General features: G+C 60.7%; 34 protein-coding genes (1 of these 34 only partly in view). 4 read left to right on the forward strand and 30 right to left on the reverse strand.

The annotated features are described in order from the left end of the window. Positions 1-1,488, forward strand: the 3' portion of a protein-coding gene (locus KVT38_RS34595; RefSeq protein ID WP_254638904.1) for an SDR family oxidoreductase. It extends 93 nt beyond the left edge of the window; 1,488 of the gene's 1,581 nt are visible here — the last part of the coding sequence; the start codon falls outside the window, past its left edge; the stop codon is at positions 1,486-1,488. A gap of 73 nt (positions 1,489-1,561) precedes the next feature. Here the strand turns inward: KVT38_RS34595 and KVT38_RS01290 are convergent, their stop codons facing one another. From KVT38_RS01290 to KVT38_RS01350, 13 genes are all read right to left on the reverse strand, one after another. After that, positions 1,562-2,572 carry a CapA family protein gene (locus KVT38_RS01290; protein ID WP_217591872.1) on the reverse strand — a complete coding sequence of 337 codons (1,011 nt, stop codon included), beginning with the start codon at positions 2,570-2,572 and terminating at the stop codon, positions 1,562-1,564. 146 nt (positions 2,573-2,718) lie between these two features. Next, positions 2,719-3,462 carry a C40 family peptidase gene (locus tag KVT38_RS01295; protein WP_217591873.1) on the reverse strand — a complete coding sequence of 248 codons (744 nt, stop codon included), beginning with the start codon at positions 3,460-3,462 and terminating at the stop codon, positions 2,719-2,721. 926 nt (positions 3,463-4,388) lie between these two features. Next, complete coding sequence (locus KVT38_RS01300) at positions 4,389-9,332, reverse strand: endo-1,4-beta-xylanase (RefSeq protein WP_217591874.1); 4,944 nt, start codon at positions 9,330-9,332, stop codon at positions 4,389-4,391. Positions 9,333-9,927: 595 nt separating this feature from the next. Then, the gene (locus tag KVT38_RS01305) at positions 9,928-12,051 is read right to left on the reverse strand and encodes an alpha-glucuronidase family glycosyl hydrolase (RefSeq protein WP_217591875.1); all 2,124 of its coding nucleotides are present in this window, start codon (positions 12,049-12,051) and stop codon (positions 9,928-9,930) included. Positions 12,052-12,184: 133 nt separating this feature from the next. Continuing rightward, positions 12,185-13,327: a family 8 glycosyl hydrolase gene (locus KVT38_RS01310; RefSeq protein ID WP_217591967.1), complete on the reverse strand. Its 1,143-nt coding sequence runs from the start codon at positions 13,325-13,327 to the stop codon at positions 12,185-12,187. Between the two features lie 79 nt (positions 13,328-13,406). Then, positions 13,407-14,339 carry a carbohydrate ABC transporter permease gene (locus tag KVT38_RS01315; protein WP_217591876.1) on the reverse strand — a complete coding sequence of 311 codons (933 nt, stop codon included), beginning with the start codon at positions 14,337-14,339 and terminating at the stop codon, positions 13,407-13,409. 16 nt (positions 14,340-14,355) lie between these two features. Then, the gene (locus KVT38_RS01320) at positions 14,356-15,336 is read right to left on the reverse strand and encodes an ABC transporter permease subunit (RefSeq protein ID WP_217591877.1); all 981 of its coding nucleotides are present in this window, start codon (positions 15,334-15,336) and stop codon (positions 14,356-14,358) included. A gap of 109 nt (positions 15,337-15,445) precedes the next feature. Further along, positions 15,446-17,185, reverse strand: coding sequence for a type 2 periplasmic-binding domain-containing protein (locus tag KVT38_RS01325; RefSeq protein WP_217591878.1), 1,740 nt, complete (start codon positions 17,183-17,185; stop codon positions 15,446-15,448). A 430-nt stretch (positions 17,186-17,615) separates the two neighbouring features. Then, entirely contained in the window at positions 17,616-18,509 is an 894-nt protein-coding gene (locus tag KVT38_RS01330; RefSeq protein ID WP_217591879.1) for a cation diffusion facilitator family transporter, read from the reverse strand. A 213-nt stretch (positions 18,510-18,722) separates the two neighbouring features. Continuing rightward, positions 18,723-19,376, reverse strand: a complete 654-nt coding sequence (locus tag KVT38_RS01335; RefSeq protein ID WP_217591880.1) for a glycosyltransferase — start codon at positions 19,374-19,376, stop codon at positions 18,723-18,725. Between the two features lie 67 nt (positions 19,377-19,443). Further along, on the reverse strand, positions 19,444-21,234 hold the full coding sequence (locus tag KVT38_RS01340) for a sensor histidine kinase (RefSeq protein ID WP_217591881.1): 1,791 nt from the start codon (positions 21,232-21,234) through the stop codon (positions 19,444-19,446). A 24-nt stretch (positions 21,235-21,258) separates the two neighbouring features. Further along, positions 21,259-22,845, reverse strand: a complete 1,587-nt coding sequence (locus KVT38_RS01345; RefSeq protein WP_217591882.1) for a response regulator transcription factor — start codon at positions 22,843-22,845, stop codon at positions 21,259-21,261. Positions 22,846-23,368: 523 nt separating this feature from the next. Then, positions 23,369-23,893 (reverse strand): VanZ family protein, encoded by a 525-nt coding sequence (locus tag KVT38_RS01350; RefSeq protein WP_217591883.1) that lies wholly within the window; start codon positions 23,891-23,893, stop codon positions 23,369-23,371. 229 nt (positions 23,894-24,122) lie between these two features. On the opposite strand from KVT38_RS01350, the gene KVT38_RS01355 reads away from it, so the two are divergent. Then, positions 24,123-24,563 carry a hypothetical protein gene (locus tag KVT38_RS01355; RefSeq protein WP_217591884.1) on the forward strand — a complete coding sequence of 147 codons (441 nt, stop codon included), beginning with the start codon at positions 24,123-24,125 and terminating at the stop codon, positions 24,561-24,563. 88 nt (positions 24,564-24,651) lie between these two features. Here KVT38_RS01355 and KVT38_RS01360 read toward each other — a convergent pair whose 3' ends face one another. The 17 genes from KVT38_RS01360 to KVT38_RS01440 form a co-directional block, all read right to left on the reverse strand. Then, positions 24,652-28,758, reverse strand: coding sequence for an S-layer homology domain-containing protein (locus KVT38_RS01360; RefSeq protein WP_217591885.1), 4,107 nt, complete (start codon positions 28,756-28,758; stop codon positions 24,652-24,654). Between the two features lie 410 nt (positions 28,759-29,168). Further along, positions 29,169-32,303 carry a beta-galactosidase gene (locus KVT38_RS01365; RefSeq protein WP_217591886.1) on the reverse strand — a complete coding sequence of 1,045 codons (3,135 nt, stop codon included), beginning with the start codon at positions 32,301-32,303 and terminating at the stop codon, positions 29,169-29,171. Positions 32,304-32,413: 110 nt separating this feature from the next. Next, positions 32,414-33,484 carry a Gfo/Idh/MocA family protein gene (locus KVT38_RS01370; protein ID WP_217591887.1) on the reverse strand — a complete coding sequence of 357 codons (1,071 nt, stop codon included), beginning with the start codon at positions 33,482-33,484 and terminating at the stop codon, positions 32,414-32,416. After that, complete coding sequence (locus KVT38_RS01375; protein WP_217591888.1) at positions 33,481-34,683, reverse strand: M20 family metallopeptidase; 1,203 nt, start codon at positions 34,681-34,683, stop codon at positions 33,481-33,483. The genes KVT38_RS01370 and KVT38_RS01375 overlap by 4 nt, the downstream gene beginning before the upstream one ends. 17 nt (positions 34,684-34,700) lie before the next feature. Further along, on the reverse strand, positions 34,701-35,798 hold the full coding sequence (locus KVT38_RS01380; protein WP_368859039.1) for an alanine racemase: 1,098 nt from the start codon (positions 35,796-35,798) through the stop codon (positions 34,701-34,703). Then, on the reverse strand, positions 35,795-36,262 hold the full coding sequence (locus KVT38_RS01385) for a RidA family protein (RefSeq protein ID WP_217591889.1): 468 nt from the start codon (positions 36,260-36,262) through the stop codon (positions 35,795-35,797). The genes KVT38_RS01380 and KVT38_RS01385 overlap by 4 nt, the downstream gene beginning before the upstream one ends. A 454-nt stretch (positions 36,263-36,716) precedes the next feature. Then, positions 36,717-38,096, reverse strand: coding sequence for an alpha-L-fucosidase (locus tag KVT38_RS01390; protein ID WP_217591890.1), 1,380 nt, complete (start codon positions 38,094-38,096; stop codon positions 36,717-36,719). Between the two features lie 118 nt (positions 38,097-38,214). Continuing rightward, positions 38,215-39,903, reverse strand: coding sequence for an ABC transporter substrate-binding protein (locus tag KVT38_RS01395; protein WP_217591891.1), 1,689 nt, complete (start codon positions 39,901-39,903; stop codon positions 38,215-38,217). A gap of 17 nt (positions 39,904-39,920) precedes the next feature. After that, complete coding sequence (locus KVT38_RS01400) at positions 39,921-40,820, reverse strand: carbohydrate ABC transporter permease (protein WP_217591892.1); 900 nt, start codon at positions 40,818-40,820, stop codon at positions 39,921-39,923. A gap of 12 nt (positions 40,821-40,832) precedes the next feature. Then, a complete protein-coding gene (locus tag KVT38_RS01405; protein WP_368859040.1) occupies positions 40,833-41,798 on the reverse strand; it encodes an ABC transporter permease in 966 nt (321 codons plus the stop codon). A gap of 349 nt (positions 41,799-42,147) precedes the next feature. Continuing rightward, a complete protein-coding gene (locus tag KVT38_RS01410; RefSeq protein WP_217591893.1) occupies positions 42,148-44,508 on the reverse strand; it encodes a helix-turn-helix domain-containing protein in 2,361 nt (786 codons plus the stop codon). A 261-nt stretch (positions 44,509-44,769) separates the two neighbouring features. After that, on the reverse strand, positions 44,770-45,972 hold the full coding sequence (locus KVT38_RS01415) for an MFS transporter (protein WP_254638886.1): 1,203 nt from the start codon (positions 45,970-45,972) through the stop codon (positions 44,770-44,772). A 433-nt stretch (positions 45,973-46,405) separates the two neighbouring features. After that, a complete protein-coding gene (locus KVT38_RS01420; protein ID WP_217591895.1) occupies positions 46,406-46,888 on the reverse strand; it encodes a MarR family winged helix-turn-helix transcriptional regulator in 483 nt (160 codons plus the stop codon). 100 nt (positions 46,889-46,988) lie between these two features. Beyond that, positions 46,989-49,505, reverse strand: a complete 2,517-nt coding sequence (locus KVT38_RS01425) for a glycoside hydrolase family 2 protein (RefSeq protein ID WP_217591896.1) — start codon at positions 49,503-49,505, stop codon at positions 46,989-46,991. A gap of 54 nt (positions 49,506-49,559) precedes the next feature. Beyond that, complete coding sequence (locus KVT38_RS01430; protein ID WP_217591897.1) at positions 49,560-51,212, reverse strand: response regulator; 1,653 nt, start codon at positions 51,210-51,212, stop codon at positions 49,560-49,562. Positions 51,213-51,219: 7 nt separating this feature from the next. Next, positions 51,220-52,938: a sensor histidine kinase gene (locus KVT38_RS01435; protein WP_217591898.1), complete on the reverse strand. Its 1,719-nt coding sequence runs from the start codon at positions 52,936-52,938 to the stop codon at positions 51,220-51,222. Between the two features lie 102 nt (positions 52,939-53,040). After that, entirely contained in the window at positions 53,041-54,765 is a 1,725-nt protein-coding gene (locus KVT38_RS01440; protein ID WP_217591899.1) for an extracellular solute-binding protein, read from the reverse strand. Between the two features lie 342 nt (positions 54,766-55,107). Between KVT38_RS01440 and KVT38_RS01445 the strand changes: the two genes are divergently transcribed. Both KVT38_RS01445 and KVT38_RS01450 read left to right on the forward strand, forming a co-directional pair. Further along, complete coding sequence (locus KVT38_RS01445) at positions 55,108-55,965, forward strand: ABC transporter permease (protein ID WP_217591970.1); 858 nt, start codon at positions 55,108-55,110, stop codon at positions 55,963-55,965. Positions 55,966-55,986: 21 nt separating this feature from the next. After that, entirely contained in the window at positions 55,987-56,865 is an 879-nt protein-coding gene (locus KVT38_RS01450) for a carbohydrate ABC transporter permease (RefSeq protein WP_217591900.1), read from the forward strand. Positions 56,866-57,671 lie beyond the last annotated feature (806 nt).

Raw genomic sequence — 57,671 nt, forward strand, 5'->3', positions numbered from 1 at the left:
GCACCGCCGGCCAATGAGACCCAGGCGGCTATCGCGGCCGCCTGGCAGGAATCGCTGGAGCTCGGCAGAATCGGCATCCGCGACGATTTCTTCGAGATCGGCGGCGACAGTCTGGCGATCATGCATGTGCTCGTCCTGCTCAAGCCGCGGTTCCCGGACATCGGCATCAACGACTTTTTCGAATGCAGGACGATCGAAAAGCTGGCGGCGCGCGCGGATCGGGCGGGCTCCGGGGCCGCAAGCTCCCGCAAGGCTTATGCCGGAGGCGAAGTGATCCCGCTGGACGAGCATCCCGCCCGTCTGGGACCGTCGTCCGCGGAGCGGGGTGACCGGCGGCACGACCGGCCGTCCGCCGTGTTGCTGACCGGCGCGACCGGCTATCTCGGCGCCTACCTGCTCTACGAGCTGCTCGTCCAGAGCGAGGCCAGGGTCATCTGCCTGGCGCGCGCGAGCGGCGCGGACTCGGCCCAGTTCAGAATCCAGAAGACGATGGCGCACTACTTCGGTCCTGCGTCGCTCGATCTGCTGGACGGACGCGTGTATGTCGTCGAGGGAGACTTGTCTCAGCCCCGACTGGGGCTGTCGGAGGCGGATGCGCAGTTCATTCGGTCGAATACGGACGCCATCCTGCACAGCGCGGCCGACGTGCGGCATTTCGGGGACGCGGATCAATTCGACAAGTCGAACGTCCTCGCGACCCGTCATCTGATCGAGCTCGCCGAGGGATCGGACCGCGACGTCAGATTCCACCACATTTCCACGCTCGGCATCCCAGAAGATCTGGCGCTGAGCGGGCAATGGGAGGCGCAGCTCGCGCGCGCAGCGTTCGATCCTGAACTGCGGGTGGGCAACCTGTATACGCAGAGCAAGCTCGAAGCGGAAAAGCTGCTGTTCGCCGCCGCGAACCGCGGCCTGGCCGTCAACGTTTACCGGGCGGGCAATCTGTCCTGCCATTCGGAGAGCGGGAGGTTCCAGCAGAACATCGACAACAACGCGTTCTACCGGATGATCAAAGCGATGCTGCTGCTCGGCAAGGCGCCGAAGGCGAATTGGGACGTGGACTTCACCCCGATCGACTATGCCGGCCGCTCGATCGTCCACCTGGCGCTGCGGCCCGACACCGCCGGACAGTTGTTCCACATCTGCAATCCGGCGCCCGTTCACTACGAGCGGATGATCGAGATGCTGCGCGCGCTCGGCTATCCGGTGGAGACGCTCGATATCTCGGAATACACGAATTGGCTGTTCGACTCGACGGCGCCCAAGGACGCGGAAGCGATGCAGCTGGCGATCGCCCAGCTCGAGGGCGACGGGGCCAAGGATTCCGACTATCGCTACGGCTGCACGGCCACCTCTTCGTTCCTCGAAGGGACGGACATCCGCTGCGCGCCGGCCGACGAGCGTTTTCTTCGCTCGATGATCGATTATGCGGTTTCGATCGGTTATTTCCCGGCGCCGAACAGGCTGCTGCGGGCGGAGCGCCGCTAAGTAATACAGTTCAAAATAGGGGCTTCCCTCAGGTCGCTTGGACCCGGGGAAGCCCCTGTTGTCGTTGCTTGCGCTAGGCCAACGAGCGCCCGATGATCTTACTCGCCCTGTTCCGCATGCTCCGATACGCTTTGCGCACCGCTTCGTCCGAGGCGCCCTCCCGCAGGGCATCGCGCAGGGGAAGGACTTCCGTTCGGAAGCGTTGTCCGGCCGGGACGCGGCGGACGACCGTCGGAACGGCCGCTGTCTTCGCAATGGCGACGGTTCCGTTATCATTTTTGACCACGTCGATATTCAGAACGACGCCGCACTGGGTATGGATGTTTTCTTTTAATTTCGTCGATATAAAATTGCCCAGAGAATAGGCCGCGAACTGCCGTCTCCCTCTCGCGCGCAGCGGCTGAAGGACATGGGAATGCGAACCGAGCACGATATGCGCGCCGTGCCGGAACAGCAGGTCCACGAGTTGCCGCTGCTTCTTGTTGGGGACATGGGTGTATTCCTGGCCGAAATGCATGCACACGACGACCAGGTCCGCCCTCTTTTTCAAGCGGCGCATGTCCTCGATCATCTTGGGCGGGCGGATCAGGTTCACCATCCACGAGCGGCCGGGCGGCAGCGGAATACCGTTGAGACCCGACGTATAAGATAGGATCCCGACTCGAACCCCTTTGACATCGCGAACCAAAGCCTCCCGCGATGCTGCCGCCGAGGAAAAGGTGCCTGTATGCCCGATCTCGCAGCGGTCCAGCACCCGAAGCGTTCGCAGCAAGCCTGCCGACCCGTGGTCCATGCAATGATTGTTGGCCGTGATCAGTACGTCGAAGCCGGCTTTCTTTAAGGCCGGGGCCAGTTCGTCCGGACAATTGAACAACGGTCCATGCGATCTGCGCCTGACCCCGTCCGTCTTCCCCGCGAAGGTCGTCTCGAGATTTCCGATCGTCAGGTCTGCCTCCTGCAGCAGAGGAGCGACTTTTTCCAGCAACGGGTCGAAGTTATATGCGCCGTCGGCGCTTTTGGCGTCGGAGATGATATAGCGCTTCACCATCAGGTCGCCGACCGCGGCGATTCGAATCGTAGGCAAGCTCGCAGTCCCTCCTGTCGCCGGGGCCTGCCAAGCCGGCAGGTCGCACGGGCATCCAGCATCGTTTCTTTATACATATGATCATCATAAACGTTTGCCACGCTTGCAGGATCGATTGGACGTCGGCCCGGGAAGCAAAGTCTCGTTTAGAGGACGCGGCGCGCGGTTACGTAGTGCGTGGACCAGAAGCCGGACGTGATCGAGCTGATCTGTAGTCCGTCGACGGAAGGCGTATCGTGGATGACTTTGCCGCCTCCCATATAGATGCCCACGTGATTGATGACGCCGTTGTTGCTGCCGATCGTATCGAAGAAGACGAGATCGCCCTTGGCCAAATTGCCTCTGCTCACGAAGGAGCCGGCGGACTTCTGCGACTTCGTGCCCCACTTGAGGCTGACGCCCACCTTGTCAAAGATGAATTGGGTGAACGCGGAGCAGTCGAAGATGAGCTTGGACGGATTTCGCGTGCCGTAGTCATAGCTGACGCGGCCCATATAGCTCTGGGCGATCGAGACGACCCGATCGGCTTTCGAGCCGCCGCCGGAGGAAGGAGCCGAACCGCCGCTGCCGCCGCCTGCATAATTCGTATATTTGCTGCTGGACGATATATAACCGGAATTGCCCTTTTGATCGAAGACATGCAGCCAGTAAGCGTTCGCCTGACCGACGACGTGGACCGACTCGCCGGAGCCGATCATCCGGATGACACCCGAACTGGATGAAGCGCTGACGCGCAAGTTGACGCCGTATTTGATTTTCGTATCGTAATAAGAGGCGGCGGACGCCTTCGGCGCGGAAACGGCTTGTCCGGCCGTGACGACCCCCAGCCCGATAGCGGCGCATAAGCCGACAGACAGAATCCGACGCAGGAATGGCTTGGTAGTAGACATGTAAGTTCCTCCCGAGATGTATGTAAGTGCGTGCCTCAGAACCCACGATATCACAATTGAAACAACCCAGACTTTCCCACGAAGAGAAAAAATCGCCGTGCAATCAGATCATTTCCTCATTATTAGAATAAGTTGAGAATTTTCTCACCAACTTACCTGCATATCCAAATCATTCTCATGCAAGAAAGTCATTCCGCGTTGTAGAAGTGGTGCGAGCATCTTGCGGACATCTCTGCGTGCGCTATATCAATCTCATATAGGCGCTGATTTCCGCTTTCATTTCCGGTGGGATGATGCGCCGACCGGCCTGCGTGAGGGAATAGCGCGATTTTGCGCTATTCTTGGGAAGCGGGTTAGCGGCGGCGGAGTGGGTGATTTGGTGCGTGAGGGAATAGCGCGATTTTGCGCTATTCTTGGGAGTCGGATTATCGGCGGCAGTGTTGGTCGTTTGGTGTATGCGGGAATAGCGCGATTTTGCGCTATTCTTGGGAATCGGATTAGCGGCGGCAGTGTGGGTGGTTTGGTGTATGCGAGGATAGCGCGATTTTGCGCTATTCTTGGGGAATCGGATTAGCGGAGGCAGTGTTGGCGGTTTGGTGTATGCGGGAATAGCGCGATTTTGCGCTATTCTTGGGAGTCGGATTAGCGGCGGCAGTGTTGGTGGTTTGGTGCATGCGGGAATAGCGCGATTTTGCGCTATTCTTGGGAATCGGATTAGCGGCGGCAGTGTTGGTGGTTTGGTGTATGCAGGGATAGCGCGAGTTTGCGCTATTCTTGGGAATCGGGTTAGTGGCGGCGGAACGGGCGGTGCGATACTGGCGAATAGCGGAAAGACCTCACGCCGATGGCGTGAGGTCTTATGTGCCTCGATGTCGCAAAATGAAGCGATTGCGCTTTAGCCGGACGGGGCGGCATCGCCGCCTCCGTCACCGCAATTGCTGTTGAAGCAGCCGGTCCAGCAGAACCGCGGCCTGTGCTCTGTTGGCGGTCCCGTTCGGCGCAAAGCTTCCGTCCGGCATGCCGCCAACAATGCCAGCTTCCCGCAGCGCCGCGACAGCTCCCCGCGCGTAGTCGGCGATCGTGCCGGCGTCCGCGAAGCCGGCTGCAGCCTCGACCGTCGCGCCAAGGTCGATCCCGGCTGCCGTCAGCGCCCGATACGTCATGACCGCCATATCCTGTCGGCTGATCCGTTCCCGGCCGCCGAAGGTGCCGTCGCCTTTCCCCTGTACGATGCCCGCTCGATAAGCGGCCGCAGCGGCGCCGGCGTACCAGGCATCGGCTTCGATGTCGGCGAACGGCAGGCTCGCGGACGCATCGCCAGGCGTAAGATCGAGCGCGCGCACGAGCATTTGCGCAAATTCGGCCCGCGTGACCGCGCGATTCGGCTCGAAGTAGACGTCGGAAGGGCTATTGCCGCCGACGGAGCCGTTCACCCCGTAGACGACGCCGCGCGCCGAAAGCGCGAGAATGCTGTCCGTCGCCCATGCCACCTGGCTTTCGTCGGCGAAGCGCGCCTGAGACGGCGCCGCCGCATACAGGCTGAAGTGAGCGGCATCGAACGTCGCCGTGCCGGAGGCCGGATCGTAGCGGCCGTTCTTGACCCATTCAAGCCGATTGTCGTCGGAGATCGCGTAGATCACGACCTGCGCCGGATGAACACCGGGCTCCAGGGAATACGGCACGGATACCCGAACGGTCTTGCCCGCGCCGAACGTACCGATGCGCGCTCCGCCCGCGCTGAGCGCGAAGTCGTATACCGGCCGGTCGCCGATCCGCGTACGCGTCTCCCCGGTCAACGCCGAGGCGTCCGCGCGGCTCACGCTCAACTCGACGTCGCCGGTCGATCCGCTCCCTTCGAACAGCCCGATGGGAAGGAGCAGAACTGCGATCCCCGTATCGACGCGAATCTGTTTAATGCCTGCGCCATCGGCGGCTTTCACCTGCGCAAGAGGCAGCTTGACGGTCATGCCTTTGACATCCGCCTGCGTTCGAATCGCGAAGCCGATGACGCCGTCCTTCGTCTCCTTCAACGCCGCCGCGAACGCCGCGGCGCTTACGTTCGCCGTCGCCTTGCCGTCCGCGCCCACCGTCACCGCGATCGAATCTGCGGCGGCCGGCGTTCCCGAGTTCGTCCCGGGTCCCGGTCCGTTCGTGCCGTCATCCGGCTTCGGTCCCGTGTTTTCCGAGAGCTCCAGCACGCCGAAGCGCGACGCGTTCGCATAGGATTGTCCGGTCGGGTCGTTCCAGGTGAATACGCTGTCCCGCGCCCCGCCGTCCTGATCGTTGTTGACCTGAAGATCGAAGCCGATCAAACGGCCTGCCGCGGGCGATATCGTATCGAGCGCGATCGCCGCTTCCACGGCATAGCCGCCGTCCACAAGCTTTGTCGCCGACGAATAGTTGTCGTCCCGCGCATGCCCGCCGACCGTTTTTGCATTTTTGTAGCTGATGCGATATTGTCCGTCATCGTCTTCGTAGGCGGCCGTCTTGCCGTTGTTTTGATCGACGAAAATTTCCACCGAATCCTGCTCCCAGGCGTTCGCTATCGCGTCGCTCAGCGCGCTGTCCGTCACGACGGCGTACACGTAAAGGTACTGCGCGTCCCATAGCGTACGGAACTCGGCTTTGGCGCCCGCGCCTCCCTGCTGCTCGACGACGACGTCCGTCCGGTAGACGGGCGCCGCGGACCAGATGCCGTCGGGTTCGCCGTCGATGACGGGCGTGCCGCGCACGGCCGTGCCGATGCGGGTCGCTTCGATGTACGTCAGCACGCCGTAGCCCTGGCTGTCGCCGTCCTGCGCGCCGCGCGGGTCGCTCCAGGAGACGATGACCCCATTGCCGCCCTGCTCCGAGCCGTCATTGATGCCCTTGTCGGTAACGCGCACGTCGAACTTCACCTGTTTGCCCAGCGTGCCGACGACAGGAATCGCCGCTTGCAGGACGTAACCCTCCGTCGTCTTGACGACGTCCGCATGATGGCGCGGGAAGGTCAGCTTGCGGATGCCGCCGTCGTCGACGAACAGCTCCACCTGATCGGTCTCGGTATCGGTAAGATCGCGAACCGCCACGCGTACATACAGATGCTGCGCATCCCACAGCGTTTTCATCTGCGCCCCAAGCGTGCCGAGGCTCTCGGTCTGCAGCGCAGGCACGGTTTGCCACGCCTTATCCGCGGCGCTTGCAGGAGTACCCTGCGCCGTGTCCGCCGTCTTCGCCGTGAGCGGCAGCTTAGAAGGATTGAGCGCCTTCACCGCTTCGATCATGCCCCAATACGCATACTTGGCCTGATGACGCTTGTCGAACGGAAACGGCGCGTCCTGGCGGGTCGTGCCGCGGTTGTGCAGCCACGTATAGTCGTCCGCGACGCCCCACAGCGTTACGTTGCTGATCCAGCCTTCCGGCTTGCCGGCAGCCTTGCCCATTTCGTCGAGCCGCACCAGCTCCTTGAACAGCTCCTTGAAGCGATACCCCTGCTTGACGAGAATGTCCTCGGGGATCGGCTCGTAGCTCGTGCTGTTGTTCGTATACACCGACACGTCCAGCTCCGTTAATTGGTTGTCGAAGCCGGCTTCGCCGAACTTGCGGATCGAATCGGAGATCTGCTGCACCGACGGCCCGCTGATGTTGATGTGCGTCTGATGGCCGACGCCGTCGATCGGCACGCCCTCGTCTCTGAGCGAGGTGGCGAGATTGTAGAGAAAATCGCGTTTTTTCGGATCGTGCGTATTGTAATCGTTGATGTACAGCTTGGCGTCCGGAAGCTCGCGGCGCGCGACGATAAACGCGGTTCGGATGAAGTCCGTGCCGGTCAGGCGGGACCACTCGCTCTTGCGTATGCCGTCCGGCTGGCCTTCGTCGATCACTTCGTTCACGACGTCGACGGATTGAATCGGTACGCCCAGCGCCTTGAAATGCCGAGCCACCGTCTCGATATAAGTCGTCAGCCGGTCCAGCACGAGCTGCTTGTTCTCCGGCGTCGCGGCCAGCGGCTGGCCCGCTTCGTCGTTGAACATCCACTCGGCAGCCTGCGAGTGCCAGGCGAGCGTATGCAGGCGGAAGTCCAGGCCGTGATCCTTGGCGTACAGCGCGATCTTATCCGCCGATGCCCAATTCCATTCGCCCTCGGAAGGGTTCAGCGACCCCGGCTTCGTAGAATTCTCTGCCACGATGGAGCTGTAGTGAAAATCGACCAGCGCCTTGGCGTCGCCCTCGATCTGCGCCGGCTCCACGGCCGCACCGATCTTGAACGAATCCGCGTAGACGTCCTTCAGCGCATCGATGTCCGTCTGGATCGGCAGCGGTCCGGCGACCGGCCCGACGTAGGTCAGTGCGAAGTCGTCGAGGTAAAACGATCTGGCTTCGCCGATGTTGTCGGCCGCTTCGACGTACGCCCGCAGCACGGACGGCGTCGTCGCGACCGTGATCGTGCCGCTTAATTGCACCCAGTCGTCCGCGGTGACGTTTGCGTTTGCGGAGACATTCGTGAACGCGCTGTCGCCGGACTGCACGGAGATCCGCAGCGCCGTCGGCGATTGGCCCGCCGCCATCCGCACCCAGGCCGACAGGCTGTACTTGTAGCCCTTGTGAATCTTGCCCATCACGTCCAGCAGCGGTCCGTCGTATTGCTGGGATACTGTCGTGAGCAAGCTGTGCGAGCCGCTCGCCGTATGATTGGCGGCATCGGTCACGGCGATTTGGCCGTCGCCGAACCTGCGCACCCAATTGCCCTGCCCGTCTTCGAAGTCCGCCAGCACGCCGCTTTGATCCAGCTCGCCTTCTCCCGGCGTGCCTTCGTCAGGCGTGACGTCCTTGAGGAGGACTTCGTCGATATACATATCCGCCACGGAAGTCGAGCCGGTCGCGGATTCGATCCAAATGCGCATCTCCGACGTGTTCGCCGGCACCTCGTAATTTTTGACTTCGAAGGAGGTCCAGCCGTCGGCGCGCACTTCCCGGTCGCCCGCCAGCCACGGATATTGATTGTCGAGCAGCGGCGAAACGACTTTGGACGCCAGGTGCAGCGTATCGACGCCTTCGCCGAGCTTCACCTTGAGCGACAGATCGTACGTGCGTCCTGACTGCATGACGCCCGTCAGATTCAGCGTCGGGCTGCTGGCCCGCGAGCCGCGTGCGCCGAGCTTGAGCGAATGCGTGCCGTCCGATGCAGTGTCCGCTGACACGCCGATCGTCCCCGTGCCGCCCCAGCTCAAGTTTTCCCAGCCGCCGGTCTGTCCGTCCTCAAAGCTCTGCGCCAGCACGACCGCGCCGGACACCGGTCCCGGATCGGACGGCGTCGGATCCTCGTCAGGAAGCGACACGAGCTTCGCCGCAAACGTGTCCACATAGTAGTCGACCGTCGCATTGTCGGTGGACTGGACGTACACCTGATAGCCGGAGGCGCGCGCGTCCACGGTCATCCGGCCCTCGAGCAGCACCCAGTCCGCGGAGGTAACCGGCTTCGCGTCGATCCTGGCATAAGCGCCCGCGTCGCCTTCGGGGAGGCCTTGCTGATTGATCGTCAGCTCGACCGTCGCCGTGACGGCCGGCACATCTTCCTTTAATTTAGCGTAGATGGAAAAGTCATACGTGCCGCCGGGCACCAGTGCGCTCGCATCCACGCCCGGTCCGTTCCACGTCGCAGTTCGTCCGGTTGCGAGCAAGCTGCCCGTCCCGCTTTGCGCGGTCGCCGTCGACTGCGAGACGGTCTCGGTGCCTCGCTTGAACCAGCCGTCCGTGCCCGTGTCGAAGCTGGCGCTCATCACCGTATCCCCCGCCGCGGCGATCGCCTGGCCCGCGCCCCAGCCGGTCGGCACCGCAATGGCGATGCCCAGCATCGCGGCCAGGACGGCTTTAAGTCTTATTTTCCGCATCCACGTTTTCCCCCTTAAATGTCGTTCCCCGATTCGCAAGCCAAGACGGTGCGACCAGCGGTCCACAGCTCCGTGCGCCCGCACACATTGTAAGCGCTTAAATCGGCTTGCGTTTCTCCATTATGCAATTTCCGCCAAATCGGTCGTACCCGGAAAAGTATGGTATTTACTATAAAAAATAAAGATTCGATCGGTATGGCAAACTCGCATCGTGCCCCAGCTTCCACGCGCAGGTAGTCTCGCATAGGAACAAACCAACCACTTGCCGCAGTCTCCCTACACAGGTAGTCTCACATAGGAACTCATCAGCCCCTCGCTCTAGCTCCCTCCCGCAGTTAGTCTCACATAGGAACAAACCAACCACTCGCCGCAGTCTCCCTACGCAGGAAGTCTCACATAGGAACTCATCAGCCCCTCGCTCCAGCTTCCACCTGCATGTAGTCCCACATAGGAACAAACCACCTGTTCACCCTAACTCCCTCCCGCCGGTAGTCCCACATAGGAACAAATCCGTCCCTCGCTACAGCTTCCACGCGCTTACATTCCCGGTTAGGAACAAACTGCCGCCCAGCGCATTCGACGCGTATGACGACGGTCAATAAATCAACCGACCGCAGGCGTCCGGGATGCCGGATTTGCGATAAAAGTAGGTGTTGAGCTGGTCCCGCCACTCTCTCGCATGTTCGGCCTGATGCGCGAGCCGCTCTCGCACCGACGCGTGTACGCGCACGGGAAGACGATCCGCGATACCGTCCCAGGCAGCGAGCAGTCCGGCAGCCCGGTCGACGCCTTCGAAGCGCGTATCGTAAATGTGTTGAATGACGCTTTTGCCGCTCTTGAGGCGCATACCGTAGGGGACATGGTGAAAAAAGAGCAGCAGCTCGTCCGGACAGGTATCCGGAGATTCGTATAAGGCCGCTGCCGCGGCTGGGTACTGTCCTGCGTAGCCGGTGCCGGTCGCAACGGTGCGGTCGACGCCGATGCCGTCGCGATCCGCGTAGTGATAGGTGCCCCAGGGACTGTACTCGTACCCGTCGACGTTCGGGCCGTAATGATGATGCGGGTTGACCATCCATCCGACGCCAAGCGGCGCCGTGTACGATTCGTAAATGGCGTACGAGTCCATCAGCATCCGGATAACGGTCTCCTCGACGACCGGGTCCGGCCCAAGCGCCATTCGGATCCACTCGCGTCCGATCGCTTCAGCCGATAACGACGGATTCCAGGCGAGCCGGCCGTAGCCGTACCAGTTTGCCTGTGCGAGCAGATGGCCCGTCCAGTTGGCGTCGGTGCCGACATTGGACACTGCGGCAACGCCGCCTCGGCGGTTTCTCCTCGCAACCTCCGCATCGCCGCGTTCCTCATCGCCTTCCCCGACTGCGCGCCTCCCGACGGCGTCCGCCACCGTCCAGCCGTCGCCGCCGTCGAAGGCCAGCACCTCCTTCCACATTGGAAGGAGATAGCAGAGATGCCGCTGCTGTCCCGTGTATTCCTGCGTGATCTGCAGCTCCAGCGCGATCTGCGTGCGCCGTAGGCCGAGCAGCAGCGGCGACACCGGCTCGCGCACCTGAAAATCCATCGGTCCGTGCTTGATCTGAAGCACGACATTGTCGCGGAACGCGCCGTCGAGCGGCATGAAGTGATCGTAGGCGGCGCGCGCGCGATCCGTCCGCCGGTCCCGCCAGTCCTGCTTGCAGTCGTAGACAAAGCACCGCCAGACGACCGTGCCGCCGAACGGTGCGAGCGCATCGGCCAGCATGTTGGCGCCGTCCGCGTGATCCCGCCCGTAAGTGAAAGGACCCGGCCGATGCTCCGAATCGGCCTTGACGACAAAGCCGCCGAAACCCGGGATGCGCCGGCATACCTCTGCCGTCGTCTCGCGCCACCATGCCGCGACGGCCGGGTCCAGCGGGTCCGCCGTCGCGAGCCCGCCGAGCGCCATCGGCGAGGCGAAGTTGACGCTCAGGTATAGCGCGATCCCATACTCGCGAAAAACGTCGGCCACCCGCGCCACGTCTTCCAGCCGCTCCGGCGACAGCAGCCGCGTCTCCTCGGCATGCACGTTGACGTTGTTGATGGCGACCGCGTTGATGCCGATCGAAGCGCTCAAACGCGCATAATCGCGAATTCGCGCCGCCCGCTCGCCCAGTCGTCCGGCCTCAAAAAACAAGCTTCCGCCGGCATAGCCGCGCTCGACGGACCCGTCCGCGTTGTCCCAATGATCGATCATCCGCAGCGGGTACGCCGGCCGCTCGACGATTCGGAGATCGCTTAGGTCGCGGCCCGTACACAGCAATCGAATGAAGCCAAAGGCAGCATACAGCGCGCCCTTCGCGTCGCCTCCGAGCAGGTAGACGCTGCCGTCGGCACCGGACAGGATCGCGTAACCTTCCTCGCCGAGCATGCCGGTGTCCAACACCTCGATCTCCGCCGCGTCCGCCAAGCCGACAACAATTGCCGGTCCTCCCATTCCCCCCTCGCCCGCGCGTGCACCGGCCTCAACCGATTCCGCCGAGCCGTCGACAGGCGCCATACCAAGCAAACCCCCGATCGCGCGGCGCAGCTCAAGACGCGCCGTAGCCAGCTCGGCGCCATCGCCAATCACGACGAGCCTGCCGCATACCGCCGCATACCTCGCGCGCAGCGTCTCGTCCTCAATCCGTCTGTAATCGAGCCACGCTTGCTCGTATGCTTCTTGTCCAGCTTGACCCCTATCCATCACGCGTCCTCCTCTCCGTGCAAATAAAAAGAGCCTCCCGCAACAGAGACTCCCTTCTCGTCGATAATCCCATTCCAACCATGCCGCCAGCCGCTGATTCAAGCCTCAATCCTCAAGCTTCAAGCCTCATGCCTCATGGTTCAGGCAGCCAGATCCGGTACCGCCCGGCGAGCGCCAGCAGCGCGAACATATAGAGGCAATTGTCGTAATAGCGCCGCTCGCCCTCGCGCACCGGCGTAAGCCAGAAGCGCGCGACCGCCTCCCGCGCATGCGGGCTGTCCGGCGCGGCGAGCGCCGCGCACGCGTTGGTCGCGACGAGGCCGACCGGGTGCAGCGCCGGCTCCTCGAACGGCGTGCCGTCGATTCGGTAGCGACGGTAGTCGGCCGGGTCCTTGTCCGCGAAAAAGCGCAGGATCGCCTCCGCCTCGCGCCTCATCCACGGCGAGACGCCGAACCAGGCGGCTTCGAGGCCCACATTTGCCGCGACCCGGTACGAATCGCTGTAGAAATGCCCGTAGCCTCGCTCGTCGTTGGGCGTACCGTCGTAGTGGGCGTACTCCGGCGAGAGACCGGTCTCCGGGTGGCAGGCGAGCGGCAAATAAGCGCGGCTCGCAGCCGCCGCTTCCCGCCAGAAAGGCCGATCCGCCTCGTCCGCCCACAGCGCGAACAGTTCATAGAAATGCGGCAGATGATACGACGGGTCGCTGTATTCGCACTCGGGCACGAACTTGATGAGCCGGTTGTCCCGGTTCCACATCGGGTAGCCAGGGCCCTGCTCGCCGTTGTGCAGACAGGCCCGCAAAATGTCCCGCGCCTTGGCCGCGTAGTCCAGCGGCGGCTCGCCTTCGCCCCAGCGGTGCGCCGCAAAAAACAGCGCCAACGCGAAGTACTCCTCGCCGTCCGGCGCGGGGCCGTTCGAATTGCGCGTCCCGTCCGGCATGCACGACCAGGCGAAGTACCCGGCATGCACGCCGTCCTTCATATGCATATACGTCCAGGTCCAGCGCCACAGCCGGTCGAACAGCGCCTTGTCGTCCATTTGCACGGCCATCATCATGCCGTAGGACATGCCTTCGGTCCGCACGTCGAGATTGCCGGTGTCGAGCATGTAGCCCATGTCGTCGCACGGATAATAAATGCGTGTCCGTTCGTCATCGCCGAACAGTTGCCGCCATGCATCCGCCAGCCGGGCCTCGATCGTCTCGGGCGCGTAGCCGTACCGTTCGAGCAGGTTGGGGTACTGCCCGGTGCCGAAAGCGCCCGTCCCGCCGTTCATTGCGCTCGTCTCCTCTTCCGAAGCCGAAGAGGCCTCGCCTTTTCCCATCTCGCCCGTCTCCTTCCTGTCCTTCGCAGCTTTATCCCTTCACGCCGCCGACCGTCATGCCTTTCACGAAGTACTTCTGCAAAAACGGATAAATGATAATCATCGGCACAGCCGCCACGATCGTCATCGTCGCCCGAATCGACACCGGGGACACCTTGAGCGAGGAGGCCGCGGAGCCCGCGAACGCCGAAGCTGCGCTGGAGGTCGTGTTCGAGTTTTGCAAAATCTTCTGCAGCTCGTACTGGAGGGTGCTCAGCTTGACGTTGGAGGAGTTGTACAAAAACACGTCGAACCACGAGTTCCACTGGTACACTGCCGTAAATAGGGCCACCGTCGCCAGCACGGGCAGGCACAGCGGAAACACGATGTTGATGAATGTCCGGAAGTCCCCCGCCCCGTCGATTCGCGCGGACTCGATCACGCTCTCCGGCAGCTGTTCGATGAACGAGCGGATGATGATCAGATTAAACACGCCGATGACGCCCGGCAGAATATACACCCAGAAGTTGTTGATCAGTCCCAGATCCCGGATGAGCAAGTAGTTCGGAATGAGGCCGCCGTTGATGTACATCGTGATGATAAAGGCGATCGTGACGAACTTGCGCAGCACATACTCCTGCCTGCTGATCGTGTAGGCGACCATGGCGGAAGCGAACACCGTGACGAGCGTGCCGATGACGGTGCGCAGCACCGAGATGAGCGTGGCGTTGTAGATCGTCGCTTCGCCGAACACGAACTTGTAGTTCTCGCCGGAGAACTGGCGCGGCCACAGGTGGATGCCGCCTTTGATCGAGTCGCTCGCGGCGTTCAGCGACACGGCGAGCGTGTTGAGGAACGGATACAGCGTCACAACCATCAGCAGGGTGAGAAAGACGTAATTCAAAATATCGAACGTCCGGTCGCCGACCGAAGCGTGACGGCGCGAGCCGCGAGCCGGCCGCGAAGCGCCTGTAGCGTTCGCCATAGGAACCGCCTCCTTTTCAGAAAAGTCTGTCCTGGCCCAATCGCTTGGCGATATGGTTGGCCGAGAACAGCAGGATGAAGCTCACGACCGTCTTGAACATGCCGGCCGCCGTCGCGAGCGGGAAGTTGAACTGCTGGAGGCCGTACTTTAGCACGAATATGTCAATGTTCTCGGAATAATCGACGTTCATACCGTTGCCGAGCAGGTACTGCGGTTCGAATCCCGATTCCAGCAAATAGCCGATGTTCATAATGAGCAGCACGATAATGACCGGCTTGATGCCCGGCAGCGTGATATACCACATCCGTCTCAAGCGGCCCGCGCCGTCCATCTCCGCCGCCTCGTACTGCGCGGGATCGATGGCGCTGATGGCGGCCAGATAGACGATCGTATTCCAGCCTACGTCCTTCCACACAGAGCTTGCGCCGAAGATACCCCAGAACCATTCCGCCTTGCCGAGAAACAAGTACTCCTGTCCGGCTTCGATCGCGCCGAACGCCTTCAACAGTTCATTAACGATCCCCTCGGGCGCGAGCGTCGTCTGAATGATGCCGGCCGCGACGACCCAGGAGATGAAGTGCGGCAAATAGCTGACAGTCTGCACGACACGCTTGAACGCGACCTTGCGAACCTCGTTCAGCAGCAGGGCGAGCGATACGGCCGTCACGAATCCGAGCACGAGATTGATGCCGCTCATCGCGAGCGTATTGCGCAGGGCGATCAGGAAGCGGTCCTCCGAAAACAAGGCATGAAAATGCTTGAAGCCGACCCAGGCCTGCTCCTTGAAGGGAAGCGAGGGCTGATAATCCTGGAAGGCGATCGTCCATCCCCATACCGGCACGTACTTGAACACGAACAGCCAGATGACAAAGGGAACGGACATCAGAACCAGCATGCGCTGCGAAACGAGTCTTCTCATAAAAAGCTTCAGCCCGCCGGGCTGCGGCTTGGCCCCGAGCTGCGGCGCCGGCGCGGCCAGCACGTCGTTGTTATCCATTCTGCTTGCTCCTTCCGCCTAGCTGTACAGCTGAAAAGGAAAGCCGGCCTTTGGCACGCAGCTGCGCGTGAAGCCGGCTTATCCTGCCTGCGAATCGCATCGCCGTCGTTTATTTCGCGACGTCTACGATCTTCTTGATCTGCTCCGTATACCACTTCTCGTAGCCTGCCGTATCCAGCTTGGAGAATTCCTTCATATAGCTGTCCCAGGCGCCATCGAAGTCGGACGGCTTCGCCAGCACGATTTTGGCATAGTACTTTTTCTGAAGATCGTCCTTCTTCGTTTCCCAGATCTGCTGTGGAGAGCCCTGCTCCTTCGGAATGCTCCAGGCCGGGAACCATGGACGGTCTTCCGGCGTATCGAACAGCTCCGCGTACGTCTTGACGCCGTATTTGTCCAGAATCGTCTTGTCGCCTTCGGTCAGGCCCACCTGGAATACTTCGGGCTGGTAGCCGGGAGCGACCGCGTTGCCGTCCGCCAGCGTGGAGGACGTGCCGTATTGCGGCCAATCCCAATCGAACGTCTTGAAGCCGAACTTCTCGTTAAACGCGTCGTCGAGCTTGTCGATCTGCTCGACCGTCCGATAAAAGCGTCCCTTGTCGTCGACCTCGTAGGTCTCGCCTTTGATGCCCCAGCTCTTGAGAATCTGATTGTCTTCCTTGAGCAGATTGTCCCAGAACTGGATGATGCGGGCCGGGTCCTTGGCGCTCTTCGTAATGCCGATCCCGCGGTTGCTCGTCCAGCCCGGCGGATCCAGGTACTGGTCATGCGTGCCGTCGAACGTGACCGGCAGCGGGAAGTAGACGAAGTCGTCCTGGGATTGGTCCTTACGGGCGGCGTCCTTGAGCACGTTCTGCGCGTTGGCCATCTGCCAGCCGTAGTCGAAGAAGCCTACGACTTTGTGAGAGGTCAGCTTCGCGATATATTGATCGTAGTTGTCGACGAAGGAGGACTTGTCGAGCAGTCCCTTGGCGTTGAGATCGTTAAGCGTTTTCAGCCAGCGCTTTTCGTTCTCGGAGCCCGCGTACGTTTTCGCCTCGTTCGTCGCGATGTCGACCATGACATTACCGTCGTTCGGATAGCCGGCCAGATGCATCGGCGGATTGGAGGTCGCAAAAAACCGCCAGTCGTTCGTCAGCGTGAGCATGCCGGTCAGATTCTCCTCAGGGTGCTTGGCGACGAAGTCTTCGACCAGCTTGACGTAGTCGTCCAGCTTCTTGATCTTCGGATAGCCGGCTTCCTTCAGCACGCGGCGCTGCACCCAGAACGCGCCCTGGTTGATGTTCGGATCCGCCGAAAATTCGCCGACCTGCGGGCCGAGCGGCAGGAAGTAGATTTTGCCGCCGTAGTCGGCGCGCATGCGCTCGAAGTACGGGCCGTAGACGCGCTTGATGTTCGGGCCGTACTGCTCGATCAGATTGTCGATCGGGATGAAGGCGCCGGCCTTGAGCACTTCTTCGATCGCGGCGTCGGGGATGAGGACGTCCGGATATTGATTGGAGGCGATCATCGTGCCGATCTTCGTGTTCAGGTCGCCGACCAGATGCTCGATCTTGAAGTTGACGCCCGTCTGGTCCTCGAGCGCTTTGCCGATTGTCGTCTCGTTGGTGTTCAGATCCTTCTCGCCGGCTACGCCGCTGAAGAAAGAAAAGGTGACTTTGTCGAGCGGCTTCTCCGATGCCGTTGCCGTTGCCGTGGCGGATGCCGATGCCGAGCCGCTCGCAGGTGCCGACGAACCGCCGCTTGACTCGGCGGGGGACGCGTTGCCCTCGTTGTTGCCGCTTGAGCACGCGGCCATCGATACGGCCAGGGCGGCAGCCATGCCGGCTGTCCACAGTTTTTTTGCCACTGCTTTCGAACCCCTTCCCTTGCGATACATTGTTTTTGTAAGCACTTTCATTATAAGGGGGATCGGCGAGTTTGTTTACTGGATAAACTAAAGATCGTACTTAGGATATTTAGGATACGGATTTAGGGGCAAAAATAGCCTGCGCTATTCGTAGGAAGTTCCTCGGGCGATGAGGACGGGCAGGACCATGTGGCGCTGTGGGACGTTGCTTTGGCGGAGGAGCCATGGCGCGGGGCCAGGTGGCGCTGTGCGATGTTACTTTGGCGGAGGAGCCAGGGCGCGGGGCCAGGTGGCGCTGTGCGATGTTACTTTGGCGGAGGAGACAGGGCGCGGGGAACATGTGGCGCTGTGGGACGTTGCTTCGGCAGAAAAACTCCCGGCGATTGGCGCCGGGAGCGCGGAATGCTAACCGGGAGGGCGGTCTGCTCCGTCAGGACAGCATTTCCGAGACGTCCACCGGCTCATAATGAACGTGAACCTCGTACACCTCGGACGTCCCTTTCAACTTGTTTTCGACGCACGTCGCGATCTCGTGCGCTTCGGCGAAGTCGAGCTCCATGTTGACGAGCACGACGACGTCGACGATCGCGCTGCTGCCGTAATTTCGCGCTTTGATGTCTTTGACGGCCTCGACGCCTTCGACCTCGAGGATCGCTTCCTTGAACGATTCGATCGTGGACTCGTCGAACCCGTCGGACAGATGGTGGGAGGCGTCGCGGAAAATATCCCAGGCCGTCTTGCAGATGAGGAGGCCGACCGCCACGGCGGTGACGGGGTCGAGCCAGGGCAGGCCAAATTGCGAACCGACGATGCCGATGACGGTGCCGATGCTGACGAGCGCGTCCGAGATGTTGTCCTTGGCCGCAGCCATGACCGCCTGGCTGTTGATTCGAACCGCAAGCCTGCGGTTGTAGCGATACACAAAGTACATGACGGCCGCACAGAACAGGCCCGTCCAGACCGAGATCGGGTCCGGCGCCTTCTCGCTCCCGCCGAACACAGAAGCTATGGCGACGAACAACACTTGCAGGCCGACCGCCGCCATAATGAAGGACGAGACGAGCGAAGCGATCGTCTCCGATTTCCAATGGCCGTACCGATGGTTGTGATCCGCCGGCTTCCGCGCGAGGCGAAGTCCGATCAGTACGGCGACGGAAGCGACGATGTCGGTCGCGTTGTTCAGGCCGTCGGCCTTCAACGCTTCGGATCCCGATGCGTAGCCGACGATTAATTTTAACGCCGAGAGGACGATATAAGCGACGATGCTGATGATCGCGCCCCGTTCCCCCAGCTTCAGATTGTCGTACCGCTCCTGTTGATCCATGTTCCGAAGTACCTCGCTCCCTATCCAGTACCATCCATACTAGCAAGCGAGATCGGAGTGGGTCTAGAGAAACGTTTTTTCGCGGGAGCTACAAACGTGTCAGGCCACAACAATCGTGTCGGCTTACAAAAAAGTTGCGCAGCGTAAAAAAGCTCCCTATCCCCGCCTCGCGGGCGGTTATAGAAAGCTCGTTTTATGGTGCAAAGCCGCTCGTTAAAACTTGTCGGGGAACTGCTTGACGATGCCCTCCGTCAAAATATCCGCCAGGTGAATCATATGGATCTCATTTTTGTCCGTCGCGGCAATATCCCCCTTCCAATCCCCCTTGAGACAGTCGAGGACGATCTCTGTGATCAGTTGAAGATGGGTGTACAGCATGTCTTGCAGCGTTTTAAACGACCAGTTCGGATTCGCGCCGCTTAGAAACTTGGCGATATCATCGGCGTTCCGATGCCAGTCCGCCTCCAGCTTGGCTACGTCCGCCTGATTGCCGGCCTTGGCCGCATCTACGATCTTGGCCGCGATCCGAATGTGCTCTTTCAGCAGCTCAGCCAACTGGTTGCCCGCCGCTTCCCCGTAATAGGGCTTGATCAGGTTGCCGATGTCCTGCTGGTTCCGGAGCAGCCGGTCCAGGACGTCCTGCTGGTCCGGACGATTCGACAGCGCGCTGACGATGTAGCTGCGGGTCCAGATCGTATGGTCGATCCACGCCTTTTGCATGTCGGTCTTCAACTGCACCATTTTCGGACTCAGGCAGGCAGTCTCCTTCTGTTTGCCCGCATTAGCTTGCGCGGAACCCATCCCGCCGGTCATGCCGAAGCCGAGTGCCAGGACGATAGCCAAAGCGAGCAGCCATTTGTTTCTCAAAGCATCTGCACCTCTGTACGCGTGGAGTGACGATCCGGCTTATTTTGGCGCGCCGCCCGGTATTTATTCAGCCGCCGCCGCTCGCCTCCTCTATATCCTCCTTCACGACGATGCGGAACGTCGTCCCTGCGCCCTCCTGGCTCGACACCTCGAAGCCCACGTCGTCCTTGTAGTACAGCTTCAGCCGGTAATAGACGTTTTTGATGCCGACGCTCTCCCCGATGTCCTCGCTATGCTCCAGATCGCTTAAGATCGACGCCAGCCTGTCCGGCGGGATGCCCGCCCCGTTGTCGCTCACGGTGCAGACGAGTCCTTCCGCCGTCTTGTCGACGGCGACGCGGATGAGTCCGCCCTCCTTCAGCTTCTCGATGCCGTGGATGCTGGCGTTCTCGACGAGGGGCTGGAGCGTCATCTTCGGAATCGTCAGGCCCAGCACCGATTCGTCCGCTTCGATCCGGTAGTCGAGCTTGTCCCCGAACCGGTACTTCTGGATATCGAGGAAGCATGCGACGAGGTCGAGCTCGTCCCGGATCGTCACCCAGTCCTTGCCCCAGGCGAGGGACTTGCGGAAAATTTTGGCCATACTGTGAATGATGCGCGCCGTCTCCTCTTCCTTTTTCATCAGGCTGCGCATGCGGATCGTCTCGAGCGAGTTGAACAGGAAGTGCGGATTGATCTGGCTCTGCAGCGCGTGCAGCTGGGACTGATTGCGCTTGATGAGCAGCTCCTTCTTCTGGATGTCGGCGATGTACACATCATGGATCAGGCTCTTGATCTGCAGCGTCATCCGGTTGAATTCGGCGGTCAGCTGTCCAATCTCATCTTCGGCGTCCTGCCGCGCGATCGTCTCGAACGAGTGGTTTTTCACCTTTTTCATATGCTTCAGGATGCGCACGAGACGGGCGTTGAGCGACCGGGAAAACCAGATGATGATCAGCGTCGGCAGCAGCACGTTCGGGATGGCCAGGTACAGCACGAAATTTTTGGACTTGCGCACCTCCTCCAGCACCGCCGATTCCTTGAAGCGGCCCACGATTCGCCAGTCCGACAGGTAAGGGACGCCCTCGAAGTCCTCGCCGATGACGATCATGTCCTTGAACGCCGGGGCTGCGGCAAAGCCGGCCGTCTTGGCTAAGTCGATATCGGCGTTGGTCGAATACTGAATCGCGTCGCCCTGCAGCAGGTACAGATCTCCTTCCAGGGTCACGTTATGGAACATCTCCCGTATCGCTTCGGGATGGAGATCGATCTTCATGTACTTTTCCCAGGGCTCCGCGACTTCGGAGTTGCCGATCTTGCGTACGACGCTCAGCATATCGCCCGCCGCGCCCGGATAGTCGGACGTCGTCCGCAGCACGATCGGAGCGGACAGAGCCGAATCCCGCACCAGCCGGTACCACGGCTGCGCTCTCGTGCTTGCCGTGACGCGCTCGACCTGCCCCCCGTAGATAAGCGTGTCGTTGTCCGAATACAGCGTGATCCGCTGAATCGCCTCGTACACGGGAGAATATTTGTTCAGCATGCTGATAATGTAGGATTGGTAATTGTATACGTAATCCGACGGCACGTCGTAATTTTTGTCCATATATTCGATCAGCAGCGCATCGTTGTAGATGACCGCGGAGATGCCGACGGCCACGTTGACCTGGGTCATGAAGTCGTTGCGGATCTGCTCGATGGCAAGCGAGATGTCCCTCATCTTCTGCTTTTTGACGTTGTTGGTCGTGATGTTGTAGAAAATGACGTTCGTCAGCACGACGGGTATGAACACGGACAAAAAGTAGACGATCAGCATTTTGTTGCGCAGCCTGACGTTGTTCAGACTGAACGCCCGATTTCGAATCCATCGCAATCCCATTCGCATTCCCCGCACCGCCGATGATCAAATCTTTTCGCTGATGGCATTTTTGTAAGCGGTCGGCGTCTTCCGTTCGACCTTCTCGAACTGGGTGACGAAGTAGTCGGCATTGCAGAAGCCCACGCTCGCCGCGATCTCGTACACCTTTTTGTCCGTCTGCCGAAGCTGCCGCTTCGCCTCTTGAATGCGCAGCTGCAGCACGTAGTCGTTGAAGTACACGCCGTACGTTTTCTTGAACAGCTGCCCGAGATAGACCGCGTTCATATAGTAGCGCTGCGAGATGCTCTTCAGGCTGATATTCTCGTGAAAATGCCGGTCGATGTACGCCTTGATCTTGGCGATGTCGCCCTTGCCGATCGATTCGCGCAGCGACGAGATATAACCGGCGCATTCAGTCAGGAAGGCCAGCAGCAGCTCCCGCAAGCCGGCAAGGGAACGCGGAACCTCCTGCCAGCCGAGCGTCCCGCTCATCGTCCGAAGCCGGCGCTCGTCGCCCTGCATCGTGCGGACGACGGCCGCAGCGCCGTACACGACGCGGGAGACAGCCGCTGCGACGGCCTCGGCCGCAAAGCCCTGCTCGCCGAACGCGGCGAGCATCCGGTCCAGCGCGTCCGCCATCGCGTCCGCATGATTCTCCTCCAGCCCCTCAAGCAAGGCGGCGTATACCGCGGCATCGATCTCGCGGCAGGCAGAGGGCTCGGCATCGCGGATCTCTTCGAACAGAAGGACCGTCTCCCCGGCCTTCGCGAACTTGGCTTTGCGCGTCTCCTGCGCGGACATACAGGAATGCCTGGCCCGCAGGAGTCCCGAAGCGGCCTCGCCGACGTAGATGCGAGGCGCGATGCCATCGCCGCAGCCTGCCGCCCGGGCGAGACGCTCGCCGAGCGCCTTCGCCTCGCGCGGGTCGATCGCGCCGGGCACGAGCAGTCCCAGCTCGTACCGGTCCCGGAAGTGAACGTAAGGCTCGCAGGCGCAGGGCGGCACCGCGTCCGCACCGGACACGGCGCGTGCGAGCGCGCGCGCGACGTCGCCGGCGCGGCGAAGCGCCGCCTCCGCGTCCTCCGCCGGCGGATCGTTCAGCTCGACCGCGTAGTAGCGGTAAGGCAAATCCGCCGGCCATCCGAGCGTGTGGCGATCCGCATCCAGCTCGCGCTCCTCCGCGCGTCCCGATACGAGCGCTTCGAACAGCGAAGGGCGCCGCAGGGCGTCCTCCGCTTCGGTACGCTCCTGCTCCCGCTTCAACTGCTCGCCGATTCGGACGAGGGCGGCGATGAGCTCGTACTCGTCGATCGGCTTCAGTAGATAGTCCTGTACGCTGAAGCGCACGGCCTGCTGTGCATACTTGAAGTCGCCGAAGCCGCTGATGATGATAAAGTGCGTGCCGCCATAGCCGCGTTCCTGCGCTTCCCGGATCATCCCGAGGCCATCCAGCACAGGCATACGAATATCGGTGACGACGACGTCCGGCGACAGGCGCCCGATCAACGCGGGCGCCTCCTCCCCGTCCTCCGCCTCTCCGACCACTTCGTAGCCGTATTGCTCCCACGGGATCAAGCCCGCCAGCCCTTTGCGCGCGAACATCTCGTCGTCCACCAGAATGACCTTTCTCACGGCATCCTCCCGTCCGGCGCGTTCGCCCTCTTGTAATCGTTTTCATTTTTAGTGTCTTTGCGGTCGTCAATATTCATCGTTTTCGCTGCTTCTATTGTAGCGTATCGCGGCCTCCGCCGCACTTTCAAAACTTAGGAAATTTCTTTGAAAATTTAACAGATTCGGGAGTGGAACTGCGGCGGGCTCGGTTTGTTTCCGGTCAGAACTTCCTACGCATGAGAGGCTGCGGCGGGGGGGGCGGTTTGTTTCCGGTTAGGACCTCTTGCGCGTGAGGAGCTGCGACGGGGGCGGTTTGTTTCCGATTAGGACTTCTTGCGCGTGAGGAACTGCGGCGGGGCTCGGTTTGTTTCCGGTTAGAACTTCCTACGCATGAGAGGCTGCGGAGGGGCCCGGTTTGTTTCCGGTTAGAACCTCTTGCGCGTGAGGAGCTGCGACGGGGGCGGTTTGTTTCCGGTTAGAACTTCTTGCGCGTGAGGAACTGCGGCAAGCCGTCCCTGCGGGGACGGCCATTCGACCATTCAATTCATGCCTTTGAAGATCCGCCTGCCTCGTTCGTCCTGGCCCGTGCCCACCCCGAGCCGGCGAACAGCGCGTAGCCGACGCCCGCTCCCAGCGCGTTCAGAATCAGGTCGTCCACGTCGAAGCTGCCCATGGCGGAGATCAGCTGCGCGGTCTCGAGCGCGAGACTGACGAAGAGCGCATAGAAGAGCACGGCGGACAGGCGGCAGCCGACGAACAGGCCGAGGAACAGGCCGAACGGCACGAAAAGCGCGATGTTGCCGAACAGGTTGACCGTGTCGTGCATATGCGGCAGCCCCGCCAGATTTTCCCGAATCGATACGAGCGGCGTCAGGTTGGCGGATTGCCACCGATAGACGATGTTGCGCGGCTGCTCGGCCGTCTCCAGCATCAGGCGTCCGAGCAAGGAGACGTTCACGTCGCCGAACTTGAACAGGATCACCTTGATCAATATGTAAAGGTAGCCGGCAAATATAGCGGCGGCGGCGAGCTTCACCCACAAGACAGGAGAAAGATACTTCACGTTCATTCATTCCACGCTCCTCTGCAGCTTTTAGGTGCATTGTAGCGTGCAATGTTAAATTTTTTTCCCGGATATGTTTTAAATTTTTCTTAAGAAGGAAGCAGCCGACGCCTCGTCGCGCCGTCGAAATAGGGACTTTCAGCCGGCGCAAGGGTTCATTGTGAAGGTTGAAATCGTTTTGGATGTAACTTTCCATACGTCTAAAGTGTCTAACTATAGGAGGGGGATACAAACGATGAAAAGAAATACGAAAGTCGCGATCGTGGCGATCGCCTTACCCGCAGTCGTGGCCGTCCTGTTGACGTCCCTCTTCGTGCTGTGGAAAACGAACGACGACATGTTCAGCCGATTCCGGAGCTTTTCCGTGACCGTCGTCAACCAATCCGACTACGACCTGGTCTCCGTCGAGACGGGCATCCTGAGCGGCGGCAATCCCGGCCAATCGGACAAGAGCGACGCAAAACGCATCTTCGGGAAACCGATCAAGGCGGGAGAAAAGAAGGTGCTGAGTCCCAAGCTGAGCATGAACGGCGAAGGCGGCATCTATCTCAAGTATACGAACTCGCGCGGCGACACCGTTCAGAAAATGGTATGCTCGTACACGGAGAGCGCATCCGGCTCTTCCACGATCACGATTCAAAACGACCGGGTCGACGTGAAGGAAAATTGCAGCTAGGCCTAGCCGCCATCGCCAAGCGCATCAAAGACAAAAGCAGACGCCGCCGCGTCTGCTTTTTGTCCATTTCTAAAAGATAAGCAACCGATCATTGAAGCAGGAGCAACGAGATCACCTTGGCGGTCTCGGCGCGGCTGGCCGGCGCGAGCGGATTGAAGCTGCCTGCCGCATCGCCTTCCATGATGCCAAGTTTGCTCAAGGCAAGCGCCGCGTCGCGCGCCCATGTCGCCAGTGCGGCCTGATCGCGGAAGCTTGTGCCGTCCCCGTCCTGCAGAACCGCGACCTTGCGATAGTCCAGCGCCCGCCTGAGCATAACCGCCATCTCCTGACGCGAGATGTCCGCGTTCGGATTAAACCGGCCGCCGCGATCGCCCATCACGATGCCGTTCTCGGCCGCCGCCGCGACAGCCGCGCCGTACCAGGCATTCCCCTTCACGTCGGCGAACGTTGCCGTACCCGATGCTTGCAGTCCAAGCGCTCTGGCGATCATCGCCGTGAATTCCGCCCTCGTCACCTTCTTGTCCGGACTCACCTGGGTATTGCCGGTGCCCTGCATCACGCCGATGCCGGACAGCATTTGCACATACGAATACGACCAATGGGAAGCCGCGAGATCCGTATAATCGCGCTTCACTTCAACCGCGGCATACGTCACGCCCGAGGACAAGGCAGCCGCCCGCTTCTGATTGACGATGCTGAAGACTGCGAGTTCAAGCGTGCCGTCCGCGGTCACCCGGTACAAATTCGTATAGGGCGTCAGGGACAAGCCGCTCCAATCCAGCGTATACGCGAATGCCTTGCCGTTCGAAGACACGGTAAAGGCCATGCGGCCGGACGCCTCCGCGTTCGGGGCCGCCGCAACCTGCTTCAAGGCGTCTGCATTCGCGAACGGTTCCTTTTTCCACGTCAGAACGAGGTCCGAGCCGTCGGCCAGCGCGCTCAGCTGAGAGGCGTCGATCCGGATGCCCGGCTGGTCGTCGCCCCGGATGACCAGGGAACCGACTTGATTGGCCGCCAGCTTGCTCAGCAGACTCGGTCCGATTTTGAGCTGCTGCACCGTGCCGGACACCTTCACCGACAGCTCGCCGTTCGGCTGGACCGCTTGCAGCTCTTTTTCCGTCAGCTCGTGCACCGTCTTGTCCGTCTCCCCCGTGCCGGTCGGGCTGCTCGGGGTGCCCGGGCCGGAAGTGCCCGGATTCGTGCCGCCGTTCGTCTTGGCGATCCCAAACGAATCGACCAGCTCGCCGGTCAGCGTTCTCGCTTCAACTTTAATCGCGTCGTCGGCGATTTGAACGTGGGTATAAACAGGCACGTCGTCGTCGTACATGAAGCTCAGATAGTCGTACTTCTGGCCATCGTAGAACTTCCAGCCGGACGAGCCGCCGTCCAAATATACGGTTCCGGCGCCGTTCGCGGCGATCTTGCCGTCCGCCATCGGATACGTCCGCGCGTACACGTGATCGTGTCCGACCAGAACGAGATCGACCTTATGACTTTCGAGGATGTCGGCGAAATAAATTTTTACGTCCTCTGCTAGCTCCCCGCGGCCGGCTTCCGTGTGGTAAACGGGACGATGGAACATCGCGACGGTCCATTTTTTGTCGTTGCCGTCCAGGTCCCGACGCAGCCACTGCGCCTGCAGCGCCATCTGCTCCTTCGTGCCTTCCGAGTTCAGCACGACGAAGTGCGCGTCATCCACGTCGTACGAATACGCATACTCCTTGTAAGCGTCCGGCCCGTTGTCCGGCAGACTCGCGCTTTTGACGTAAACCTCCTTGCCCTCCGCCTTTACGTCGTGGTTGCCGAGCGTCGTCGCCGAAGGAAGGAAGGTCGCGTAGCTTGAGGAAGCTTCCCACAATCGTTTCCACTCAGCGAACGCTCCGCCGACGTCTACCGCATCGCCGCCATGCATCAGAAACTGCGTGTCAGGATACGTATCGAGCGCGTTCCGAACGAGAGCTTGATACGTTTCCTTGCCGTTATCCGCCTTGACATGGGAGTCTGTGACGAACATGAACGACACCGGCGTGGACGTCTTCGCATCTGCCGTCCTGTAGTCGTACCAATCGCTCCACGCGCCTTCGCTGCCTACCCGATACTTATACGCCGTCGACTCGCTTAAGCCCTCGATCAGCGCCGTGTTGAACCGAATTTCTCCCTTCGGCCCGTTTTCCAGTTCGCTGAGCACTTGGCTGGCGCTCTTGGCTTCGACGGTCGCGACCTTCGATGCGTCCGGCGCCGACGCGTTCTGATCCCAATCCGCCGCCTTTACGTATTGAAGATAGTTTTGAGGCGCCTTCGGACTTGTGGTCCATCCCACGCTCAGTTTGGAGGAGAGTTCATCCGTCACGTACGTTTGTACGTATTCGGGCTTCAGACTGCCGTACGGCTCGACGACCTCGAAGCCGATCGCCGCGCTGTTCTTGCTGCCGACGACCGCCTGCGCCTTGTAGGCGCCGAGCGCCAGCGTCGTCAGATCCGTCTTCAGTTCGCCCTTCTCGTCCGTCCGGCCCAAGGACAAATTCAAAGAAACGATGGATGCGGCGTCTACGTTAGCCTCTTCCACATACCCGGTCGTCGATCCGTCGGGCAGCATCACTTCGAACCAGCCGTCGTCCGCCTCCGGCGTCCCGTAGACACGCGTGCCTGCGGGAAGGGTCGCCACCACGGGCTCGGACGTGTCGTCGTCCTCGTACACCGACGCTTGCGCGCTCAGCTTCACGACGGCCATCTGCTCCAGCACGCCGCGCAGGTAGACGTCCGCGCCCGCGAACGGCGCGCCGTCGCGCGTCGTCACCTTGAAGGTCGACGTCGAGTTCAGTCCGACGCCTTCAACCGTCATCAAGTATGGAAAAGCGATCGTGTAGCGGATCGGCTGGGCCAGCGAAGAGAACGTCGAGGCATCCGATACGAGCGTGCCTGCGCTCATCTTCACAAGCTTGAAGCGCTCCCCGCGGCCGAGCACTGCATCGGGACTGACGCGGAACTGCACCGTGGCCAGCTCGCCCGAAGCCTGAATGCCGCTCACGTCAAACGCCAGGCTGCCGCCGGCTTCCGATGCCTTGGTCGCCGTCGTTCCGTTCCGGGGGACGATCCGCTCGACCGTCAGCGTGCCCGGATCGTATTGAAGCGCGACCTTCGAGGAATTGCTCGTCCGGTCTCCGGCGAGGGATACGGTCACTTCGTAAAGCTCGTTGCTAACCGCTTCGGCCGGCGCAGACAGGACGAGGCGCTCGCCCGCGTCCTCGGTGAAGGCGTAGCTGAGCCGCGCCGGATTGCCCGCCTTATCCCTGGCGGTCACGACGACCTCGTGATAGCCGCTCGCGATGAGCGCCGCCGGCAGCGTCAGCAGCTTCGTTTCCTCCGAGTAAGCGGACTGGGCCGTCAAGTCCTGCCCGTCCACGAAGAGCGCGATCGAGCCCGGGTCGATGCCGGACATCTCGTCCGTGCCCGCCTGCACGTCCCGAATGCGCACCTCGAACTTGTTCAGGTCGCTCGTCAGCACGGCGTTCGGCGCCGGAGAGACGGCTTCGATCGCGGGCACTTCCCGATCGAGCCCCTTGTCTTCGTAAATCAACTGAACGTCGTCGATCCAGATCGAGCCCTTGTTTTTCTTGGACATATCGGATTGCTTCACCTGGAAGTAGAGCTCCAGGGAGCTGCCTTCGATCTTGTCCTGCGGAACGCCGACCTCTATGTACTTCCAGCCTGTCCAGTTCACGCCGACGGACGCGTCCGAATAATATTCCGGCGTAAATGAAGAGCCTTTGCTGTCGCGAAACTTCGTCGTCAACAGGTGGCCGTCGTTGCTGCCGTACACCCACAAGCCGACTTTGATCGGCTTGCCCTGGACGGCGATGCTGCCCGTGCCGGGCGCCAGCTCCAGCTGCGACGGATTGTCGACGACGTCGATCATGTCGTAGTCGATCCGGAGCGAGTGGGCGCCGTTTCTTACGTGCTGCGGATCGCTCTCGATCGACGCGCCGGCCGATACGACGCGCTTCGGATTTAACTTGACGACGCCGGGATCGCCGGATTCGAAGTTCTCCAGCATCAGCACGCCGTCGGCGTCAGGAGTCGTCGGGGCCGCTAGCGCGACATGTCTGGCGGTCGCCGGCACGGCGAAGGGTACGGCTAACAGCGCCGCCATCGATCCGACGATGATCCGGGCAAGGCGCTTATTGCTTTTTCTCAACGGGGGCACATCCTCTCGTTTATGCGTTTTACCAATAAAAGAGATTATAGATGGCCGATGTCAACGGGGATGCGATAGATTGTCATCTCACCGTGAAGTTTGTCGAATGAAGGGGCGGGGGTGCTGCGGGCATGGGCGGTAAGTGGGTGCTGCGGGCTCGTTTATCGATCTACGTTGATACTTGGGGCGGGGAACGTGGGCGGCGGGCTCGTTTGTCGATCTACGTTGATACTTGGGGCGGGGAACGTGGGCGGCGGGCTCGTTTGTCGATCTACGTTCATACTTGGGGCGGGGAACGTGGGCGGCGGGCTCGTTTGTCGATCTACGTTCATACTTGGGGCGGGAAGTGCGGGAGGCGCGTCAAAAAACCGCCAGGCAACTCGCCCTGGCGGCATGCTAAGCCGTCTATATTATTTCTCGTTCAAGCGAACGATCTGCGTCTCATCCGGCCGATAGACGGCGGTGACGTCGCCCGAACGGTCGATCGCGAACAGGACCGACCGTTCGGCCTCCAGCTCGAACCGGTAGATGCCTCCGCCGACGGGATCGCGCACTTCGATCTCCGACGAAACGGCGTACTCGGAGACAAAGATAAACAGCGAGCCTGCGGCAAATTCCAGCTTGCGCCCGAAGACGCCGGGCAGCTCGCCGCCGCGTCTCCACTCCAACTCCGGTCCGACGCCCGCCTCTCGCAGCGCATACCGGTACAGCTCCGTCAGCGTCGCGTTCCGCTCGTTCAGCTCGACTGGCAGCGGACAGCGGATCAGCTTGCCCCGCCCGAGCGCATGAACCGTGACCGGCACGGCGCCGTTCGCGTCCGCCGCATCGGCCGGCAGCTCCTTGGCCGTCTCGGCGAACCGCAGCTTGGGAAACGAGACCGGCAGCCCCCGCCCCTCGAGCAGCAGCAGCTCTTCCCGCCGCACGTTCGCCCACCGTGTATCCCCGATCCGCGAAGCCATGCGGGATGTCGACCGCCAGTATTCGTCGAGGCCCATCGGGCCGGTGAACAACAGCGTGCAGCCGCTCTTTTCGACGTGCGCCAGCAGACGATCCAGTGCCTCGCCGCTGAAGTTATGCGGACTCGGGACGATCAGCAGCCTGGGCGGATGATCGTCCAGCGAATCGAGCGCGTACTCCGACAGACCGCGAATCGGCTGCTTCAGCTCGTAGAGCATCGTGCGGGTCAGCCGCGTCGTCGCGTCCATCGCGAGCTTGCGCGTCGAGAAGTCGTTGGAGAACGGATAGACGATCGCCGTCTCCTCCAGCCTGCGCTCCTCGAACAAGTCCGAGATCGAAGCCATGAACCGGCCGAAGTCGTACGACACGTCCGCCTCCGGCTTCTGCGTGCCGTCCGCGCGCAGCGCGCCGATGTTCGACTCGTTCACGTTGTGCATGTAGGGATTGATGTTCCATATCCACTGCACGGCGCCCGCCCCGCCCGAAGCGAAGGCGTACGCGTACTTGCGCTCGAGAATCGCCTTCAGCTCGCGCTCGGAGCGCTTGGCCTTGCCTTCCGGCGTCTCCACGTACATGAGGCCGGTCTCCTGAACGAGGTTCGGCTTGTCCGGCGTCTTCGTGAAGATGCCGTCCCACATCAGGTCGTCGTTCTGCCACCACGTATGCACGGTCGTATAATCGACTGCCGGTCCGTAGAAAAACGGGGACGGCCGCTGGCTGCAAATACCTTCGTCCTGGCCGACCGTCACGAGCTGCGCAGGCTGCGCGTCGCGGATCGTGGCGCTGAGCTCGCGTACCCACCGGTTGTGCATGTCCATGGAGAAAAGCGTGTAATCAAGCAGCCTCGCATTGCGCCGGGGCTGCACGCCGGTGACCTTGAACTGCAGATCCGCCAATGTCGGCGCGCGGATCGACTCGAAGTCGGGCAGCTCCTCGGGTGTCATGTTCCAGCGTTCCTGAAGGAGCTGGATGCTGCCGTCGTGACGCGTCTTGAGCCAATCCGAATACAATCTTTTCTCATGAGGATCTCCCGCCGTCTGCGGGCCGTTAAAAATATTCCGGGGATCGAACAGGGAAGGCTCGTTGATCAGATCCCAGTGCACATGCGTCGAGGAGGCGTGCCGCGACACGATCGAGGCGATAAAACGCTTCTGGGCCTCCACGCTTCGCGGGTCGAGGTAAGGGTTTGCCCCTTCCCACAGCTCCGGCGTGAACGTAAAAAACGTAAAGGTCACCTCGAGCCCATGACGCTTGGCCGTCAACAAAAAGGCGTCTATCGCCCGCATCGCCTCCTCCGACGCATGACCGTCGACAAACATCGTCTGCCGCCACATCGACCAGATGCCGGTGCGTATCAGGTTGATGCCCGCCCGGCTCATCTCGGCCATGTCGCGGTTCCATGCGGCGGCGTTGGGCAGCAGCAGGAACTTGCGCGCCACGTCCGACGTCATGTACGTCATCCCGACGATCGGGACCGGCCGCCCTCCGCGCTCGAAGTAGTCGCGGCCGCACGCCAGAAACTCCCCCTCGGCCAGCAGCTTGCGGTCGAAGCCCCAAAAGCCTTGGCGGAGCAGCCGGATCTCCCCATCGTCGGACGTCGCCCGGCATTCCGCTTCGTAATAGCCCGGCTCAGCGTTTATGCCGACGGGAAGCCGCAAAAACCGAAGCTCGCGGGAAGCCTCGAGCGAAGCGCTCTCCGTCCAGATCCGTTCGCGGCTCCCGTACTTGCCGACGAGGGCGACCGAGAGCTCGAACGTCCATTTCATCCCGCTCGCGTCTTCTCCCGCCGTTAATCGGCTCAGCGCCTGAAGCTGCACGGTCACAATCGGCCGCTCTCCGATCTCGTAGCTGGCATAGTTCGGCTTGAACCAGATCTCGGTCACGCCTTTCGCGCAATAGCCGGCCCAATCCGCGAGCGCCTGCAGCCCCTCGTCCTGCCACAGCTTCGCCTCCGCCTCCAGATGAACGAACAGCCATCGCCCGCCGGCAAAGTCGCCCTTCGTATTTTCCAGCAGCACGGCCGGCGCCGCCACTTCGCGCCCGTCTCGCGACTCGCCCTTCAGCAGCGGATGAAGATGGGCGTCCATCGGGCCAGATGTCCCTCCGTCGCCCGGATGGTCGTCAAGCGTCGTGAAGTGCGCGACGATACCGTACGTCGGCTGCACGCCAAACAGCGCTTCTCTGCCGGCAAAAAGCGGGAATTCCTCGGAGGAACGATACTTCACGATCGGCTCGGGATCGACGGGCAGAAGCTCGTGGATGCCGAGCTGTTGATGGTAGGCCGTCTGCTCCGTCTCCAGCGTCCAAGCGCCATCCTCGCTCCGGTAGGCGGGACGACGGAACGGTGCTCCTCCTACATGCAGCAAACCGCCGCCCCTCTTCAGAAAGGCGGAGAGCGCAGGCCAATCCGACTTTGGAAAATAGGGGCCGTGCAGATGAATGGCCGCTGTGGCATGCGCAAGCGCCGATTCCCACTCCCCGGCCGCCGCTAGCGTACCGAGCTTCGCCAGCTCCTGCAGCGCGCGGGCGTCGGGCCGTACTCCGGGAAAGGGCAGGCTCTCATCGTATAAAATCGCGATTTTGCTCATCCGATCGTTTCCTCCGTTGTCGTCTTTATCGTCTTGTCGGCCCATTCTTCACTTCCGAAAAAAAGCGCCACCCGGCCAGCGTGCCGAATGACGCTTCAAGCCGCCCGCGATTACGAGAGCCGGATCTCCTCGCCTTTTTCCGCCGACTCGTAAATGCCGCACAGCATCTTCATGACCTCGACCCCGTCGGACACCGGACTGATCGGCTCGCTGCCCGTCCGGACGCAGTCTACGAAGTGGTCGATCTCGTTTTGAAAGGCGCTCTCCAAGTGGAAACCCGGATGGTCGGTCTGCGGCGTCACGTTCAGAATCGTGTCATGCTTCTCCGTCACGATCGCGAGCGCCGGATCGATCTCGACGCCGCCTTTGTCGCCGAACAGGGAGATCGTCGTCTTGTTCTCCTTGGCGTGCAGCGTGAAGCTCGCTTCCAGCAGGAGGGACGCGCCGCCCTCGAAGCGGATGATCGCGTTCGCCATGTCCTCGACCGTGTTGCGCGAAGCGTCGTAATCGGCTGCCTTATAGGAGGTCATATGCTTGACGTTGGCGCGGTTGCCCAGCTTGCGGTACGTATTCGCGGAAACGGACACCGGCTTGGGGCGGCCCATCAGGTACCAGCAAAGATCGACAACATGAACCCCGATATCGATGACCGGTCCGCCGCCGGAGCGTTCCTTGTCCGCGAACCAGCCGCCCGGGTTGCCCACCCGGCGGATGCTCGAAGCCTTCGCGTAATAAAACTCGCCAAGCTCCCCCGTATCCGCGAACTGCTTCACGAGCTGCGCGTTGTTGTCGTAGCGGCGGACGTAGCCGACCTGCAGCTTGCGGCCCGTCGCGCGAACGGCTTCCTCGATCCGGAGCGCCGCCTCGACCGTCGTGCTGAGCGGCTTTTCCAGCAGCACGTGAAGTCCCGCTTGAAGCGCCGCGATCGCGATCGGCTCATGGGTGTTGTTCCAGGTGCAGATGCTCACCCCGTCCAGGCCGGCTTCGGCGAACATGCGATTATAATCGGAAAACGCCTGCGGCGCGCCGTACTTGGCGGCAGTCGCCTTCGCCCGCTCCTCGTTCAGGTCGCAGATCGCCTCGATGCGGACGTTCGGGTTGTTCTTGTAGGCGTTCAGGTGAAGCTCCGAGATGGTCCCGACGCCGACGACACCGATCTTCACTTGCTCCGTGCTGCTCATGCCGTTTCTTCCTCTCCCTCTTCGTCTATGTAATTCGCGATGAGCGCCGTGAGCGCGTCCGCGGCCGCACATACCTCGGCCAGCTCCACCCATTCGTCGTCCGTATGCGCCTGGCGGATGTCGCCCGGTCCGAAGACGATGGACGGGACCCCGACTCTGGCCAGCTTGCTCGCATCCGTTCCATAGGCGGCGCCGTGCTCGGCAGTTCCTCGCTTCACCCGGTCCACCGCGCGCGCGAGCTTGCCGACGACAGGCACGTCGGTACTGATTTCCATGGCATAATCGATAATAAAAGGCTCGTGAACGACGAGCTCGAGGCCCGGCGTCTCCCGCGCGAACCGCTCAAGGCCAGCCTTCGTCCGTTGCCAAACGTCGAGCGGCTCCTCGCCAGGAACCGTCCTGCGATCGATGGTCAGCGTGCAGGCACCGGGAATGGTATTCGGCGCATCTCCGCCCTCGATCTGCGCGATGCAATGCGTCGGCGGCCCGACGAGCGGATGCCGTAGCGCCTCGTAGCCGGGCTCGATGACTTCGCTCAGGTAGCGAACGATCTTCATCGCTTGCTCGATCGCGTTGACGCCCTTGCTTGGATCCGAGCTATGACCGGCGATACCGCGCGCCTCGATGCGGAAACGAACGCAGCCCTTGTGCGCCACCACCCGGCTGAGCCCCGTCGGCTCGCCGACGATCGAGGCCTCGTAGCGGAGCTCGCCCGCCTCGATCGCCTGGGCCAGCTTCGCCACGCCGGCATAGCGGTATTCCTCGTCGACGACCGCTGCGAGGTGCACGCCGACCGGCGGTTTGCGTCCGCTCCGGGCGAGCGTGCCTAGTGCGACCAGCATCGCCGCCAGCGACGCTTTGGTATCGCACGCGCCTCTGCCGTACAGCCGGCCCGACGCCGTCTTCGCGCCGAAGGGCTCGACCGTCATGCCCGTCGTCTGCACCGTGTCCATATGCGCTTCCAGCAGCAGCGTTCTGTCGGCGCGAACGCCGGGCAGCATGCCGATGACGTTGCTTCGGTCTTCAGTGACAGGCTGCATGATGCATCTGATCCCGTTGCTCTCCAGGTAGTTTCGGACGTATGCCGCGACGTCACCCTCGCCCGTTCCGCCCGGGAAAGCCGGGTTCACGCTGGGGATTGCCACGAGGTCCCGGAGCACCCGGCAAATCTCTTCGCGATCGACGATCGGAAAAGCCATCTTCCTCCCCCTCTTCTTTAGTAGCAGCATCCGCGCGCGTCGATCCGGATCCACTCCTCCAGTTCCCCGCCGCGCACGCCGGCTACCCGGTCGCACAGGTTCGGGAGCACGCAGGAGTGATTCGGGATCAGCTCCAGCCGGTCGCCGACCTTAATCTGTTCCGACGCCGGATCGAATTCCAGGAAGCCGTGCTCCTCGTTCAAGCCCGCTATCCGGATGCCCGGACGGCCGACGACGATGCCGAAGCCTTCCCGGCCGTGCGCCCGGTCCCCGGTCAGCGTCTTCGTGCCGGCGTCGATCGTCGCATAGCCGGGCAGCGGCACGCTGACGACGGTCACGATGACGCGCAGCGCGCAATCTTCCTCGCGAGCGATGCCGAGGCCGACGCCGGACGCATCGAAGAACACATAGTTGCCGGCTCTCACTTCGGTCACGCCTTGGAGCTCATGGCTGTAAATCGCCGCGGGCGAAGATCCGGTGCTCACGATGCCGACCGGAATGCCTTCGCTCCGCAGCAGCTCCGCCGTGGCGCTCATCTCGGCCGCCTCGCCGCGAATCGCCGCCGTGAATCCGGCTTCGTCCCGCTGCGCGTAGATTTTGCCGTAATAGCCCATGAGGCCTGCGATCTCGATCCCCGGCAGCTCGCGCAGCTCTTTTGCGAACGCAAGCGTGTCCGCGCCCGGCTGGCATCCGCCGCGATGGAGGCCGCCGTCGATCTCGATCAGCACTCGGCCCGGCTTGCCGGTGCGGGTGCCGACGGCGGACAGCCCCTCCGCGACCGGCATGCTGTCCGCCGTCACGATCAGGCTCGCGCGGCGATGCAGCGCTTCGAGACGGCGCAGCTTGTCCTCACCGATAATCGAATAGGCGATGAGGATATCCTTGATGCCGGCGTCCGCGAACGCCTCCGCCTCCGACAGCTTGGCCACCGTGATGCCGACGGCCCCCGCCGCCAGCTGGCGGCGCGCGATCGCGGCCGACTTGTGCGATTTCATATGCGGCCGGTGGGCGACGCCGGTTCGGCGCAGGCGCTCCGCCATCGCCGAGATGTTTCGCTCGGCGATGTCCAGATCGACGATGACGGCCGGCGTCGTCAAGTCCGCATAAAGGCTCACGCCTCCTCGACCTCGACGATCAGCTCGATCTCGACGGGCGTGTCAAACGGCAGCTCATTGGCCGAAATGGCCGAGCGGGCATGCCGCCCTTTTTCGCCCAGTACCTCTACGAGCAGATCCGACGCGCCGTTGATGACAAACGGCTGGTGAGTAAACCCGTCCGCCGAATTGACGAACGCCAGCATTTTGACCACCTGCTTGATCCGATCCAGCTCGCCCAGATGCGCCTTGAGCACGGCAAGCAGGTTGATCGCCACCTGCCGCGCGACCGCATAGCCCTCCTCCACCGTCAAGTCCTTGCCGACCTTGCCCGTCGCCATCAGCACGCCGTCGATCCGGCAGTCGTTGCCCGACGTGTAAACGACATTGCCGACCTGCTTGGCCGGTACGTAAGACGCCACCGGAGGCGGCACCTCGCCGAGCTTGATCCCGAGCCGTTCCAGCGCCTGTTCGGCCTGTCCCATCGCGAATTCCTCCTGTTTGGTTCGTTGTTAGATTTCACCATTGCCGGACACCTGTACCTGTTTTCCGCCATTGCGGCAAAGTGCCGCTAGACTCTCCGCCGCTAGCTTAATAGCGCAAAATCGCGTTATTCCCGTGTATTCGAATCACCCGACTCGCCTGCCGCCAACTCGATGCACTAGAATAACGCAAAATTGAGCTATTCCCCTCTACTCCAACCATCTGGCTCGCCCGCCGCCAACTCGATGCACTAGAATAACGCAAAATTGAGCTATTCCCCTCTACTCCAACCATCTGGCTCGCCCGCAGCCAACTTGATGCGCAAGAATAGCGCAAAATCGCGCTATTCCCCTCTACTCGAATCACCTCACACGCCCGCCGTCAGTCTCCCTGTCGGATTGCGCTCTGCCTCTTCGGCCCAGCCAGTCGATACAGCTTCTCTGCGCAAACACCGCCTTACCGCTCTTTCCCGTCCCGATACACCGAGGTGCCGCGCTGCGCCCGCGCCCATTCGGCGACGCGATGCGGATCGCCTTCCCACAGGCGTTGCCTTCCCCACGAATTGGCTTCCGGCGGTCCCTCGCACTCGACGCGGATGACCGGGAACAAGCGGGACGGCGCCTCTTGCGGCAGCCCGTCGATGATCAGCTCGTCGCCTTGCTGGGTGAAGCCTAGCGTCTGGCCGGTCGTCAGCAGCGTGACGCTCTTAACGCGGGTCGCCAGGTCCGCGAGACGCAGCGTCGGGCGACCGTCCCAGAAGCGGATGATCAGGTACAGGTTGTTGCCGCGCGTCGTCTGACGTCCGCGCGTGATGAACTCTGTGATCGCGCCGCCGTCCGAGCCGTAGATCGCCTCGCCGTGAACGTCGAGCCAGCGGCCGATCGCTTCGGCCCGTTCGAGGAACTCGGGCGGGAACTGCCCGTCAGCCGTCGGTCCCACGTTGAGGAGCAGGTTGCCGCCGTGGGCGCCGCCTTTCTCCGCGCATTCAACCAGCATGTCGAGCAGGTAGTCGGCCGGGCGCCAGCGCTCGCCGAACACGTGGCTCCATAGGCGCCACGTCGTAACCTGGCACGACTCCCACAGCCGCTTGCGGTCGACGACGATCAGATGCTCCGGCGTGCCGAAGTCGCCGAGCGTCTCCGAATCCCCCGCCCCGATGCCGCCGTCGGCGCGATACCCGTCATGCTGCTCGGAATAGCCCAGCCGGTTGTTGATCAGGATGCCCGGCTGAAGCTTCCGCATCTCCTCCACAAGCTCCACGCTGCCGAGATCGTCCGCGTTGCGCGGCCATACGCCGTCGAAGAAGAAGTGGTCGATCTGCCCGTAGTTGGTGAGCAGTTCCTTCACCTGGTTGTGCAGGTATTCCTTCGTCTTGGCCCAGCCTTCCGGGTCCTTCTCCGGACCGTCGAAATAGGCAGGCAAGCGCCAGTCGATCCACGAATAATACAGTCCGATTCGCAGTCCCGCCTTGCGGAAGGCATCGACGTATTCGCGCACGAAGTCGCGCTTCGGCGCCTGCTTCGCGCTCGAGTAGTCGGTGTACGCGCTGTCCCACATGCAGTAGCCGTCGTGATGCCGGGTCGTGAAGCAGGCGTACTTAAAGCCCGCCTTGCGCGCGGTGTCCGCCCACAGCTCCGGATCGAAGCGCTCGGGGTTCCAGGCACTGGCGGCGTCCGCATATTCCGCCTGGTTCATATGCTCGCGGAACAGCACCTGCTCCCCTCTCCCGAACTGAGCGTAAGGTCCCCAGTGTATAAACAAGCCGTACCGGCTCTCGGTGAACCATTGCCACTTGTCGGGCACCGAGAAGGTTTGTGTCGGCGCTTGCATTGTCATCGAATCCGCTTCCCTTCAGCGCGCGCGGAAGCAAGACGCCGGCCCGGCGGCTGCGGCTCTGCCGTTTCTCGCCGTGCCGGCGCCTCCCTGTCGCCGCTATTCCCATTTTTTAAAAACCTTACTGTGCAGCCGCAGCCTTACGAGCCTCATAAGCCGTTTGGTAAATCTCGAGGTAACGCTTCAGATTCATGCCGTCCAGCGTCTTCAAATACTTGTCCCACTCTGCGTCGACATCGGCGTCGCCGATAATGAAGCGCGCCATCATCTCGCTCGTGTAGTCGTAGATCGTCTTCGACAGGTCGGCGATCTCCTGGGACTGGTCCACCGTCAGGTTCAGCGGAGGCAGCACCGACTTGACGTCGACGCGGTACGGCTCGTACTTGTCCTTCGTCTCTTTGTACAGGATCGATTCAAGCGGATTGTCTTCGCTCGCTACCGCGCCGAGGCGAAGCGAGTTCGGACGGTAGGCGATGCCGCTCTGCGACCAGTGCTTGTTCTGCGTCACGCCGAACGAAGACATGTCCTTGTAGACGGCGGCTTCGCCGTTCAGGCCAATCTCGCCTTTTTCCGCCCAGCGCCAGTCGACGTCCGGTTCCCCGATCGTCGAGCGAAGCGTGATCTCGCGGTCGTACAGCGCGTCGGCGAAGCGGAACGCCGCTTCCGGATTTTTCGCTTCCTTGGTGATGACGAACTTGCCGGGAGCGACTTGGTACGGATCGTACTGGGTGAGCTGAACGCCGCCCGGTCCCTTCAGCGGAGGTACGGCGACATACTCCTTCCAGCGTCCGCTCGCGCCGTTCAGCTGCGTGATGACGCTCATATTCGGGCCGGAGGCGGCGCCGAGAATGACCGTATCCGGATTTTCCCCGAGCTGAACGAGCTGCGCCGGGTCCCGCGTCAGCGCCTGCGGGTCCATCAAGCCTTCCGCGTACAGCTTGTGCAGGTACTTCATGCCTTCCTTCCAGCCGTCCTTGGTGTATGGCACGTCGACCTTGTCCTGATCGTTCACGTAGAGGCGGGTGAACGGCGCGTAAGTAAAGGAATTCATCAAGAAGTTCTCGACGCTCGTCGTGAGCGTGGAGCCTTGCGATTGGGCCGGGGCGCCGGAGAACGGAATCTCGTCCGCCTTGCCGTTGCCGTTCGGATCTTGCTCTTTGAAGGCCTTCAGCACGTTGTAGAACTCGTCGGTCGTCGTCGGCATCTTCAGACCGAGCTTGTCGAGCCACGGCTGGTAGATCCACATCTTCTGGCGCATCGAACAGTGGTAGCATTCGTTAGGCGCGGGCAGCGCGTAGATGTTGCCGTCGGCGGACGTGATCGTTGGCTTGACGAGCGGGCTTTCTTCGAACATCTTTTTCGTATTGACCCCGTATTTCTCGATATAATCGTTCAGCGGAAGCAGCACGCCTTGCTGCCCGTACAGCGCCTGCTGCTCCGGCGTGACGTCCATCATCATGACGACGTCCGGCAGGTCGCCGCTGGCCAAGGCGAGATTGAGCTTCTCCGCGACCGCGCTGGTCGGCACGATCTCCCATTCCACGTGAATGTTGGTGAGATCCTCGAAGTACTTCGTAAATTCATTCGTGTTGAAGTCCTCAACGGCGGGGTTCGCCCCCGTCATGACCTTCAACGTAATCTTATCCTTCACGATCGGAAATTCCCCGGCCGGCGCGACCGCCGCTTCCGAGCCCGGGGAAGCGCCGCCGGAGGAGGCGTTCGAATCGGCATTGTTGCCGCTGCAGGCCGCCAATATCGTAACCAGCAATACCATGGCGAGCGCCATCGAGACCATCTGTTTGATTTTCATCGTATTTGTCCCCTTTTTTATCCTTTTAATGAACCGATCATGACGCCTTTGACCAGATACTTTTGCACAAAAGGGTAAACCACGAGCAGCGGTACGGTAGAAATGACGATCAGCGAATACTTGAGCAGCGTCTTCAGCGCTTCGCGCCTCGCGGCGTCCATCGGGTCTCCGGACAGCATCGCGACGTCGACGTCGTTTTTGACCAGAATATCCTTCAGAACGAGCTGCAGGGGATACATGTGCTGGGACTTCAGGTAGATCATCGCGTTAAAATATTGGTTCCAGTTCGCCGCCGCGTAATAGAGCGTAATGACGGCCAGGATCGGACCCGACAGCCGGATGACGATTTTCCACACGAACTGAAAGTCGTTGCAGCCGTCCAGCTGCGCCGCTTCAAGCAGCTCGTCGGGGATCGACATCTGGAAGTAGGTGCGCGCGATGATGACGTTCCAGACGGTCAGCGCCGTCGGGATGATCATCGACCATACCGTGTCCAGCATGTGCAGCTCGCGAACGAGCAGGTAGTTCGGGATCAGTCCCCCGGTGAACATCGTCGTGAACATGAACAGGAACATGAACATATTTTTCCCATAAAAGTCCTTGCGCGATAACGGGTAAGCCGCCAGCACCGTCATCAAGACGTTGACCGCCGTGCCCGCTACCGTGTAGATCAGCGAGTTTTTGAAGCCGGTCCATACCATCTTGTAGTCGAGCACCGCCGTATAGCCCTCGAGGCTCGGACGTACCGGCCACAGCCATACCTCGCCCGATACGACCGCCTGCGAATCGCTGAACGAAGCGCTGACGATGTAGATAATCGGATACAGCACGCTGACGAACAGCACGGTGATGAAGATCGCGTTAACGATTGTGAAGAGCTTGTCTGTAAACGACTCGTTGCGAAACCGGATATCCATGCGCACACTCCTTTACCATAAGCTCGCCTGCTTCGTTCTCTGCGCAAGCTTGTTTACCGCCAGCAGCAACGCCAGATTGATGACGGACTTGAACAATCCGATGGCGGTGGAGTAGGAGTAATTCGCAACCTGCGCGGTCAGGCCGACCTTGTACACATACGTGTCGATGATTTCGGATGCCTTCAAGTTGATCGGATTTTGCAGCAGCAGCACCTTTTCGAAACCGACGTCCAGAATGTGTCCGGTATTGAGGATGAGCAGGATGACCGCCATCGGCATAATGCCGGGCAGATCGATGTGCCACATGCGCCTGAACTTGCTTGCCCCATCCACGACCGCCGCCTCGTGCAGCGCCGGATCGATGGCGGCCAGCGCGGCGATAAAGATGATGCAGTTGAACCCGGCGTGCTGCCACACGTCCGACCAGACATAGATGGAAGAGAACATCGAGATCTCGCCCATGAAGTTGATCGGGGCGACGCCGAAGAAGCCGAGCAGCTTGTTCACGATCCCGATCCGCGGATCGAGCAGCTCCTTGACGATGCCGACGATGACGACGATCGAGATAAAATGCGGCGCGTACGTCACCATCTGGACGACCTTGCGGTACGACCTGCTCCTCAAGTAGTTGAGGCCGAGCGCCAGCAGGATCGGGAAAGGGAATCCCGCGAGCAGATTGTAGAAGCTGAGCAGCAGCGTGTTGCCCAGAATCCGGGTGAAATCGTACGAATGGATGAACCGCGAGAAGTGATCGAGTCCGACCCAGGCGCTCCCCCAGATTCCCTTGGTGACGATGAAGTTCTTGAACGCGATCTGGGCGCCGTACATCGGCACGTACTTGAAGATGATCAGGTACGCGAAGGGCAACGCCATCAGCACGTACAACTGCCACCCTCGGACGATCTTTTTGGAGACGGCTGAATTGCGGGGTGCGACGCTCTCTCTGCTTGCTAGACGCTTGATATCGGGTACGCTCACTTCCTGTCTCACCTCCCTTGCCCTAACTTGGAGTCCGTAGCCCCCGATCGAACGGGGACGGCCGGGAACGATCGTCTCGGATCGTCCGGGCTGCTCTGCGGCTTAGGGCAAGCTTAGGCGCTCGGGGCCTGGGAAGTAAATTGCGTTGTGGTCCGATGATCGCCATTCGTTCAGATTCGGGTATTGATGATTGCGTTTTCAGTGTGCATTTGTTCAGAAATAGCATTTTATTTTCCATAATTGGATCTTAAATGCGAAAAAAAGAGCCATTCCGGGGCTTCGCCCCCACGAAAGCAAAAAGCCGCCGGCACAAGCCTGGCGGCTCTGGGAACTCCCGTCTATGCGATTGTCACGCCTCGCCCACCGCTCCGGCAGGTCCGGCGGACGACGGATATGCCGCCTCGTTGCGGGCCAGCTCGCGGAATACGGTCGCGCTTAGCCCCGTTCCCCGCTTGAACGCCCGGCAGAACGTGCTGGACGAATGGTAGCCCACCTGCTCCGCGATCTCGCGGATCGTCAGAGACGTCGTGGCCAGCTTGCTTTTCGCCTCGTCCATACGCATGTTTTCAAGATACTCGGAGAAGTTGATGCCCATCTGTTCCTTGAAGAACTGGGACATGTACCCTTTGGAGACGTTCATATTGTCGGCGACGGCGTCGAGCGTCAGGTTCGCATCGCCGTAATGCCGCTGCAGGAATGCCAGCATGTCGTCGAGCAGCCTGTGATTGCGGCTCTTCTTGCGCCTGTCGAGATCGTGGGCGGTCGCCAGGAACATCTCCGAGGCGCTTCGATACGACAGCTTGGGGTTGTCGACGGCGCTCGGGTGCTGCAGCAGCTGCTGGATATCGATCGCATGGTCCAGCGCGAGCTGCTCCTGAAGCTTGGCCAGACAGCTTACAATTTCATAATAGAAGAGCTGCTGCAGCGCGAGAGGCAGATGCCTGTCGCTGAAATTCTCCTTGTAAAGCTGGCGGAGCACGGCCTCGACCTCCTCGGGCTCGCCCGCTTTGGCATAATTGATTAAGCGGTTCTCGAGCTCCTGCGGAAAAAAAAAGCGGGCGTTCGTATGCGGAAGGTCGGCAAACCAGACCGTCTCGTTCTTGCCTTCGTAGCTGATCGAAGACAAGCACTGTCTGGCTTCCTCGTAGGAGCCGGACACCTCAAGCAAGGTCGACCGGAAGCCTCCGATAGCAAAGTATAGCTGCAGCCCGTCGCGCCCGCTCGTCTCCGCCTCGATCGCGGCCACGCTCCGGTCGATCATATGCCTGAACGCCGCCTCGTCTCCCAGCTCGTCCACGAACAGCAAGGCGATCTTGTCTTCTGCGATATGATGGGCGTACCGGTCGTCCCCGAGCCCTCTGCGGATCGCTTCCGTTACCCATACGCGATTGACGTCCAGCTTGTCCAGCTCCGCTTCGGTATTGCTCTGTCCCGCACGGCTGAAGTTCAGAATCCCGATCGCGTAGCCTTGGCCGTGCAAGCCGATCCGCTGATGCGCGAGCAGCGAATTGATCTCGTTCATCGACAGGAAGTCGCCCTTGAGCAGCCGCTGGAAAAATGTATCCCAGACGAGCGGGACCTGCTTGTCGATCTCCTCCCGCAGCTCTGCGTTGTTATCGAGCAGCGAGGACAATGACTGCTGGATGTAGCCGTACATCTCCTTCGGCTTCCTCGGCGCGCCTGCCGCCTGATGGCGGTCCCGCAGCGTGGACATGATGCGCACGAGCGGACGGCCGCTTCGCGTCGCGAACAAATACGCCAGCACGATGCCGAGCCCGAGGAACGCCGCCACGATCGAGAAGGTCAGCTTCTTAATGGAGATGACCTTTCCCAGCACGATATGAGGAGGCTGCGCCACGATATAGGACCATTTGTTATACGAAGAAGTCGTATAGGTAACCATGCGCCCTTCCGTTTGGTCCGAAGCTTCGATCGTGCCGGACAGGCCGGGCAGGACGACGCTGCCGCCAAGCGCGGGCTCCGAGCCTTCGCCGGAGAGCGAAGCGACCACTCTCCCCTTGTCGTCGATGATCGATGCCGAGCCGCCGTCCGAGATGTCGATGCCGCTGAGCAGCGACTTCAGCTCGTTGCCGTCCACGAGCACGATCAGAGCCCCCTGGATGCGTCCCGGATAGCCGAGCGACTGCACGTAGGTGATCATATCGTACGTCTTATCCTCGTACCGGGCCGCGCCCGTCGGCATGATCTCCCGGTTGCGGTACGTCGAGAGCAGATCGTCGCGCCATACTTTGTAATCGATTTCATTGTAGGTGAGTACATGTTCGTAGAAGTATGGCAGCTCATACGAGGAATTGGACGATAGCGCCAGATTGCTGTTTTTGAAAATGAGAAAATAGTCCAGCACAAAATTGTTGGAGGCATTGTAGCTGTACAAGCTCTTCTGCGTCCGCAGAACCTTGTATGTATTGGTGCTGCTGAACGGATCGGAGACCCGCTGGAAGCTGTTGACGCCGGGGTCGTTCAACAATTGCAGAGAAATGGTATTGATCTCGGAGAAACGGCTGTCGAGCGTGCTCTTGACCTGCTCCAAAATTTGCATGTTGTTGCGGACGACTTCTTCCTTCACGACATGGTACGTTTTGTTATAGAACAGCCACCCCAGCGTCAGCGCCAAGAGCATAAACAGGATGTAAGGAAGCATCATTCGGAGAAATAAAGGCTGCTGGCCCAGGCGATTTCTCAAGCGCATGATAGACGTTCCTCCGTTCGTCTCAGGTGAATTGTTAACTATTATAACATCGATTCTTGAATTCTTGACATGAAATTAACAAAAGGGAGATAGAAGAGCGTCTGCATCCAAACGGCAATAAAAGTGTAGCGCTTACAAGAAACAAATTTAATCATAACATATTCCGTCAAGGTGTTGGGGAAGCGGCGTTTGAAACGGAGATAACCCTCAAGCGGCACTTCTCCCAAGTGCGCGTCTTGCGGGTCAGGCGTCACAGCTTCATCACAGCGTCATCGTCTGCCGGTAACGTTGAAGGACCGCGAAGGCGGCAGCAATCAGGATCATACCCATCACGGCGGGCGCGGCGTGTCCCAGCGATATATAAATTTGACCGCCGACGAACGGCCCGATCATCCTAGCCAGCGCCTGAATCGATTGGCTGCCGCCTTGAATCCGTCCTTGCTCGCTCGCACCTGCGGACTTGGACAGCAGCCCGTTAAATGAAGGCCCGAAGATCGAGTCGCCAAAACCGAATACGAACATGCCGGCGATTAGAAGCGGGTAAAACGAAAGCAGCGCCGAGGCTGCAATCAGTGCGTAGCCCGCCAGCTCCGCCGCCATCCCGAGGCCGGCGATCCGTTTATCGCTAAGCTTCTTCAGAAGCTTGGGCATGATCAAGCTTTGCGAGACGATGTCCTGAACGCCTATGATCGAGAACATCAGTCCGATCAGCGCCGGCTTCCATGCGAACGTATCCATGGAAAATTGCGAAAATATGGCCTGCAGCGAACCGTTGGGAACCCAGAGCAAGAACGCTGCGACAAGCAGCCTGTTCAAATTTGGGGAGGAAAGGATGCCGGCAAGCTGCGCAAAAGGATTTAATCTGGCGGGGGCGATCTTCTTCAGTCTGTGCGGCGGGGCAAGGCTCTCCGGCATAAAGAACCATCCGAAGGCCGCATTCAGAAGCGTGACGGCGGCTCCGAAATATAGCGGCGCGGCATAGCCGAACTTGGCGAGCAAGCCTCCCAGCGTCGGGCCGATGACGGTGCCTGCGCCGACGACCGCGCTCGCCCAACCGAAGTATTTGGTCCGCTGCTCCTGCGGGACGATATCCGCGAAATAAGCGAAAATGGTGCCGATGCTCCCCCCCGTTATCCCTTCGACGATGCGGCCGGCGAACAGCACCCACAGCGCGCCCCCGATGCCGAAGACGAAGTAACCGGCGGCGGAGCCGAGCAGGCAGAGCAGAAGCAGGGGGCGTCTGCCGTATCTGTCGCTCAACGCGCCCAGCACGGGGGCCGCAAAAAAAACGCAGGCGGCGTAAACCGCGGTCAGCAGCGTCACCGCCGTCGCTTGCTCTCCCGGATCGCCGATATACGGCTTCACCAGGAACGGAACGACAGGCGCGACGATGCTGAAGCCGATGCCGCACAGAAATACGGACGTCAGGCCGAATAGAAGCGCCTTTCTATCTATGGTCGACAAATGTATCATAGCTCCTCGTTTCTAATTTTGTTTCCTCGGAAACATGTTAATCGTAACGCGTTTTTGTTTCCTCGTCAACAAAAATGATTAGGAGTCGCCTGCACTCTTTCGGTTTGCTTGTTATCGTAGTAGCGAACGGACAGAGGAGCCCTTATTTATGTCCCTTTCGCGATTCGCGGCCCGTTCGCGGACCCAGGAGACGTTAATGCGGGATTGCCGGCCTCTTTTAGCCTCAATCCGAGTAAATAAAGTCCCTCCAGTCCGAAACGATCGAAAATGGGCCGATTTTTACGAAATAGCGTCTGCTGAGTCCGATGCCCGTTCCCCGTGCCCCTTGCCTATGGTTAGCAAGTGAAGCCTTAAAGGCAAACAAAAAGACAGCCCTTCTCTTTCGAAAAGAGCTGCCTGCGTATGGCGTATGGCGTCCGGCGCGTCAATCGTCCGTTTCGGAGGATCGCTCGACGCCCTGCTTCTCGATCTCTGCATCCAGATGCATGCTGTACCGTTCCAGAAACCGCAGCATACTGTCGTACTGCGCCTCGGTGATGTGCTCGAATATCGCCCTGTCCCGCTCCCGGAACTCGTTATGCAGCTCCTCGTGGATTCGGCTCACGGCTTCCCCTTGCTCCGTCAGCTTAAAATAAATTTCCTTCTTGTTCTCGGGCTTCTGGTAGCTCTCGATCAGCCCCTTCTCCATGAGCTTCTTCGCGATCTTGCTGATCGCGCTTCTCGTCATGTAAAAGCGCTCCGCCAGCTTCGTCACGTTGGCATCCGCATGCTTGCCGATGTATTCGATGCAGTGGACCTCGGAAGGCTTATATCCCTTCAGGCCGACCTCCATCTTGGACTTATTGAGCCACGTCAGCTTGTTGAACAGCTCCCTGAAGCCTTCGATGACCTGATCTTCCTTGTTCATGGCATGTCCTCCTGCCGGTAGACGCGATAACCGTAGTATAACATTCCATGAACATCAAGCGAGACTGCGCCGCGAACTTCGCCACCTCCGCCGCCCCTCTTTAATGGGTGTCGTTCCAGCAAGTGACGACCGGCGTACTGTTCCATTCGATGCCCGCTTGGGTCCGGTATGCGACTTCTTTGGTCTCGCCGGGCATCAGATCGAAATAGTTGTCTGCAAGCAGCAGCTCGTTCTCGATGGCGACCACGCGGGCATAGACGTCCGTTCGGATAACGAGACGACCGGACGTCGCATCGTGCCGCACGCATTCGACCTCGAGCTTCGCAGGCGGGCAGACCAGCTCCTTCGGCAGAACGTCGAAGAAGATCGCGCTGTCGCCTTGATCGCCTTGTTGATCCTGCGTTTCCGGATCACCCGGCGAATCGCTCCCTGTCGACTGCGGCTCCCATATCGCCTGGACGACCGCATTGGCCGCACCTTCCGTCAGTCCCCAATCCCGCTTCACGATCGTATGAATCAGCGCTGCCTCGTTCGCCGGAATGACGGCTTCCGTTTCCCATGACGCCCCGAACGCCCCCGCTGTCGTAGCCGCGCGCACCCGGACAACGCCACGCCGCTCCGTCAGCGTATCATTCACGACCCATACGCCGAGTTCATCCCCGCGATCCTCCAGCGAGATCATGACCGGCTTGGACGCGCGCTTGGCTCCGTAATAGCCGGCCTTCGGATACCCGTAGTAATCGACCATCGACCAGCCGCTGGCGGGCCAGCAGTCGTTGTACATCCAGAAGAGGACGCCGCTCGAATCGTATTTGCGCCTTCGGTAATGCTCGATCTGCATGCGCTCGAACTCGTATTGCACGTACTCCATCTTCTTGACCTTCTCAAGCGGATTCGCGCTCTCCCCGAACAGAGCAGCCGCCGTCTTTTCCAGCAGCCGATAGTGAGTCAGCTCGTCCTGCCCGTTGTACGGATTGTCCTTCGTCCTGAACTCCCAGATGTCCGCCTGCTCATCCGCCACGTCCGCCATCGTCATCATCTTCAGCAGCGAGGACAGCGGCGGCGAGCCCGGGATGGCCGATTCGCTCAGAAACCGGCCGCGTCCCTCGCGGATGCGTGCCCGGTAATCGCGCATGTCGCCAAGCAGAAAGTCCACCTCGTACCAGGGCGATACGTGGCAATCTCCCGCATCCTGGCTGTTGAACGGCCGTCCGTAAATAGGCGATGTCGGGAAAAACGGACGGGAAGGGTCCAGCTCGGCACACAGCGGCGTCGTCACCTCCGCGCATACCCGCTTGCCCCAGTAGTCGTCCTCTTCGTTGTTGTTCATCGCCAGCTCGTTGTCCCCGTACCAGAGGACGAGGCTCGGATGATTGCGCAGCCGCTTGATCGCCGAGGCGACCTCCGTCTTCATCGCCGCGATGAACCAGGGCTCGTCGTCCGGATATTCGGCGCAGGCCATCATGAAGTCCACCGACACCAGAATGCCCAGCCGATCGCATGTCCGCCAAAATTCAGGCAGCTCGTATGTGCCGCCTCCCCACACGCGCAGCATGTTCATATGGCCGTCGACCAGCAGCTGGAGCAGGTGCGCGTAGCGCTCAGCAGTCACCGCGGACGGGAACGGATCCGCCGGAACCCAGTTGCCGCCCTTGGCGAAAATGCGCTCGCCGTTCACGACGATGGTAAAGGAGCTGCCGCGTTCGTCGGGAATCTGCTCGACCTCCACGGTACGTATGCCGATCGCGTCGCTCCGGGCATCCAGCGCCTCGCCGGCGCTCGACGATAGCGAGACGGAGAACCGATACAGCGCAGGCTCGCCATAACCGGTCGGCCACCATAGCTGCGGCTGCTCGACGGTCAGCTCCCCCTTGACGACCGGCTGCGACGGGTCAATCTCGGTCTCGAGCGACCAGACGGATTCTCCGCCAGGCGCTGCGAGCTCCAAGCGGAGTGCGCCGTCCTGCGTCAGCCCCGCCGCTTCCACTTCCCAGGCCAACGTCGCGGCCTCCTCTTGGATCGCCAGCGTGCGCACCCAGCTATGGGCGATCCGGCCGGCCGGCTTCGCCTCGATATATACGGGCCGCCAGATCCCGTAGCTCACCAGCCGGTGCACCCAGTCCCAGCCGAACGTGCACTGCATCCGGCGGACGTATACGCGATCCTGGGAAAACAGCGATACGTATTTGCCCGTGTCCTTATCCTCCAGATAAGTCGGAATTGGCGTAAACCGAACCTTCAATCGGTTCACCCCGGGCTGCAGCGCATGTTCGACGGCAAAGGCATGGGGGATAAACATGTTGTCCGCCTCGCCGACCAGGCTGTCGTTCAAATAGACGGCCGCGATCGTATCCAGGCCTTCGAAGCAAAGCTGCGCGGACGCGCGGTCCCGGCCGGACGGCCATTCGAATTCCGTTTCATAGACCCATTCGCAAGCTTCCACCCATTGGCATTCGAGCGCCTGGTCGCGCCACATCGGGTCCTTGATCAGTCCGTGCCTCAGCAGATCCGTATGGACATGCCCGGGCACCGTCCCTTCAAAGGGGCCGACCGGCTGTCCGTCCGGCCTGATTCCCGTTACTATCCAGTTATCGTTCAAATCGATGCGTTCGTTCATGTGCGGCTCCCTTGCCTGTATTCGGCGTGGCGCCGGGCGCATGCGGAACCGTCTTCAGCGATGAAGCTGTTCGCGATACTCCTTCGGCGTCCAGCCGGCATGCTTCTTGAACACCTTGATAAAGTAAGGCGGATTGTCGTAGCCGAGCAGCTCGGCGATCTCGTGCACCTTCTTGTTGCCTTCGGCCAGCAGTTTCTCCGCCTTTTCCATCTTCAGCCGCAGCACGTAACCGCTCAGTCCCTCGCCCGTCTCGGACTTGTACAGTCGGGACAGGTAGACGGGATGCAGGCAGACGTAGTCCGCCACCGCCTGCAGCGAGGTGTCCCCCGCCAGATTCTGTTCGACGTACTCCTGCGCCCGTCTGACGAAGTAGGCCGCCGTCTCGCCCTGCTTGCCCGCAATGTCGTCTGTCCGCACCAGATCGATGGCGCGCGCCGACCACTCCCGCAGCTGCTCGACGCTGCGCAGCAGCGCCGGCTGCAGCAGCGCGCCGAACGATTCGCCGATGACGTCCTCGAGCCGCTTGCCGTTCTTGTGGCAGATCGAGATCAAGGCGCTGCCCAGGGCAAAGACGACTTCCATGATGTGCTCCTGGGAAAAAGAGCGGTCCAGCCGTCCGATCGATAAAAAGACGGCCTCCAGCTTGTCCGCGAGCATCTCCCAGCGGCCGGCCTCCAGCAGCTGGACGAGCGTCGGCGTATCGTGCAGGCCGGTCAAGCCGTCGACCGGCGGCGCCTCGCCGAACGCCTCCGCCGAGATGAGGAACTCGCCCTCCTGCCCGAACCGCTGGCGGATCATGGCGAGCGACGCCTGATACAGCGCCGGCACGTCGCGCGGGAAGGTCCCCCTGCCGCTGATCAGCACGGACACCGTGCCCCGCAGATAAGCTTTGACGCCGCTCTGAATCTCGCTCGCCTCGCGCTCGAGCGCGCGCTGCCGCCGAGGCGGCTCGGAAGCCTGGGCGTCCGCTTCGCTGCCAGGCGATTTCTTTTCCTTGACCAGAAAAACCAAATAGCCGTGCGTATCCTTGCAAAACCACACCTCGTAGCCGTCGCGGAAAATTTCTTCGGCGATGTTGCCGATCGCATACTCCATCAAACCCAGGTCGTGACGGCTGTAGGCGAAAAAAGCTTCGTCCGGACGCAGCAGCACGAGCCGCACCTCGTCCTCGGCCGCGAACGCAAGCTCCAGCGAGCCGAGCCGTTGCGCCAGCGCCGCCTTGGACATCGCGCCGCCTGTCAGCAGCTCGCCCAGCAGTCCGTCCCTCAGCTTGGGGAAGTTCTCTCTCAGCGCGGTCAACGCTCGCTGACGGGAGCTGATCTCCTCCCATTCCCGGTGAATCAATTCCGTCGCCTTGCGCAGGCTCGCGACGATCTCCTCGTCCTCCGCCGGCTTCAGAATATAGTCGACGGTGTCGAACTGCAGCGCCTGCCGGGCGTATTCGAAGTCGGCGTAGCCGCTCATCACGATGCACTTGATCCGCTTGCGCGCCTGCATGACGCGACGGATCAGCTCGAGCCCGGACAGGCCCGGCATCCGGATGTCCGTCACGAGGATGTCGACCGGATACGTCTCCAGCACCTCGAGCGCAGCCGGCCCCGAGTAGGCCGTATGAACCTGACTGATCCCGAGCGATTCCCACGGGATGGACTTGACCAGACTGTCTACCAAATGCGCGTGATCGTCGACCAGCAGAACCTGGAACATGCCCGCTTCACTCCTCTATGCTGTCATGCCAATGCAGAATGGTCGTCAGGCCGCCTGCCGCGGAGGCTTCGAACCGCAAGCCGGACCGGTCGCCGAACTGATAGCGAAGCCGCTGATGCACGTTCCACAAGCCGCAGCCGATCTCGTCCGTGAGCGGCAGGTTGATCTTGCGGGACAAAGCGCCGCGCGCTTCCTCCGTCATTCCCGGCCCGTCGTCTTCGACGACAATCGTGTGCTCCCCGTTCGCCGAGCTGCCACGGATCACGATCGAACCCGCCTCCGCGCGCGGCTCGATGCCGTGTACGATCGCGTTCTCGACGACCGGCTGGATGAGCAGGCGCGGGATCTGCTTGTCCAGCAGCGCATCCGGCAGCTCGATCGATACGCGCAGCCGCTTCATCTGCAGCCCTTGGATGCGCAAGTAGTTGTCGACCAGCGCCATCTCTTCCCGCACGGCGACGAGCTGATGCTCGTTGCGCGTCGTATAGCGGTAATATTTGCTGAGGCTGACGGACATGGCGATGATCGCTTCCTTCTCCTCCAGCACGGCCATGCTCTTCATAAAGGCCAGGCAGTTGTACAGAAAATGCGAATTGATCTGCGATTGCAGCTGTTTGAGCGTCGCTTCGCGCGAGCGGAGCTGCTCGGCGTAAACTTTTCCTACGAGCAGGTCGATCTCCTCGGCCATGTCGTTGAATTTGTGGAACAGGAAGGTGAACTCATTGTCCTTCTTAACCGGTATGCGCGCGGCATAATTGCCCTTCTTCAACTGCTGCACGCCGCGGATGAGCGCCTTGATCGGTCTGCGGATGTTCTGGTACAGCACGTAGGAGATGAGCAGGCTCACGACAAGCAGGACGGAAGCGAACAATATAAAGTAGCGCCGCGACTCGGTAATCGGGGTCAAAATATCCTGCACCGGCACATAATCGACCAGGTACCAGCCGAGCTCCTCCGACTGCATGTAGTTGACGAAATAGCCGACATGATCGATCTCGATCGTATCGTAGCCCCGGCTCTCAATCGTCCGGCCGCCCAGCTCGGCCTTCAGCCGATCGGCTATGGATGCCGAGCCGACAGGCACGATCGACGTCATCCTCGCGGGATCGAGCAGGAACGTCCCGCCCCCGCTCTGCGCTCGGTCGTTGTTATCGAGCAGCTTGACGATATTGTCCGCCGTGAAGCCGACCTCGACGATCAGCCGGGCGTTCTCCGCAAGCCCCTGCTCGCTGATCGGATCGAAGGCGTACAGGACGAACCGGTCCCGCGCCGCGTCGTACCGCCAATCCGGCACGGCCCGCTGCGCGATGTCTCCCGCATCGTAGTAGACGAGAGACGACTGACCGACCGCCTTGCCGATCTTCGGCGCGTAGATGACGACCGAGTTGGTAAACGCATTCGCAACGCTTTGCAGCATTAACTTCTGACTGATCGTCTGCACCGTTTTCAGCGCGTTGTAGTTCATGTCGTTCTCGTACAGCTCCATGTCCCGGAATTCCCTCACGGTCGGGTCGCGCAGCAGCATGTTGGCCATCATCGACAGCTGATTGACGTTGTTGTCCAACTGCCTGTACAAGTAGGTCATCCGGTCCAACTGGGATTCGCGGATATGCCGCTCCAGTACGGAGACGCTCGTTCGGTTGGAGATCATATACATGGTCAGCAGCGGCACCAGCAAAATGAGAATCAAGATGTTTACTTTCGCGAAGCTGTTCATTTTGACCATGGAGGATCGCCTCATCCGCGCTTTTGCTTTCTATTATGGGTGGTGCCGGAAAAACGGACAAGAGAGACGGACGATCTCTTCCGCCTCCGCTTGCCCGCCCCGTTATTTTTTAAGCACGTTCTTCGTGTACCAGTCGTTCACTTCCTGCGTGATCTTGTCCCCGCCGCCGGACTTCCACTTCGCGACGAACGAATCGAACTCCTCCAGCGGGCTTGTGCCGAAAATGATCTTGACGATCGTCTCGTATTCCAGCTTGCCGAGGAAGTCGCCCTGCGTCTTCTGGGTATCGGTCGTCGGACCGACGAAGGCGTTGATCGTGTCGGCGTCCTGCTGCGTTTTCCACGCCTTCATCGACTCGATCTGGCCGTTGATGCAGAGCGGATTGTTCTTGCAGGAGTCGAAGCTCTCCTGTTCGCTCTCCGTCCGGCCCGGCTTGCCCTGCACCAGATAGTCGAGATAACCGTCGATCTGCTCCCACGGGTCGACGAAATAGTTGGGCATGAAGCCGTACTTCACGATCTGGAAGGAGCTTCCTTGCGCCGCGTAGCCTTGGTCGATCAAGCTTTTCCGCGTCACGTCCCAGATGCCGCTGTCTCGGCCGAACTCGTACATGGCCTGGGCGTACTTGAACACGGCGTCGGGATGCTCGTAATTTTTATTGATCAAAATCGTTGCCCCGATCAGCGGGAACGCGCGCCTGCCGGCCTGGCCGTCAGGACCGGTCGGCACCGGATAAACCTTGTACGTCGCGCCCTTGATGTTCTTCTCCAGGTCGGGCAGCGGGAAATAAGGGAACCAGTTCGGTCCGAAAACGACGCCCGCCTTGCCGGAGGTGAACAGCCCCGTCGCCGTAGCCCCGTCCTGTTGAGGCGCGTCCTTGGAAATGTAGCCCTTGGCCATCCAGTCGCGCAGCTCGGCGATCGCGTTTTTCATCTCGGGCTGCACCGGATCGTAAACGAGCGATTGTCCGTCAGCGGCCGGTCTCCAGTTGTTCGGAATGGCGCCGAACGCGCCGAACAGTGCGGTGGTGTCGGCAAAGATGTCGCCCGACAGGTTCTTCAGCTGCAGCGCCAGCCCGACCGTGTCCTTCTTACCGTTGCCGTCCGGGTCCTGGTTCGTGAAAGCGTCCAGCACCTTCTCCAGCTCGTCGATCGTCGTCGGCGCCTTGAGTCCAAGCTTGTCCAGCCAGTCCTGGCGGACGTACATAACCGGCGAGCCGTTCGGGCCGAAAGACGGAATCGGCAGCGCCATGATGCGGCCGTTGCGGGTGACGGAGTAGAACAGGTCCGGATTGGCATCGTACACGCGCTTGACGTCGTCGGTGGCGTACTGCGCGATCGCGTCCGTCAGATCCATGAACTTGCCCGAATCGATCAGCTGGTTGGTCAGATCGGTGTCGCCCATCGTGTTGATGACGTCGGGCAGCTTCTCCCCGGACGACAGCGACAGCAGCATTTTCGTCTTGAAGCCTTCGTTTTTCGTCGGCGCCGTCCATAGCACCTTGATGTCGAGCCCCAGATTCGCCTTCACCTTGTCGAACAAAATATTTTTTTCCGCGGTCTCGCCGTTGAAATACTGGATGTCGTCGGTGATCGGAATGACCGTATTGATCGAGATCGGCGGATCGTATTTGCCGTTCTGGAAAGGCGCGGTCTCCTTGGCAGGCGCGGATTCGCCTGCGCTTGCCGTAGCGGAGCTCGACGTCGATGCGGCCGGCGACGAGGCGCTGCCGGCGTTGTTGCCCGAATTGCCGGAGCACGCGGCCAGCAGCGATACCAGAAGCGCCGGCGCCAGCGTCGCCGCGATCCGTTTGTTGCGTACGTTCATGTGTGGACCTCCCGTGTATTTGATTTTGCAAACTCAGCATATCGGAAAAACTTCGGCGAAAATAGAAAACAAAATCAAGAAAAATAGCAATTCGTCAACATGAACGGGTGGCCGCCGCACAAAGTTGAGAGAGTGCTTTTTTTGTTGAGAGATTGGCGTATCAGGCTCGAAAAGTCTCTTTTACAATAAATTTATGCCGCTTGCAGACCGCCGCCCGCGCTTCGCCCGAACCGAAAATTCCGCCCGAAATTGAGCTGTTGCAATCTATCCGCGCAGGAGGAACGTCCATTGAATTTTATTAAATCCATTTTGGATTCCCGGCAGACGTGGCAGCTCCACGCGATGCTCGTGCCCGGAATCGTGCTCGCCGTCGTCTTTCTTTATTTGCCGATGCTCGGCCTGGTCATCGCCTTTCAAGATTTCAAGCCCTGGCTTGGATTCGTTCATTCGCCCTGGGTCGGGCTCGACCATTTCCGCCTGATGCTGTCCAGAGAGGACAGCGTGCAGGTCATCCGCAACACCTTCGCAATCGCCTGCCTCAAGATCGTGTTCGGCCTGCTCGTGCCGTTCGTGTTCGCGCTGCTGCTGAACGAGCTGCGCCATATGTTTTTTAAGCGGCTCGTGCAGACGCTCGTCTATTTGCCCCACTTCATGTCGTGGGTCATTCTGGGCGGCATTCTGATCAACCTGCTCGGCAACAGCGGTCCCGTCAACCAGCTGCTGTCCGCGTTATTCGGGATTGAACCGGTGCCGTTTCTAGCGGACGGCGACTGGTTCCGGTTTACGGTCGTCGTCAGCGACATCTGGAAGGAATTCGGCTTCGGCACAATCTTGTTCCTGGCCGCGCTGACGGCGGTCAATCCGTCCTTGTACGAAGCGGCAGAGATGGACGGCGCCGGACGCTGGCAGCAGACGCTGAACGTGACGATTCCCGCCGTGACCCCGATCGTGATCGTACTGGGCACGCTCTCGCTTGGCAGCATTTTGAACGCCGGCTTCGATCAGATTTTTAACCTGTATAACGCCCTCGTCTACGATAAAGGCGACATCATCGATACGTTCGCCTACCGGGTCGGCCTGCTTCAGACGCAGTTCAGCTTCGGCGCAGCCGTCGGCATGTTCAAGGCGTTGATCAGCTTCGTGCTCATCGTGGTCGCGTACCGGATGGCCTTCAAATTCGCCAACTACCGCATATTTTAAACCAAGAGGGGCCGAGCGACGATGTATTATAAATCCAGAAAATATCGCCTTTTCTATATTTGCAACTTCGCATTTCTGCTTGTCACCTCCATCGCCTGCGTGCTGCCGCTTATCCATATCCTTGCGGTCTCGTTCAGCGCCAAGGAGCCCGCCAACGCGCAGGCGGTCGGCCTGTGGCCGATCGGCTTCAATACGGATGCGTACAAGCAGACGTTCTCGAATCCGAACTTCCTGAAGTCGATCGTCGTCTCGATCGAGCGGGTGCTGCTGGGCACCGTGATCGGCATGGCCGTCACCGTCCTGACCGCCTACCCGCTGTCCAAGATGAACGCGCGGTTCCGCGGCCGGACGATGTACACCTGGTTTTTTGTTTTTACGATGCTGTTCAACGGCGGCCTCATCCCGACTTATATGGTCATTCAGAAATTGCATCTCATGAACTCCATCTGGGCGCTCGTGCTGCCCGGCGCGGTATCGGCGTGGAACATGGTGCTGCTGCTCAACTTTTTCAAGACGGTGCCCCGGGAGCTGGAGGAAGCGGCCCTCATCGACGGCGCCAACCATATCAAGACGCTTTGGTACATTTACCTGCCGGTCTCGATGCCCTCGCTGGCGACGCTCTCGCTCTTCACGATGGTAGCCCACTGGAACTCGTGGTTCGACGGCATGATCTACCTCACCAACGCGCAAAAATGGCCGCTCAGCACGCTGCTGCAGACGATCGTCGTCACCGAGGACTTCAGCAAGATCAATATGCGGCCGGAGGACGTCAAGCTCATCTCCAACGAAACCGTCAAAGCCTCGCAAATCTTCATCGGCGCGATCCCGATCCTGCTGGTCTATCCGTTCCTGCAAAAGTATTTCGTGAAAGGGATGGTGCTGGGGGCGGTGAAGGAGTAGGGAGAAGGGGCGTGAGGGCAAGTCGAGGCGCGTTAGTGCCCGAATGCGCTTATCTCGGGCGATGCACGGGGTGGATCGGGCGAGATAGTGACCAAATGCGCTTATCTCGGGCGATGCATGGGCAAGTCGGGGCGCGTTAGTGCCCAAATGCGCTTATCGCAGGCGATGCACGGGGTGGATCGGGCGAGATAGTGACCAAATGCGCTTATCGCAGGCGATGCACGGGGTGGATCGGGCGAGATAGTGCCCGAATGCGCTTATCTCGGGCGGTCAGGGAGGCTGGCCTCGCCTACATGCATGTGTGTCGATCTACGTGCACACTTTAGCCGTCTGGCCTCCCGAGCCCACCCCAAGTATCGATCTACGTGCAGACTTTGGCCATCCACCCCCGCTAACCAGCTTGTGTGTCGATCTACGTGCATACTTTGGGCGTCTAACCCCGCGTACCAGCTCAAGTGCCGATCTACGTGCATACTTTGGGCGTCTAACCCCGCGTACCAGCTCAAGTGTCGATCTACGTGCATACTTTGGGCGTCTAACCCCGCGAACCCGCTCAAGTGTCGATCTACGTGGATACTGTGAGGAGACTAGCCCTGTGAGCTCGACCAAGTATCGATCTACGTGCACACTTTGGGCGAGTAGTCCCGCGAACCAGCTCAAGTGTCGATCAACGTGCATACTTTAGGAGCCAAACCTCACGGGCCAGTCCAAGTATCGCTCTACGTGCATACTTTGGCAGTCAAACCTCACAAAACGCATTCAGCCCCCTGCTCCCGACCTGCGTCATCGACGCTGGCCAGAGGCAG

The sequence above is a fragment of the Cohnella sp. GbtcB17 genome (genome assembly GCF_019091135.1).
Lineage (GTDB): Bacteria > Bacillota > Bacilli > Paenibacillales > Paenibacillaceae > Cohnella.

Bases quoted from the DNA above. Each gene is read 5' to 3' on its own strand.
- KVT38_RS01305 (WP_217591875.1), bottom strand. From the start codon at position 12,051: ATGGATAGGGGTCAAGCTGGACAAGAAGCATACGAGCAAGCGTGGCTC.
- KVT38_RS01385 (WP_217591889.1), bottom strand. From the start codon at position 36,262: ATGGGACAGGCCGAACAGGCGCTGGAACGGCTCGGGATCAAGCTCGGC.
- KVT38_RS01440 (WP_217591899.1), bottom strand. From the start codon at position 54,765: ATGAACGTACGCAACAAACGGATCGCGGCGACGCTGGCGCCGGCGCTT.
- KVT38_RS01330 (WP_217591879.1), bottom strand. From the start codon at position 18,509: ATGGATCAACAGGAGCGGTACGACAATCTGAAGCTGGGGGAACGGGGC.
- KVT38_RS01395 (WP_217591891.1), bottom strand. From the start codon at position 39,903: ATGAAAATCAAACAGATGGTCTCGATGGCGCTCGCCATGGTATTGCTG.
- KVT38_RS01410 (WP_217591893.1), bottom strand. From the start codon at position 44,508: ATGCGCTTGAGAAATCGCCTGGGCCAGCAGCCTTTATTTCTCCGAATG.
- KVT38_RS01430 (WP_217591897.1), bottom strand. From the start codon at position 51,212: ATGTTCCAGGTTCTGCTGGTCGACGATCACGCGCATTTGGTAGACAGT.
- KVT38_RS01370 (WP_217591887.1), bottom strand. From the start codon at position 33,484: ATGAGCAGCACGGAGCAAGTGAAGATCGGTGTCGTCGGCGTCGGGACC.
- KVT38_RS01320 (WP_217591877.1), bottom strand. From the start codon at position 15,336: ATGGATAACAACGACGTGCTGGCCGCGCCGGCGCCGCAGCTCGGGGCC.
- KVT38_RS01350 (WP_217591883.1), bottom strand. From the start codon at position 23,893: ATGAACGTGAAGTATCTTTCTCCTGTCTTGTGGGTGAAGCTCGCCGCC.
- KVT38_RS01315 (WP_217591876.1), bottom strand. From the start codon at position 14,339: ATGGCGAACGCTACAGGCGCTTCGCGGCCGGCTCGCGGCTCGCGCCGT.
- KVT38_RS01420 (WP_217591895.1), bottom strand. From the start codon at position 46,888: ATGAACAAGGAAGATCAGGTCATCGAAGGCTTCAGGGAGCTGTTCAAC.
- KVT38_RS01375 (WP_217591888.1), bottom strand. From the start codon at position 34,683: ATGGCTTTTCCGATCGTCGATCGCGAAGAGATTTGCCGGGTGCTCCGG.
- KVT38_RS01295 (WP_217591873.1), bottom strand. From the start codon at position 3,462: ATGTCTACTACCAAGCCATTCCTGCGTCGGATTCTGTCTGTCGGCTTA.
- KVT38_RS01390 (WP_217591890.1), bottom strand. From the start codon at position 38,096: ATGACAATGCAAGCGCCGACACAAACCTTCTCGGTGCCCGACAAGTGG.
- KVT38_RS01340 (WP_217591881.1), bottom strand. From the start codon at position 21,234: ATGGGATTGCGATGGATTCGAAATCGGGCGTTCAGTCTGAACAACGTC.
- KVT38_RS01300 (WP_217591874.1), bottom strand. From the start codon at position 9,332: ATGCGGAAAATAAGACTTAAAGCCGTCCTGGCCGCGATGCTGGGCATC.
- KVT38_RS01365 (WP_217591886.1), bottom strand. From the start codon at position 32,303: ATGAGCAAAATCGCGATTTTATACGATGAGAGCCTGCCCTTTCCCGGA.
- KVT38_RS01400 (WP_217591892.1), bottom strand. From the start codon at position 40,820: ATGGATATCCGGTTTCGCAACGAGTCGTTTACAGACAAGCTCTTCACA.
- KVT38_RS01310 (WP_217591967.1), bottom strand. From the start codon at position 13,327: ATGAACGGCGGGACGGGCGCTTTCGGCACCGGGCAGTACCCCAACCTG.
- KVT38_RS01355 (WP_217591884.1), top strand. From the start codon at position 24,123: ATGAAAAGAAATACGAAAGTCGCGATCGTGGCGATCGCCTTACCCGCA.
- KVT38_RS01425 (WP_217591896.1), bottom strand. From the start codon at position 49,505: ATGAACGAACGCATCGATTTGAACGATAACTGGATAGTAACGGGAATC.
- KVT38_RS01435 (WP_217591898.1), bottom strand. From the start codon at position 52,938: ATGGTCAAAATGAACAGCTTCGCGAAAGTAAACATCTTGATTCTCATT.
- KVT38_RS01450 (WP_217591900.1), top strand. From the start codon at position 55,987: ATGTATTATAAATCCAGAAAATATCGCCTTTTCTATATTTGCAACTTC.
- KVT38_RS01445 (WP_217591970.1), top strand. From the start codon at position 55,108: ATGCTCGTGCCCGGAATCGTGCTCGCCGTCGTCTTTCTTTATTTGCCG.